52 protein-coding genes and 1 riboswitch (2 of these 53 running past the window's edge) are annotated in these 57,671 nt (G+C 43.2%); of the genes, 24 read left to right on the top strand and 28 right to left on the bottom strand.

Going from position 1 to position 57,671, the window contains the following annotated elements; translation table 11 throughout:
- The 4 genes from B6N13_RS06105 to B6N13_RS06090 all read left to right on the top strand — a co-directional run.
- Positions 1 to 437: the 3' end of an ABC transporter permease subunit gene (locus B6N13_RS06105; RefSeq protein WP_169458839.1), read on the top strand. Its footprint begins 796 nt before the window's first position; the window shows 437 of its 1,233 coding nt (coding positions 797-1,233); its start codon lies beyond the left edge, outside the window; the stop codon is at positions 435 to 437.
- Entirely contained in the window at positions 438 to 1,796 is a 1,359-nt protein-coding gene (locus B6N13_RS06100; protein ID WP_169458838.1) for an amino acid ABC transporter permease, read from the top strand.
- Entirely contained in the window at positions 1,796 to 2,566 is a 771-nt protein-coding gene (locus B6N13_RS06095) for an amino acid ABC transporter ATP-binding protein (protein WP_072838614.1), read from the top strand. The genes B6N13_RS06100 and B6N13_RS06095 overlap by 1 nt, the downstream gene beginning before the upstream one ends.
- Before the next feature lie 80 nt (positions 2,567 to 2,646).
- Positions 2,647 to 3,957 (top strand): FAD-binding oxidoreductase, encoded by a 1,311-nt coding sequence (locus tag B6N13_RS06090; RefSeq protein ID WP_169458837.1) that lies wholly within the window; start codon positions 2,647 to 2,649, stop codon positions 3,955 to 3,957.
- Positions 3,958 to 4,026: 69 nt separating this feature from the next.
- On the opposite strand, the gene B6N13_RS06085 is transcribed toward B6N13_RS06090, so the two are convergent.
- Both B6N13_RS06085 and B6N13_RS06080 read right to left on the bottom strand, forming a co-directional pair.
- Positions 4,027 to 4,479: a GNAT family N-acetyltransferase gene (locus tag B6N13_RS06085; protein WP_169458836.1), complete on the bottom strand. Its 453-nt coding sequence runs from the start codon at positions 4,477 to 4,479 to the stop codon at positions 4,027 to 4,029.
- A gap of 22 nt (positions 4,480 to 4,501) precedes the next feature.
- Positions 4,502 to 5,140 (bottom strand): Vat family streptogramin A O-acetyltransferase, encoded by a 639-nt coding sequence (locus B6N13_RS06080; protein WP_169458835.1) that lies wholly within the window; start codon positions 5,138 to 5,140, stop codon positions 4,502 to 4,504.
- Between the two features lie 106 nt (positions 5,141 to 5,246).
- Between B6N13_RS06080 and B6N13_RS06075 the strand changes: the two genes are divergently transcribed.
- The 8 genes from B6N13_RS06075 (at position 5,247) to B6N13_RS06040 (ending at position 13,869) form a co-directional block, all read left to right on the top strand.
- Positions 5,247 to 6,917 carry a phosphotransferase gene (locus B6N13_RS06075; protein ID WP_169458834.1) on the top strand — a complete coding sequence of 557 codons (1,671 nt, stop codon included), beginning with the start codon at positions 5,247 to 5,249 and terminating at the stop codon, positions 6,915 to 6,917.
- On the top strand, positions 6,910 to 7,845 hold the full coding sequence (locus tag B6N13_RS06070) for a GAK system ATP-grasp enzyme (RefSeq protein WP_169458833.1): 936 nt from the start codon (positions 6,910 to 6,912) through the stop codon (positions 7,843 to 7,845). The genes B6N13_RS06075 and B6N13_RS06070 overlap by 8 nt, the downstream gene beginning before the upstream one ends.
- Positions 7,842 to 8,957: an HprK-related kinase B gene (locus B6N13_RS06065; RefSeq protein WP_169458832.1), complete on the top strand. Its 1,116-nt coding sequence runs from the start codon at positions 7,842 to 7,844 to the stop codon at positions 8,955 to 8,957. Before B6N13_RS06070 ends, B6N13_RS06065 begins: the two co-directional genes overlap by 4 nt.
- Before the next feature lie 140 nt (positions 8,958 to 9,097).
- Positions 9,098 to 10,444: a metallophosphoesterase gene (locus B6N13_RS06060; RefSeq protein WP_248280245.1), complete on the top strand. Its 1,347-nt coding sequence runs from the start codon at positions 9,098 to 9,100 to the stop codon at positions 10,442 to 10,444.
- Positions 10,441 to 10,710: an amphi-Trp domain-containing protein gene (locus B6N13_RS06055; protein ID WP_011977997.1), complete on the top strand. Its 270-nt coding sequence runs from the start codon at positions 10,441 to 10,443 to the stop codon at positions 10,708 to 10,710. Before B6N13_RS06060 ends, B6N13_RS06055 begins: the two co-directional genes overlap by 4 nt.
- Before the next feature lie 148 nt (positions 10,711 to 10,858).
- Entirely contained in the window at positions 10,859 to 12,844 is a 1,986-nt protein-coding gene (locus tag B6N13_RS06050) for a methyl-accepting chemotaxis protein (protein ID WP_169458831.1), read from the top strand.
- A gap of 120 nt (positions 12,845 to 12,964) precedes the next feature.
- The gene (locus B6N13_RS06045) at positions 12,965 to 13,207 is read left to right on the top strand and encodes a DUF1272 domain-containing protein (protein ID WP_011977999.1); all 243 of its coding nucleotides are present in this window, start codon (positions 12,965 to 12,967) and stop codon (positions 13,205 to 13,207) included.
- A 191-nt stretch (positions 13,208 to 13,398) separates the two neighbouring features.
- Entirely contained in the window at positions 13,399 to 13,869 is a 471-nt protein-coding gene (locus B6N13_RS06040; protein WP_169458830.1) for a hypothetical protein, read from the top strand.
- 105 nt (positions 13,870 to 13,974) lie between these two features.
- Here B6N13_RS06040 and B6N13_RS06035 read toward each other — a convergent pair whose 3' ends face one another.
- The 8 genes from B6N13_RS06035 to B6N13_RS06000 all read right to left on the bottom strand — a co-directional run bounded on the left by B6N13_RS06035 (position 13,975) and on the right by B6N13_RS06000 (position 22,755).
- Positions 13,975 to 15,405, bottom strand: a complete 1,431-nt coding sequence (locus B6N13_RS06035; protein WP_169458829.1) for a histidine-type phosphatase — start codon at positions 15,403 to 15,405, stop codon at positions 13,975 to 13,977.
- Between the two features lie 95 nt (positions 15,406 to 15,500).
- The gene (locus B6N13_RS06030; protein WP_248280244.1) at positions 15,501 to 16,268 is read right to left on the bottom strand and encodes a hypothetical protein; all 768 of its coding nucleotides are present in this window, start codon (positions 16,266 to 16,268) and stop codon (positions 15,501 to 15,503) included.
- A 172-nt stretch (positions 16,269 to 16,440) separates the two neighbouring features.
- Positions 16,441 to 16,878 carry a hypothetical protein gene (locus B6N13_RS06025; RefSeq protein WP_011978003.1) on the bottom strand — a complete coding sequence of 146 codons (438 nt, stop codon included), beginning with the start codon at positions 16,876 to 16,878 and terminating at the stop codon, positions 16,441 to 16,443.
- A 183-nt stretch (positions 16,879 to 17,061) separates the two neighbouring features.
- Complete coding sequence (gene rarD, locus B6N13_RS06020) at positions 17,062 to 17,976, bottom strand: EamA family transporter RarD (protein ID WP_011978004.1); 915 nt, start codon at positions 17,974 to 17,976, stop codon at positions 17,062 to 17,064.
- 144 nt (positions 17,977 to 18,120) lie between these two features.
- The gene (locus B6N13_RS06015; RefSeq protein ID WP_169458912.1) at positions 18,121 to 18,708 is read right to left on the bottom strand and encodes a hypothetical protein; all 588 of its coding nucleotides are present in this window, start codon (positions 18,706 to 18,708) and stop codon (positions 18,121 to 18,123) included.
- Positions 18,709 to 19,012: 304 nt separating this feature from the next.
- On the bottom strand, positions 19,013 to 19,291 hold the full coding sequence (locus B6N13_RS06010; protein ID WP_169458828.1) for a hypothetical protein: 279 nt from the start codon (positions 19,289 to 19,291) through the stop codon (positions 19,013 to 19,015).
- Positions 19,281 to 19,868, bottom strand: coding sequence for a hypothetical protein (locus B6N13_RS06005; RefSeq protein ID WP_169458827.1), 588 nt, complete (start codon positions 19,866 to 19,868; stop codon positions 19,281 to 19,283). The genes B6N13_RS06010 and B6N13_RS06005 overlap by 11 nt, the downstream gene beginning before the upstream one ends.
- Positions 19,855 to 22,755 carry a DUF2235 domain-containing protein gene (locus tag B6N13_RS06000; protein ID WP_169458826.1) on the bottom strand — a complete coding sequence of 967 codons (2,901 nt, stop codon included), beginning with the start codon at positions 22,753 to 22,755 and terminating at the stop codon, positions 19,855 to 19,857. The genes B6N13_RS06005 and B6N13_RS06000 overlap by 14 nt, the downstream gene beginning before the upstream one ends.
- A 196-nt stretch (positions 22,756 to 22,951) precedes the next feature.
- Positions 22,952 to 23,133: riboswitch (FMN riboswitch) on the top strand.
- Positions 23,134 to 23,251: 118 nt separating this feature from the next.
- Between B6N13_RS06000 and B6N13_RS05995 the strand changes: the two genes are divergently transcribed.
- The gene (locus B6N13_RS05995; protein WP_169458825.1) at positions 23,252 to 24,181 is read left to right on the top strand and encodes a DMT family transporter; all 930 of its coding nucleotides are present in this window, start codon (positions 23,252 to 23,254) and stop codon (positions 24,179 to 24,181) included.
- Between the two features lie 28 nt (positions 24,182 to 24,209).
- Here B6N13_RS05995 and B6N13_RS05990 read toward each other — a convergent pair whose 3' ends face one another.
- The 4 genes from B6N13_RS05990 to B6N13_RS05975 are packed head-to-tail and all read right to left on the bottom strand — an operon-like array spanning position 24,210 to position 30,920.
- Positions 24,210 to 26,855: a type I restriction endonuclease subunit R gene (locus B6N13_RS05990; RefSeq protein WP_169458824.1), complete on the bottom strand. Its 2,646-nt coding sequence runs from the start codon at positions 26,853 to 26,855 to the stop codon at positions 24,210 to 24,212.
- Positions 26,848 to 28,230 (bottom strand): RNA-binding domain-containing protein, encoded by a 1,383-nt coding sequence (locus tag B6N13_RS05985; protein ID WP_169458823.1) that lies wholly within the window; start codon positions 28,228 to 28,230, stop codon positions 26,848 to 26,850. Before B6N13_RS05985 ends, B6N13_RS05990 begins: the two co-directional genes overlap by 8 nt.
- Before the next feature lie 18 nt (positions 28,231 to 28,248).
- On the bottom strand, positions 28,249 to 29,454 hold the full coding sequence (locus tag B6N13_RS05980) for a restriction endonuclease subunit S (protein ID WP_169458822.1): 1,206 nt from the start codon (positions 29,452 to 29,454) through the stop codon (positions 28,249 to 28,251).
- A complete protein-coding gene (locus tag B6N13_RS05975) occupies positions 29,454 to 30,920 on the bottom strand; it encodes an N-6 DNA methylase (RefSeq protein ID WP_169458821.1) in 1,467 nt (488 codons plus the stop codon). The genes B6N13_RS05980 and B6N13_RS05975 overlap by 1 nt, the downstream gene beginning before the upstream one ends.
- 211 nt (positions 30,921 to 31,131) lie before the next feature.
- Between B6N13_RS05975 and B6N13_RS05970 the strand changes: the two genes are divergently transcribed.
- The 3 genes from B6N13_RS05970 to B6N13_RS05960 all read left to right on the top strand — a co-directional run bounded on the left by B6N13_RS05970 (position 31,132) and on the right by B6N13_RS05960 (position 35,549).
- Positions 31,132 to 32,340, top strand: coding sequence for an MFS transporter (locus tag B6N13_RS05970; protein ID WP_011978012.1), 1,209 nt, complete (start codon positions 31,132 to 31,134; stop codon positions 32,338 to 32,340).
- 235 nt (positions 32,341 to 32,575) lie between these two features.
- Positions 32,576 to 34,726: an FAD-dependent oxidoreductase gene (locus B6N13_RS05965; protein ID WP_169458820.1), complete on the top strand. Its 2,151-nt coding sequence runs from the start codon at positions 32,576 to 32,578 to the stop codon at positions 34,724 to 34,726.
- Positions 34,727 to 34,730: 4 nt separating this feature from the next.
- Entirely contained in the window at positions 34,731 to 35,549 is an 819-nt protein-coding gene (locus tag B6N13_RS05960) for a DUF547 domain-containing protein (RefSeq protein ID WP_169458819.1), read from the top strand.
- On the opposite strand, the gene B6N13_RS05955 is transcribed toward B6N13_RS05960, so the two are convergent.
- Positions 35,544 to 36,458: a LysR family transcriptional regulator gene (locus tag B6N13_RS05955; RefSeq protein ID WP_248280243.1), complete on the bottom strand. Its 915-nt coding sequence runs from the start codon at positions 36,456 to 36,458 to the stop codon at positions 35,544 to 35,546. The genes B6N13_RS05960 and B6N13_RS05955 overlap by 6 nt on opposite strands.
- Before the next feature lie 129 nt (positions 36,459 to 36,587).
- Here B6N13_RS05955 and B6N13_RS05950 point away from each other — a divergent pair, with 129 nt between their 5' ends.
- On the top strand, positions 36,588 to 37,310 hold the full coding sequence (locus tag B6N13_RS05950) for a sulfite exporter TauE/SafE family protein (RefSeq protein ID WP_011978016.1): 723 nt from the start codon (positions 36,588 to 36,590) through the stop codon (positions 37,308 to 37,310).
- Between the two features lie 5 nt (positions 37,311 to 37,315).
- Here B6N13_RS05950 and B6N13_RS05945 read toward each other — a convergent pair whose 3' ends face one another.
- The 4 genes from B6N13_RS05945 to B6N13_RS05930 all read right to left on the bottom strand — a co-directional run bounded on the left by B6N13_RS05945 (position 37,316) and on the right by B6N13_RS05930 (position 41,365).
- Positions 37,316 to 38,167, bottom strand: a complete 852-nt coding sequence (locus B6N13_RS05945; protein ID WP_169458817.1) for an ABC transporter permease subunit — start codon at positions 38,165 to 38,167, stop codon at positions 37,316 to 37,318.
- Positions 38,167 to 39,015 carry a sugar ABC transporter permease gene (locus tag B6N13_RS05940; RefSeq protein WP_011978018.1) on the bottom strand — a complete coding sequence of 283 codons (849 nt, stop codon included), beginning with the start codon at positions 39,013 to 39,015 and terminating at the stop codon, positions 38,167 to 38,169. Before B6N13_RS05940 ends, B6N13_RS05945 begins: the two co-directional genes overlap by 1 nt.
- A 114-nt stretch (positions 39,016 to 39,129) precedes the next feature.
- The gene (locus B6N13_RS05935) at positions 39,130 to 40,278 is read right to left on the bottom strand and encodes an extracellular solute-binding protein (RefSeq protein ID WP_169458816.1); all 1,149 of its coding nucleotides are present in this window, start codon (positions 40,276 to 40,278) and stop codon (positions 39,130 to 39,132) included.
- The gene (locus tag B6N13_RS05930; RefSeq protein ID WP_169458815.1) at positions 40,268 to 41,365 is read right to left on the bottom strand and encodes an ABC transporter ATP-binding protein; all 1,098 of its coding nucleotides are present in this window, start codon (positions 41,363 to 41,365) and stop codon (positions 40,268 to 40,270) included. Before B6N13_RS05930 ends, B6N13_RS05935 begins: the two co-directional genes overlap by 11 nt.
- Positions 41,366 to 41,560: 195 nt before the next feature.
- Here B6N13_RS05930 and B6N13_RS05925 point away from each other — a divergent pair, with 195 nt between their 5' ends.
- The 6 genes from B6N13_RS05925 to B6N13_RS05900 all read left to right on the top strand — a co-directional run bounded on the left by B6N13_RS05925 (position 41,561) and on the right by B6N13_RS05900 (position 47,387).
- Entirely contained in the window at positions 41,561 to 42,358 is a 798-nt protein-coding gene (locus tag B6N13_RS05925) for a ribonuclease Z (RefSeq protein ID WP_169458814.1), read from the top strand.
- Entirely contained in the window at positions 42,355 to 43,404 is a 1,050-nt protein-coding gene (locus B6N13_RS05920; protein WP_169458813.1) for a LacI family DNA-binding transcriptional regulator, read from the top strand. The genes B6N13_RS05925 and B6N13_RS05920 overlap by 4 nt, the downstream gene beginning before the upstream one ends.
- Position 43,405: 1 nt before the next feature.
- Positions 43,406 to 44,179, top strand: a complete 774-nt coding sequence (locus B6N13_RS05915) for an inositol monophosphatase (RefSeq protein ID WP_011978023.1) — start codon at positions 43,406 to 43,408, stop codon at positions 44,177 to 44,179.
- A 148-nt stretch (positions 44,180 to 44,327) separates the two neighbouring features.
- The gene (locus B6N13_RS05910) at positions 44,328 to 45,719 is read left to right on the top strand and encodes a diguanylate cyclase (protein ID WP_169458812.1); all 1,392 of its coding nucleotides are present in this window, start codon (positions 44,328 to 44,330) and stop codon (positions 45,717 to 45,719) included.
- 152 nt (positions 45,720 to 45,871) lie between these two features.
- Positions 45,872 to 46,372 (top strand): YgjP-like metallopeptidase domain-containing protein, encoded by a 501-nt coding sequence (locus B6N13_RS05905; RefSeq protein ID WP_011978025.1) that lies wholly within the window; start codon positions 45,872 to 45,874, stop codon positions 46,370 to 46,372.
- Positions 46,373 to 46,643: 271 nt separating this feature from the next.
- The gene (locus tag B6N13_RS05900; protein ID WP_011978026.1) at positions 46,644 to 47,387 is read left to right on the top strand and encodes an oligogalacturonate-specific porin KdgM family protein; all 744 of its coding nucleotides are present in this window, start codon (positions 46,644 to 46,646) and stop codon (positions 47,385 to 47,387) included.
- A gap of 159 nt (positions 47,388 to 47,546) precedes the next feature.
- On the opposite strand, the gene B6N13_RS05895 is transcribed toward B6N13_RS05900, so the two are convergent.
- From B6N13_RS05895 to B6N13_RS05885, 3 genes are all read right to left on the bottom strand, one after another.
- Positions 47,547 to 48,470, bottom strand: a complete 924-nt coding sequence (locus B6N13_RS05895) for a transporter (RefSeq protein WP_169458811.1) — start codon at positions 48,468 to 48,470, stop codon at positions 47,547 to 47,549.
- A gap of 265 nt (positions 48,471 to 48,735) precedes the next feature.
- Positions 48,736 to 49,419: a 7-cyano-7-deazaguanine/7-aminomethyl-7-deazaguanine transporter gene (locus tag B6N13_RS05890; protein ID WP_011978028.1), complete on the bottom strand. Its 684-nt coding sequence runs from the start codon at positions 49,417 to 49,419 to the stop codon at positions 48,736 to 48,738.
- A 247-nt stretch (positions 49,420 to 49,666) separates the two neighbouring features.
- The gene (locus B6N13_RS05885) at positions 49,667 to 50,164 is read right to left on the bottom strand and encodes an HPP family protein (RefSeq protein ID WP_169458810.1); all 498 of its coding nucleotides are present in this window, start codon (positions 50,162 to 50,164) and stop codon (positions 49,667 to 49,669) included.
- A 122-nt stretch (positions 50,165 to 50,286) separates the two neighbouring features.
- Here B6N13_RS05885 and B6N13_RS05880 point away from each other — a divergent pair, with 122 nt between their 5' ends.
- Positions 50,287 to 50,841: a TetR/AcrR family transcriptional regulator gene (locus tag B6N13_RS05880; RefSeq protein WP_011978030.1), complete on the top strand. Its 555-nt coding sequence runs from the start codon at positions 50,287 to 50,289 to the stop codon at positions 50,839 to 50,841.
- Positions 50,842 to 50,869: 28 nt separating this feature from the next.
- Here B6N13_RS05880 and B6N13_RS05875 read toward each other — a convergent pair whose 3' ends face one another.
- The 6 genes from B6N13_RS05875 to nhaC form a co-directional block, all read right to left on the bottom strand.
- Positions 50,870 to 51,727, bottom strand: a complete 858-nt coding sequence (locus B6N13_RS05875; RefSeq protein WP_011978031.1) for a PA4780 family RIO1-like protein kinase — start codon at positions 51,725 to 51,727, stop codon at positions 50,870 to 50,872.
- A 105-nt stretch (positions 51,728 to 51,832) separates the two neighbouring features.
- Positions 51,833 to 52,741, bottom strand: a complete 909-nt coding sequence (locus B6N13_RS05870; RefSeq protein WP_169458809.1) for a hypothetical protein — start codon at positions 52,739 to 52,741, stop codon at positions 51,833 to 51,835.
- 464 nt (positions 52,742 to 53,205) lie between these two features.
- Positions 53,206 to 54,276, bottom strand: coding sequence for a GGDEF domain-containing protein (locus B6N13_RS05865; protein WP_169458808.1), 1,071 nt, complete (start codon positions 54,274 to 54,276; stop codon positions 53,206 to 53,208).
- 100 nt (positions 54,277 to 54,376) lie between these two features.
- Positions 54,377 to 56,005, bottom strand: coding sequence for a methyl-accepting chemotaxis protein (locus B6N13_RS05860; RefSeq protein ID WP_169458807.1), 1,629 nt, complete (start codon positions 56,003 to 56,005; stop codon positions 54,377 to 54,379).
- A 77-nt stretch (positions 56,006 to 56,082) separates the two neighbouring features.
- Positions 56,083 to 57,339, bottom strand: a complete 1,257-nt coding sequence (locus B6N13_RS05855; protein ID WP_169458806.1) for a DEAD/DEAH box helicase — start codon at positions 57,337 to 57,339, stop codon at positions 56,083 to 56,085.
- Positions 57,340 to 57,508: 169 nt separating this feature from the next.
- A protein-coding gene (gene nhaC, locus B6N13_RS05850; RefSeq protein ID WP_011978036.1) for a Na+/H+ antiporter NhaC crosses the window boundary here: on the bottom strand, positions 57,509 to 57,671 show its 3' end. Its footprint extends 1,322 nt past the window's final position; only the last 163 of its 1,485 coding nucleotides appear in the window; its start codon lies off the right edge, out of view; the stop codon is at positions 57,509 to 57,511.

Raw genomic sequence — 57,671 nt, 5'->3', positions numbered from 1 at the left:
TTAACTTCAGCGGCGGTGCGTTTCTTCCTGCGTCATTCGGTGCTGCGTTTGTTGCCATGACGGTGTATCGATCTGCGGCTATCGCTGAAACGGTTCGTGCAGGCATGCAATCTATCGACCGAGGACAACATGAGGCGGCGTTTACCATTGGTTTCTCGCGCGTTCAGTCGTTGCGCTTGATTCTGATTCCTCAAGCGATTCGGTCCATTATTCCGCCAATGACCAACTCTTGGTTGGCAGCGACAAAAGACTCGTCACTGGCGGTAGCAATTGGCTTCCCTGAATTGGTGTCTGTGTTCATGCAAACTTCCATGAACCAAACCGGACGCGCTATCGAGATCATCTTTATGGTCATGGGTTTCTATATCTTCATCAGTTTGCTGATCTCTTACTTGCTCAACAAGTACAACGACAGTGTGCAGTATAAGGTGCGATAAATGGACGATTTGAATGTGAAAAACCAACCTGTTTTAAAGCAATTTGTCCCGACTCCACCTCGTCCGCCACATAAAAGTGAAAGAGGTATTCTCGGCACAATTCGTCATCGTTGTTTTAACAGTATTGGCAACAGCTTGCTGACCTTGTGTGTGGCGACTGTGCTGTTTTATTTAGTGAAACATGTGTTGGATTGGGCGGTATTTAATGCGGTTTTCATCGCGGATAATCGTCGTCAATGTATGGATATCAGTCCAGACAGCGCCTGTTGGGCCGGTGTTATTAGCTGGTTTAATGGCTTAATTTACGGGCGTTTTCCGGTGGACGAGCAATGGCGCGTCAATATCGGCGTCTTGCTCGGATTGGTTTGGTTATTGCCGCTGATGTCGAAGCGTATTCCATTACGCAATTTTATATTGTTGTCTTGGATTGGCTTGTATCCTTTTGTGGGCGGTTATCTTTTCTTAGGCGGCCGTTTTGGCGAGGAATTAGGCTTGGTACATGGTGCGATGACCTGTCTTGCCTTGGCTTTCTTAGCCATTATCTACGCAAACTGGATCTTGTCGGCGCTGGGGAAGAAAGGCTTAAACGAACTTTTTGTGCCGCTGGTGTCTCGCTTGGTTGAGCGCCGTATTCATCTGTTGAGCTTTGTTGCTGTGTGGCTGCTTGTCGCATTGGTGATCGCGTCTGGGCTTAGCCAAGTGTCATTGGAGCCTGTGCCAATTGAGCGTTGGGGCGGTTTGTTCCTAACCTTCATCATTGCTGGTTTTGCCATCACCATGGCGATTCCTGTGGGCGTGATTTTAGCGCTAGGTCGACGTTCTAAATTGCCAGTGATTCATTGGTTGTCGATGACTGTGATCGAGTTAGTTCGTTCTGTACCTTTGATCACTGTCTTATTTATGGCCGTGACCTTGCTGCCTATCTTTTTGCCAGCGGATATGGAGTTTAACAAGCTCACGCAAGTACTGGTCGCAGTGTGTTTGTTTGCTGGTGCTTACATGGCCGAAAACATTCGTGGTGGTTTGCAGGCGATCCCAAAAGGTCAGTACGAAGCCGCGGCTACGCTTGGTTTAGGGTATTTGCACACCATGGTGCTGATCATTCTGCCCCAGGCCCTAAGGATGATGATTCCGAATATCATGACGTCGTTTATCAGCTTGCTGAAAGACACCACATTGGTTTCTATCATCGGCTTGTTCGACATCATGTTGATGGCGCGCAACATTGCCAACGACAAAGACTGGGTGGGAATGCACACTGAGCCATTGGTGATGATTTCCGTGCTCTTCTTTATCTTGTGCTACAGCATGTCTCAATACAGTTTGAATCTTGAAAAACGTTTAAAGGTGGATCGCTAATGACGACGTCATCAGGAAATTTAGCCCAAAAAGCCGTGACTGAAACGGCGATTAAAATCGACAACCTGAACAAGTGGTACGGAGATCATCACGTCCTTAAAGACGTTTCTCTAGATATTAGCGAAGGCGAAATTATGGTGGTGTGTGGGCCATCTGGATCGGGTAAATCGACCTTGATTCGTTCGTTGAATCATCTAGAAGAATACCAAGAAGGCGTGGTTTCCGTGTTTGGTCAGCCGCTTTCTCGTGATCGTCAAAGCCATAAAATTATTCATCAAACTATGGGCATGGTGTTTCAGAACTTTAACTTGTTTCCTCATTTGACTGTTTTGCAAAACTGTACCTTGGGTTTGACTTGGCTGCGCAAGATGTCAGAGCGTGACGCTGACAAAATGGCCATGCGTTTGTTGGATCGCGTCGGGATTGCCCATCTTGCAACACGTTATCCGGGACAATTATCAGGCGGTCAACAGCAGCGCGTGGCGATTTCCCGATCCCTCGCTATGGAACCCAAAATCATGCTGTTCGATGAGCCTACCTCCGCACTCGATCCAGAGATGGTCAAGGAAGTATTGGACGTGATGATCGACCTCGCCAAAACTGGCATGACCATGGTGTGTGTTACTCATGAAATGCAGTTTGCTCGACAGGTTGCTGATCGCGTGGTGTTCATGGCCGACGGTGAAATCATCGAAGTTGGGCCACCGGAGCAGGTGTTGGTGAATCCCCAGTGGGATAGGACGAGAGAGTTTTTACAACACGTACTTTGATGACTGATTAACTCGCGACATCGTAAGTTATTAATCACAGAAGAATACGAATTTACCCTTATTTATGGAATGAAATCGATATGCTGGCAAAAAATATATCGACGTATACCAACATGCCTTTTTGGCTGGCAGATACGTCTTTGGCGAGCAAAATACACACAAATGCACGCTTTGAAATCCCACAAAAAGCCGACGCTGTGATTGTTGGTGGCGGCTTTACTGGAATCTCTGCGGCTATCACCTTGGCACGAGCAGGACTCAAAGTGGTTCTACTAGAAGCTGGGCATTTAGGCGAAGGCGCGAGCTGTCGAAATGGTGGTTTGCTTGGGCCAAGTTTTAGTAAATTAGGCGTTGATGGACTCGAACGCCAGTATGGTCGTGACAATGTTCATGAGACGATTCGTGAGAGCTTAGTAGCCTTTAATTGGCTAGTGGATTTTATCAAGGAAGAGCAAATTGATTGTGATTTGTCCTTATGTGGCCGCTTTCGTGGTGCGAGTCATCCGAGTCATTACGCGGGCCTGATCGAGCAAGCGGAAGAGCTTGCGAAAGTAGTCGATTTTCCGGCGATTGCAGTGAGCCGTCAGGATCAATTCGAAGAAGTAGGTTCTAACGCGTATCATGGCGGCGTGATTTACCCGACCGATGGTACGTTACAGCCCGCTAAGCTACATCGTGGTCTTTGCCAAATTGCTCAACAAGCCGGAGTGTTAATGCTAGAACACACCAAGGTGCGTGATGTTAGTAAACAGGGCGCTAGTTACAAGGTTCAGTACGATGGCGGTGTTATCGATGCCGATCAAGTGATTATCGCGACCAATGGCTACACAGGCGGTGAATTTGATAAATTTAAACGTCGCATCATTCCTATTCGTTCTGCGATGATTGCCACCGAAGAATTACCTGAATCTGTGATTCGTTCCGTGAGCCCGAAATTACGCGCCCATGGTGGCACCGAGCGTTTGGTTGCCTATTATCGACCTTCGCCTGATGGCAAACGCATCTTGTTTGGCGGACGAGCATTTGGTCGTGGCGATCAGCCACAGCTGTATTCGAAATACCTACAGGACTTTATGATTCGTACTTTTCCTCAGCTGGAAGAGGCAAAAATCGATTACGCTTGGTCGGGCTATGTTGCCTACACCTTTGACCATGTGCCACACATTGGCAAAATGGACGACATGCACTACGCCATGGGCTACTGCGGTTCAGGTGTTGGTCGCGCCAATTATTTTGGTCGTAAAATCGCTCAACAAGTGCTTAACCAAGTGGAAGGCAAAACCTCATTTGATGGCTTTCCCTTCAGAACACGTCCTTTGTACACTGGAACACCTTGGTTCTTGCCGATGATTATGAAATGGCACGACTTTGCGGATCGTCGCGGCTGGTAAAAGCGTCAGTTATAAGCGTCTGAATCCAATCTCTCAAAGCCTCAGTTAGACACTGGGGTTTTGTTTTTTTTACGTCAAAGGTTTTAATAAGCAAACTACACGTTCTATTTCGTTAAAACCAAGTTGTTTGTGAAGGTTGACGCTTTTTTTGTTGGAGATCGGGGCGTCGCTGCCAAGTTCCTGAAAGCCTTGTTGTTTTGCCCATTGCTCGGCTGCTTCAATTAGAGCTTTGCCAATACCTTGCCCTTGGCAGTCAGGTGAGACAAACCAAGCTTCGATGTAGGGCGTGGTTTGCTGGCTACTGCCGGGAACATTGTCGCGAAGATTCAGCTCGATAAAACCTATCATGTGTTGGTTGTCATCGAGCGTAACCAGCACCTCTTGTACATTTGGATAGCTTCCAAGAAAGAAGGCATTAACTTCCGCTTGGCTGATGTCTTTAATTTCTGGCAGAAACTCGATTCTTAGCGCTGACCAAGCTGCGGCGTCTGTTGCTTGTATGGTGCGGATCTTGACTGTCATACATTAACCTTTGTTATTCTATTTACTCATCTTTAGCGGTTTGTAATCGATTCAAATCGGCACTGGCGATGGCGTCTAAATGTTGGGTGATTTTCTCGGCGCTCCAATCCCACCACGCAATGTCTTGTAATGCTTGAATGGTTTGCTCGTCAAAACGGTATTTGATGATCTTGGCAGGATTGCCACCGACCACGCTGTAAGCTGGCACGTCTGATGTCACGACGGACTTGCTGGCGATGATGGCACCGTTACCGATTTGTACCCCAGGCATGATGGTGGCGTCGTAGCCAATCCATACATCGCTGCCTATATTCGTATTGCCTTTGTAGGGTAAATCTCCTGCCTTTGGCGCCGCTTTTTCCCAACCATTGCCAAAGATGTAAAACGGATATGTTGAGAAACCTGCGTTGGCGTGGTTGGCACCATTCATAATGAATTTAACGTCTTTTGCGATGGCGCAAAATTTACCGATAATGAGCTTATCGCCAATAAAATCAAAGTGATAAAGCACATTGTCTTCAAAACGTTCTGGCCCATCTGGATCATCGTAATAGGTGTAATCACCAACGATGATATTGTCGCGGGTAATAAAGTTTTTAAGATAACCTACTTGTGGGAAGCCCTTCATCGGCTCTTTGGTATCTGGATTGGGTCCTTTCATATTGTCTCCTTGTTAATTATTTCGATGGCGGATTGTCACATAACTGTCATCTTGATGCTTTCTACTGTCTGTATAGTCAAAGAGAAAGTAATAAGGGAAAAACGTTATGGCTTCAACCCCAGTTGTGTCTTCGTTACAAGAGCATGTGTCTTTTCTCTTGCATGAGGTCGAAACACACTGCCATCTAGTGGAGCTTTTTTTCACTTCCAGTTCAACAGCGCTGTTGTCTAGTATTCGTAGTCGTCGTGGCTATGTGCAAGCGCTGCGTGAAAAAGCCGATATTGAAACCGCGCGTTTATTAGAGCGCCGCAAAACCAATACCACCTTTCATGCACAAGTAAATGGCATGCATACCTTGGTGATCGCTCTTGAGATGCTGACTAAGCATTGCTTTGACTGTATTCGAGAAGGTACGTTGGATGAGCCTTATAAACATCCAACAGGGCAAGAATGCCGCAAGCTGGTGAAACGTATAAGACGTGCCTTGCGCCTTGTGAAAGTTGGCGTGAGCGACAATCGTCGTCGTACTGGTATCAAGTTAGGTCGACGCACTCACAAGTTGCTCGCCAGTTATAACGAGCTGCAAGCGCTCACTTTGCAAGCAAAGTTCGATTTGAGCGATGACCAGCTGCGTGCGGCGATTTTGAGCAATGTCAGCGTAAAGCACTTGATTGAGCAATTAGGCGTTGTTGCGGAAGCCTTGATTAAAACGGATCTTGGCCAAGTCGCCACGTTGCAAAATTATCCTCATTTATTAGATAGTGCGACGAACCTGAATTACGACCTACGAGACTTAAAAGTACGACGTTTGGCGTTAACTCGATCTGGCAGTGCCATTGCTGCGATTACTCACAAAGATGAGTCTGGCAATGATGTGCTTGCTGTTTATAAAGAAGGTGATCGCTCCAAAATTGAAGAAGAGGTGGCTGGCGTGAATCAATGGCGTGACATTGATCCTCGGCTCGCACCAAGTGTTCTTTGTCAAACAGGCACATCTCAAATCAATGGCAAAAGCGATGGCAGCAATGAACAATCCTCTTTATTGATCGAACACATTCCGGGAAAAACCTTGGAAGCCCTGTTGCTTGCTGGCGACCAAGACGGCACAAAAGCCGCGTTGAAAGCCTTATTTAAAACCCTGAACCAGACATGGAAAGCCACTTTGACACCTGAGTCTTGTGCGGCGAATTTCATGGGGCAACTGCAAAAGCGTATTGGCGACAGTCGTAAAGTTCACCCTGAGTTTTTTAAAGATGAAGAACGCATTTGTGGCTACACCAGTCTAAGCTTTGATGAGTTAGTCCGTCGCGTCGCGATACAAGAAACTCAGAGGCGAGCGCCTTTTTCAGTACTGACTCATGGGGATTTTAACGTTGATAATCTGATTTATGATGACGCAGAAAAGCGTGTCTATTTTATCGATCTGCATCGAGCGTCTTACTTTGATTATGTGCAGGACTTGTCGGTGTTAATGGTCTCGATTTACCGCTTGCAGGTGCTTAGTGGGGAGACGCGAACACAGATGATGGAAAGCGCCAAAGAGGTGTATCGCTTTGGTCGACGCTTTGCTTCTCGTCAACAAGATACCACCTTTGAAGTGCGCTTAGCTGCCGGTCTTGCTCGCTCGTTTGCCACTTCCACACGCTTTATTTTTGATAAAAAACTGGCTTCTCGAATGCATTTACGCGCTCGATATTTGCTGGAGCGTTTAGCCAAATTATCACCAGAACAAGCCCAAACATTTACTTTACCACTTAAGGAGCTTTACGTTGAATAAGTTGAAAATCGGGGTGGTTGGTATCCCTGGAAAATGGTCCACAGAAGTATTGGCGGATCGTCTTGAAGAACGTACTGGCTTTCGTGCCGTGATTGATATGAGCAAAGTGGAATTGCGTTTAGACACCAATCAGCTGATGTTCCAAGACTTAGATCTGATGACGCTGGATGGTTTGATCATCAAAAAGATCAGCGAAGTCTATTCACCCGCCACAGAAGACCGCATTCATCTGCTGTCTTATGCGGAGCGCGCTGGCGTCAAATTGTTTAGTCCAACTCAAAGTGTGGGTAACTTAGTGAACCGCTTGAGCGGCACTTTGGCGCTGCAGCGGGGCAATATTCCTATGCCGAAAACACGCATCACCGAAAGCCCAGAACAAGCGTTTGACACGGTGCGAGAATTTGGCTCGGCAATTTTAAAACCTTTATATTCCACCAAAGCCCGCGGCATGATCATGTTAACCAAAGACGACAGTGACGAATTTGTCCATAACGCTTTGGAAGAGTATCGTCAGAGTCAGTCCATTTATTATATTCAGCAAACCGTGAAATTGGATGGTCGAGATTTGGGTATGGTATTTGTTGGCGGTGAATACCTGTGTACTTACGCGCGTGTTGGCAATAAAGACTCTTGGAACACCACGATTAATAGTGGTGGAAAGTATGAAATGTTTGAGCCTGATGCCACGCTGATTGAATTAGGTCGTCGAGCACAGTCTTGTTATGACCTGAGTTTTACTACCGTGGATATTGCCTTGACGGATCAAGGTCCTGTTGTATTTGAAGTATCGGCCTTTGGCGGTTTTAAAGGCGCGTTAGAAGGCTGTGATATAGATGCAGCCAGTGTTTACGCGGACTATATTTTAAAGGAATGTGTTTCACAAGAAGGTGTTTCACAAGAATGCATTCTAAAGGAGACTACATCATGATTAAAACCTTATTAAATTTGCCTCATGTGGATGAAGCATTAAGTCATTGTAGCGAAACAATTCGCCTTCACTTTGCCGATTTATCGGTTATCGTGCATTCGAATGAAGCTATGTTGTTGGCTGGCATTGCAGATTATTACCGCAGTTATTTGAAGGCAGAGGCGCACACGACAACATCCTTGAATGTGTATGTGATGGAGCAAAGTGCTGTAGGTGATGAATTGGAGTGGTTAGATGTCCCACGCGAAGCAGGCAAGCAAGGACGAAAAGAAGGTTTCCTTGATGTTGCTGGTGGACGTTGGATTAAGAAATTCAAAACTGGCATGACGTTTTTACAACGGCCTGATCATACGGTTGCTGTTGGTCCTTGTGCGTCTAACTTGGCACAAATCGTCAACTTTATTAACAACCAGTTTTTGAATCATTATTTACGCCAAGGCTTTACCTTGGGTCATGCCTCAGCGTTTTGTGTGAACGGCGAAGTAACGGCTATTGCCGCTGGGTCTGGCGGTGGCAAATCTACCCTGATGCTTCGTTGTCTTGAAAATCCCGAACGTGATTTTCTCACTAACGACCGACTGTTACTAAAAAATACAGGGCCCAAAAAAACAGAATTGAAGAAAACCGAGCAAGGTACGCAAACTATCGGCTTGGCAAAACTGCCGCGAGTAAACCCCGGTACTTTGCTGCATGCTGAGCGATTACGTCATATCTTGCCAGAAGATCGTCAACAAGCGTTACGTCAAATGCCGCAAAGTGAACTATGGTCATTAGAGGAGAAATACGATGTACAGATCGAAGATGAATACGGGCCAAACCGTGTTCGTTTAGCCGGAAATCTGTCGCGTCTTATCATGCTGGACTGGTCATTAGACAGCGCTGAACCGACGCAATTAGAGCCGGTTGATTTGTCTTCTCAGCCTGAGGTGATCGAAGGACTACGTAAACGTCCTGGGCCTTTTTACCAAGATAAATCCGGTGCTTTTGCAGATCTTAACGCCATTGATTCCGTAGAGCATTATTGTCGTGAGCTGGCGAATGTGAAGGTTTATCGACTCACTGGCAGGATTGATTTTGATCGAGCTTATGAGCTTATAGACACTTTAAAATAAAGAAATCGAGAAGCTTTATGACAGCTTTCATCTTACTGTCATAAAGCTTTGTCACAGTAAAAGGATTAGTCTATTTTCGGGCAGCCTGTTTTGTTTGAATTTTCTGACGAAAACCATCAACCAAAAGGTAATCATTTCTTATGCCGAATCCTATGTTGAGCCCTATTCCAGCCATAATGGATCGCCCTCATCACTCCGATATCATTGCGCGTTTACCTAGTGAATGGACAGCTTGGCCTCGAGATGAAAGCTCGGTAAACAGTCACGTTTTAGAGCCGAATGAAACTCCGTCTTTGTTCAAAAAGAGTAAGCTGTGCTGGCCAAAACGTTCCGTGGTGTTTATTTCTGATCCCCATGCGGACGCGGTGGCTTTTGAGGATTCCTTGATTGCGGCAGGCGTAGCAGAACGTAAGAAAAAATCGGGCTTGGGACATCTTTCTCTGACGAAAAAAGGTAAGCAGTCGGAAATCATCGTTGGCGGAGATTGTTTAGATAAAGGGCCGAGCAATCTTAAATTGCTGCGCAGTGTGAAACAACTTTATAAGCTAAAAGCACGAGTAACTTTACTCGCTGGTAACCACGACTTGCGCTTGTTGATGGGATTGCTAGCATTGGCGCGCAAGAAGGACGTAGGCAACCAACACTTTTTCGTACGCATGGGGAAAAAAGTCGTGCCGTTGTTTCGGGAAGTTTTCGACGAATATTTGGCTGACGCTCATTGGGATAAGAAAATTCCCGATGAAGATACGTGCCGTGAACTACTTTTCCCCGGTGACGATTGGTTTAAAGAGTTTCCGTTTCATGCAGCAGGCTTTTTGACCGCAGAAGGCATCGACCGTGAAGTTCGTAAAATGGAATCTAAGAATCATAGTTTCGAGAAGCACTGCTTGTCAGCCGGATTGAGTTTGCGACAAGTCTATGCCACTTCGTTGAAATGCCAGCAATTGTTCTTGCATAAAAAGGGCGAGTTTAATTGGTTTTTTCGCAGGATGGAGCTGGTCGCCAAACGAGGTTCATTTTTATTTTTGCACGCTGGTTTGGACGACAGCATGGGGCAAATGTTGCTGAAAAGCGGCACTAAATATGCGAACAAAGCCTTCCATCGCAATTTAAAACGTCGAGATTTATTCAGCTTTTACTACAGCTCGATTGCCAATACCTTTCGGACAAAATACCGCGATGCCGATCTTCCGCTAACTGAGCGCGGCGTAAACGCCATTCACAAAGCCGGTATTCATGTGGTTGTACAAGGTCATATCAACCGTCAGCAAGGTCAGCGAATTACTATCAAAAAAGGTCTGGTGCATGTGGAAGCTGATATCACCTTGGACTGTCACTCCCGTACTGCGGAAGGTTTAAAAGGCCATGGTATTGGCGCGACCTTGATCGGCAAGGATACTGGAATTGTCGGATTAAGTTGCGATTATCCAACTGCAAAAGTTATGACCTCAACCGAACTGCAAGGAATTTACGGACAAGTATTATGAAATCTAAAACAGAATTTAAATACGAAGCTTTACTGGATGCCGATGATATTCAAGACGTACTAAAAGCGCTCTCGAAAGGCTTGTCGAAAGGCAAACTGGAATTTAGTGAGGAAAAAGAAGGTTCCTTAACTCTCGATCCAAAGGGGCTAATGCGCTTAAAAGTTAGTGCGTCAGAAGACGAAGATAGCCAGCAGTTTGAAGTCAAAGTACGCTGGGAAAAACGCCCCAAGCGTCTTAATAAAACGGTTCCTAATATTTTGTCTTGAGCATCTTCATGTTTTAAATCATTTTTTTATAAACCTATAAATTATTTTTCTATTTTTTACAAATAGACACAATTCTTTTCACTTCATATTAGATATGACCTTCTACTTTTTAATTAGGACGTCTCGTCATTGATATGAGGTAAAGGATATGCTCACCTTCGCTAAAAAATTATATTTAGGTTTTTCAGTCGTTATTATTCTACTGGCCTTGGTCGGATCTACGGCCTATTTTGCGTTAAATAACGCATCAAATGGTTTTGAAGAATACCGCTCCTTGGCAAGAGCCACTAATGCTGTAGGTAGAGTTCAAGCCAATATGCTAATGGCAAGAATGAAAGAAAAAGATTTTATTTTAACGGGGAATATAAAAGATAAGGAAGAGTTCGATATTTATTGGGAACATACACTGCAGTTTATAGCTGAGGCGAAACTTGATGTTGATAACGCTGAAGATATTGATGTTTTGAAAGGATTGGATACGACTTTAAACTCTTATATTGCTGGGGTTGAAAAAATTGTTGATTTTAAAAAAAAAAGAAATGAATTGGTTGAAAATGTTTTAAATATTAATGGGCCGGCGATTGAAAAAGATCTTACTAAAATACTGATGTCTGCAAAAGACGATGGTGATGTTTCGGCGGCCTATAATGCGTCTCTGTCGACGAGAAGTTTGCTACTAGCACGTTTATATGTGCTGAAGTTTTTAGAATCTAATACGCAATCCTCAGTTGATAGAGTCGAGAAAGAATTTGCAGATTTAGATTCTCAATTAAAAGTCTTAAGCAATGAGTTACAAAACCCTGCTCGTAAAGCGTTATTGGACAGTGTTGTTAAAGATGTAGCGACCTATAAAAAGGCCTTTAATGATGTCGTTGCTGTAATTTCGAGTCGGAATAATATCATAAATGAAACGTTAAACCCTGTTGGCTCTGAGGTTACTGAGTTGACTGAAGGCCTCAAGTTATCCATTAAGAATGAGCAAGATTTGCTTGGTCCTCAGATGGTGGATAGTAATACGATAGCCGTTTATGTTATTGAAGCGATTGTTGTGATTGCGATTCTATTGGGTGGCGCTGTGGCATGGTTGATTACCCGCGCGACGACAACACAACTAGGTGGTGATCCTGCGTTGGTGACAAATGTAGTTCGTAGTGTGGCAGATGGTGATTTAGAAATTCAGTTACCAAATAATAACGAGCAAGAGGCTAGTTTATACGCTGCTATCCGAAACATGGTGAAGAGTCTAAAAGCCAAAGCTGTTTTAGCTCAAAAAATAGCGGATGGGGATTTGACGGCTAAAGTGGTTCTCGCATCGGATAAAGATAGTCTCGGGCAAGCTCTGCAAGACATGGTGAAAAACCTAAATAACATCCTTATAGATATCCAAAATGCAGGGGATCAAATTGCAGCTGGCAGCTCGCAAGTTTCCATTTTTAGTCATTCTCTTGCAGAAGGTGCAACCCAGCAAAAAGACAATTTGCAGACCATTTCTGCTGCATTAGAACAGCTATCAGTACAAACCAGTGAGAATGCCGAGAATGCTCGAGAAGCTAACTTGTTAGCTGAGACAGCTCAAAGAGCCGTGGTTGAAGGTCAAGCTCATATGCAAGAAATGATTATAGCAATGAATGAAATTAAAGACGCTGGGGAAAGTATTGCAGGCTTCATTAAGACCATTGATGAAATCGCCGAGCAAACTAACTTATTAGCACTGAACGCGGCGATTGAAGCAGCTAGAGCTGGGGAGCAGGGACGAGGTTTTGCGGTGGTTGCCGATGAAGTACGAGGCTTGGCATCTAGAAGCACTGGGGCCGCGGCAGAAACGGCGAAGTTAATACAGCTCTCTTCCTCTAAGACTGCAAATGGAGTTTCTATTGCTGAAAATACCAATAAATCTCTTCAAGCTGTGTTTGATGGCATCAATGAAACATCGGCTATTGTTGGTAAAATTGCATCTGCTAGCCATGAACAAGCTTTGGCAGTGAGTGAGGTTGCGCAAGCAATGGTTTCTGTTGGTGACGTTGTCGAGCTAAACGCCGCGGGTTCTGTTGAAGGTGCGGCAGCAGCAGAAGAGCTGAGTAGCCAAGGTGCAGCGATGAAGCAAACTATGGCGCGTTTTACGCTAGCAAGCTGATTACTATTTAGATTTTTTTGTTACTCAAGCACCACTAAAATCTTAGGTTTTAGTGGTGTTCTTTATGTTATATAAGCTAGATTCTAAACTGTTTGTGCTGAATGAGTTGGAGGAGAATATATGTTAGAACTAAGGCCTAATTGTGAGTGTTGTGATAAAGATTTACCACCATCAGCCGAAGATGCCATGATTTGTAGTTTTGAATGTACTTTTTGCCTCGATTGTGTCGATACTATGCTTCCTAATGGCCGTTGCCCAAACTGTGGCGGTAATTTTGCTCCAAGACCAATTCGCCCAGCTAATAAATTGGCAAATAATCCCCCCTCAACAAAACGAGTGGTATCGGGCTGCAAAGCCAGATAATCTCGGTTTAATATTGAAGACATTATTTTATTTGTGTGTTCTAGTCGTTTAGATCAGCGAAGAATTGTTGATAACTATTTACGATAAGTTTTTGCTTAAATCAGTCTTGGTGTTACTTTATGTAAACGGGCTTGGTGCTATCCGTTGAGCACTTAATCCGCAATACAAAAATAATAAAAAGGAGAGGGGCTGTGAAAACGAAAAAACACTTAATGCTTGTCCTCAGTTTATTTCTCTCGCCTGAGTTGTTTGCGGCGAATCCTTCAATTAATGAACTTAACTCTTGTTTAGCTCTGGTAGATTTTGTCGACACAACATTAGACAATTTTTCCGATCATTATACAGTGGATGATATGGCAATCGTTCATGGTGGCTTATCTGCTTATAAAAATTACCTTAAAAATGATGTTATTACGCCAAAACTATTAAGCATGTATGGTGGTAACGAAATGCAAGCTAAGTTGATGCAAAAGCTGTTTGATCGCCAAAGAGCAACTTTTTTTGAACACCTTAGTGAGCGTTACTCCGAAAAAAAACTCTTCACAGAATATGCCGCAGCTATTAATGATTGTACGGCAAACACTCGTATTAGACCTGAAGTCGCGAAGCCGTTAAATACGGCTCTTGATAAGATGATCATAATGGCAAGGCAAATTCAGTAGCTAATGGTTCTGCTGTAAAAAGTTGAAACAATAAAAAAACAGCCATGACATTTTTTGTGTTATGGCTGTTTTTGATTATTTAGTTTGGCGGTTTCTGCCTAGTTATTATTTACCGTAGCATCGAGTTAACTCAGAGAATTGATAAAAATAACTTCCAGTAGAAATTGGCTTGCAGCTGTCCTTAAAGGCAATTTCTTTTTCGTTATAGAGCATTTTCACCAATAAGCTGCCTGCTTGATTACGGTAAACATCCCACTGAATATTCGCACTGTATGGCGATACCCAGCCACCACGCCAAGGACTTGTTTGCAAGGTATAGCCAGTATCACGAGACACACCAGTCTCGCTGCCTTTTAATTGCATTTGCGCGGCAAATGGAATGATGGTTTCAGCATGGGCAAAGCGTATTTTTGCTGCTTTGGTATTTGTGCCGTCTTGCACGCCCTTGATCTCATTGAAGAAATCATCTTCTAATACCGACGCCATTTTATAGGTGATATTGGTATCAGCGAAGCTTGGACCTTTTTCGTAATAATCTTCACCATCCAATACATAAGACAGCCACTGAGATTCTTTTGGGGTGACGAACTGGGTGAAGTTCCATGGCTGTGCGCCAGCTTCATCGGCTAAGCCTGGTGCAATCAGGTAAAGGTTGAAAAGCTGTATTGCGGCTTCTACATCATTATAAACAGTTGGCTTTTTCTTACCGACTTTGATGAAAGACAATTTGCCTTCTGCAAGTTGATCGACAAAGGCTGGTGAATAAACGCGTTCTAGCATTTCTCGCGCGACTTGATGTGATTTTGGCTGGTCAAACAAATGATCGACTGCCGCGCGTAGTTGAGGATTTTCCTTGACGTAGTCTTGGTAGTCTTTGTTGTTGCTTTGCTTGTGGAAATATAACTGCGCTTTATTTTTCACCGGCTTGCTGATGAGAGGCGCTAACGCTGGATTGACGTTTTCTAAGCCTTGAATGAAGGCAAGGCCGCTGTCTCTTGCACGATCTTGTCCTGAATATTCAAAAGCGATTTGTTGCTGGTTTTGCACTGCTTGGTTTAACAAACTGGCGTTGCGTTGTGCCATACGCTCACCGATTTGAATTTGCTCTTGATTGCCTAATTTAGATAAGTTGCCGTAGCCCATTTTGACGTTGGCTGCCATTAAACGCTCGATTTCAGCTCCCAAGTGCTCGCCAAGAGGTGTTAGTGCGTTTTGTTTTTTGGCGGCTTGCCAGATTTTTAAGCTGATGTCGTCGTATTTCGGACTAGAAAGTGCACGAGAACCGTGACGAGCGACTAACTCGGTGTAAACCAGAGTGTAGCTTGCTGGGACTGTGCTGTAGTTGTCTACACTGTCTTGCGGAACATAAACAGATTTTGTGCCGTACACATAAGTATCAGTAGAGGCGATTGATGTAGTGTTAACAGAACTGCAGCCAGCTAATGCCAACATGCCGATTACAGGAATAAATGCTCTAGTATTCAAAGGAAAGCCCTTACTAATGAGAGTGATTTTGTATCGTTTAATATTAGCCATGTTATATGACGCAACGATGACGGCATTCTCTCGTGAGCAACTTTGAGTAGTATTTTACACAAGGTATGAAGATTGGTTCATACCTTGTGTTGTATTTAAAAACCGCTTGGTTGATCAATTAGCATAGCAGTTGATAATAAATACTGTTCGTTTAGATAGTTGAGTAATTCAGTATTGACATCTTGTTGAATGGTCGGTAACCCTTGATTACCAAAAATACGATTGATCTCAATTACATAAGGCACAGATCCAACCATGGCGATGTCGAATCCTGCGTGGTTGATGTCCAACGATTCGGCCAAATAAGTTACTAAGTCTTGAGCTTCTTTTGGAATCAGAGCCACTTCCACTTGGCCGCCTTGGCTAATGTTATTGTGAAAGCCATTGTCTGACTGTAGACGCCAATAGCCACTAACAATTTTATTGCCGACCCAAATAACGCGCATATCTCTGTCTATTGGTAAGTATTCTTGCACATACAAAACATCGGTTTGAGCGACATAATCGCGCCACTGACCAATTGTTTCGATTAGAAACACGCCATTACCCATGCTACTTTTCGGAATTTTTGCCACAAAAGGTGATGGCATGTCATCCCAAATTTTTTCCGCTTCATAAGGTGTGTTAGCGGCAATAATTGTATAAGGGTGTTGTTGTGGTGCAACAGTACGAAAAGTGCGAGTCATTTCGACTTTGTCATGACCAATCATGTATGACGCCAGGCTTGGAAAAATACGCTTTTTCAGCCCGTGAACCAAAGCGGTAAGCTGCCAATATTGAGGAAATAAAAGCCAATCGGCTTCTTTAATTTCCTCCAAATGTTCGTACATAGACTCAGGTTTAATGTACTTAACCTGAGGCAAATGGAGGGTTCTTAGCGCGTCAAACGAGATGATCTTCATTATGTATAATCAGTAGCCAAACATGCCGCGATTGTGAGGCCTGAAGGCTAAAAAAGAAACAAAAAACACCATAATTTTAAATAACTTATGGTGCTAAATAATCCATTTTTTTGATCGTTTTTGTTCTAAAAAATCAATGTTCACGAGGCGCGTATTTTAGAAAAATACCAAGTGAAATCAGCAAAAAACCCGAACTAGCGACAATCGCAACTGGATAATACAAATTCCCTGCCATATCGAGTTGGCTGTATTTGATCACCATAATTAGACCTTCGAGTGCCATGGCAACACAAACCGTGCCGATAAAGCGTGGTAATGTACGTCTTAGTAATACAATAACGTCATGTTCATTATCACTACCGTATTCTTTATTGATGACCATCGCCAGCTCAAATACCGCAATGGCGATGATGTTGGAATTGATAATTTTTATGATGACTTGAGTAAGGCTCTCACCGTGACGATACTCATTTATAGCGCCGCCAAAGCTGGCAATGACAACAAAACCAGCAAGTGTGAAAAAAATAGTCGCAAAGGTTTTGGCAAAGGTCTTTTGGACATTAACATGCATAGTAAGAATCCGACTTATTTAAAGATGATCTTAACAATAGGGTTTTGTGAATGAATAAATAGGTCGATCAATGCGTTACCGCGAAGCTTCCTTGTTGATGACGGGGAATCGTCAATCTTTACAGATTGTTCTGGGATATGGACGTTGGCATGACTCACTATGAGTCATGCCTTGGGAGTAGAGTTATATCTCGTCATTACTATCAATAAGCTTCGCCGATTTTGTTTTACGAATACGTCGAATAGAATCCACGATCAGCATAGCAAGCGCCGACCAAATCAACACAAAGGTCGTGAGCTTTTCTGGGCTAAGTGGCTCGCCGTACAAAAATACCGCTAAGATAAACATTCCCGTGGGACCTATATATTGGAAGAATCCAAGTGTTACTAGACTGACTCTATTAGCTGCGGCCGCAAAGCACATGAGTGGAACCATGGTGATAGGACCAGAAGCGAAAAGCAGCCAATTAACTGTGCTGGTGTTTTCAAACATGTTCGCACTTGGCGAGTCGCTCAGTATTAAATAGACAAGGGCAAAAGGTAGCAAAATAGCGGTTTCAATCGCCATTCCTGTAAAACTATCTACGGCAACCTTCTTACGAACCAAGCCATAAAAACCAAAGGTTGTAGCAAGGATCAACGCAATCCAAGGCAAAGAGCCAAATTGAATGACCTCAAAAGCCACAGCGCAAAAGCATAGAGCCACGGCGGCTTTTTTTACTCTGTCGAGTTTGTCTTTAAAAAACATAACCCCCAATAAAATGCTGATCAGAGGATTGATGTAATAACCCAAACTGGCACTGAGTATTTTGTTGTTTTGTATGGCCCAAATGAAAATTCCCCAGTTAAAAGCGATTAGAGCGGTGGAAATCAGCATGGCGGCTAATGTTTTAGGGGAGCGTAACACCACTTTTAAGGCATCCGTATAGCGTAATAGGACGATTAATATCATCACCAAAAGACAAGACCATATTATCCGGTGAGCGAGAATTTCTTGCGCTGGGATAAAGGACATTTCCTTAAAATAAATCGGCGCAATAGCCCATAAGGTAAATGCTGTTAACGCGTATAAAATGCCGCTTTTGGAAGACGTTTGCATGGATGACATCCCATTCAATGAATTATTTTTTTGGATAAAGAGTGTATATGAATGGGCAGCATATGGTCACACTTTTTATGGTCTGAGAAACAGATAAAAATTGGTTTAGAGTTGATTCCCCTTAAAACCTAGATCGCTTGATTGTTAAGACTCATCATAAGGCGAATCAGGGAACGGGGTAAGTGACATCTCGCCTTTGCCATCGAAGAGTACAACTACATTTCGAACCGACTCAGGTGCTTTTTCTACCCAATGATTTGGGTCAGCATTAGGCTTCGGTGTGCAGTCATCGTAAGAAGGAGAGCAATACAATGTATAAAAAATTCTAACTCTTTCTCTCTCTACCAGTACCTGCATCGAGCCGGTTTTACCTTTAAAAAACTGGTAATAATTCCTAAGAGTCCGAATCTTTTTCTCCGCCAATTCGCTGTCGATGTCGGCGGAAATTCTAAAATACGTAGTTGCATCCTCCTCATATTTGGCCCAAAACCCTTCGATATGATTCGGAACTCCCATTCGACCAATATCGGCACTGGCTCCTGGGTAGCCATTAACCGCGCCATAACCAAATCCTGCACCTCCGCCTAATACATCGGACACTAACATATCTCGAATACCGTATTGCCCATCTAAACTGCCCGCATTGCCAATACTGGCGACATAGAAAGGTTTTTCCTCACACCCTGCCAGAATAAGTAAAGTGGCGAGGATGAAGAGCAGCTTAATTTTCATAGGGCGAATCTGGGAACGGGGTAAGTGACCTCTCGCCTTTGCCATCGAAGAGTACAACTACATCCGTAACATCACGAGGAGATTTTTTGACCCAACCTTGAGGGTCTGCATTTTCTTTAGGGGAGCAGTCTGAGTACAAATCCACACAAACTAATGTGTAAAGTACCTGAATCCTTTCATTTTCCACTATAACCTGCATTGAGCCATCTTTTTCAGAGTAACTTTGGTAATAATTCCTAAGAGTCCGAATCTTTTTCTCTGCTAATTCGCTGTCGATGTCGGCGGAAATTCGGTAGAAGGCAACTTATCCCTGAGCATTGGGATTTTGTTTCGCCCAATAGCCTTCAATATGCTTGGGGACTCCTATACGACCAATGTCGGCACTGGCTCCGGGGTAGCCATTAACCGCACCATAACCAAATCCGCCGCCACCGCCTAACACATCGGCGACACTAATGGGGCCTAGAATATATGAGCCATCTAAACTGCCGGCGTTGCCAATGCTAGCGACATAGAAGGTTTTTTCTTCACATCCTGTAAGCATAAGTAACATGATGAGGATTAAAAGCTGCTTAATCTTCATAAGGCGAATCTGGGAATGGGGTAAGTGACATTTCACCTTTGCCATCAAACAATACGACAACATGGGTCGTCTTATTAGGTGAATAAACAACCCAACCATTAGGGTCAGCATTTTCTTTTGCACTACAGTTATTTACTCTAGAGAAGCATTTCAATGTATAAAAAACACGAATCCGTTCTTCCTCGACTTCGACCTGCATAACGCCCATATCACGCTTATATTCTTGGTAATAATTCCTCAAAGTCCGAATCTTTTTCTCCGCCAACTCGCTGTCGATGTCGGCGGAAATGCGATAATAGGCTTCTTCTTTATTCCAGCCTTTTACCCAAAAGCCTTCAATGTGCTTGGGCACCCCCATACGACCTATGTCAGCACTTTTACCTGGGTAACCATTCACTGCGCCATAACCAAAGCCGCCGCCCCCGCCTAGCACATCGCTCACAGAAATAGAAACTAAGTAATAAGGGCCATCTAAACTGCCGGCGTTGCCAATGCTGGCGACATAGAAGGGTTTTTCTTCACATCCTGTAAGCATAAGTAAGGTAGTTAAGATAAGGAATAGCTTATTCATTGTCATAGGTTTCTCTTGTTGGTGTGCTCAATGGCGCATTGGGTTGATAGCGTTTAAAGGCCTTAACATTAGCAATGCCATTGACTTGACTATCGATTGGGTCACTGCAACCGGGGTTGATAACACTATCATGGGAACGGTGGATGCAGTTATCGGGTACATCTAGCAGCCAATCTTGTGGCGCAACTTTTCCTATAGGCAGTGTCGCTAATTTATTCCACAATGACTTTTGTGCAGGATTATTCTCATAATCTCTTGATGTGTTATACCGTGAATTTATCCACTTCACTCCAAAACGCTCCGCCTGTTGCTTCATTCGCTCTTGAGCCAATCCAGCAAGACTGGCATCGATGGGCTGTAGGCGGTAGAAGTATAAAGTAGCGTCTTCTTGCTCTACTTTGCCATGTTGTTTATAGGTGGCTTTGCATTCTGTTGACCACTCTTTTTGGTGGCGAAGTTGTTCTTGATAAAACCACTTATCAAAGTCTACAAGTCTGCCTTTGTAGGCATATTCCTCTTTTTGATCTTGATAAGACAGGGTCTTAATAAGCTCTCTGTTGTAGGTACTATTTATAGGGATTCCATAACGCTTTGGCAGATCGGTCTTATTATATTGCTCTACAAAAGGATAACCACCGCCCACGTCCGTATGAGCCCCGGGGAAAACTTCTTCATAAAAGTTAGGTGCGAGCTGCTCTCGAGTTTTCAAGGAGGTGAGAGGGAAGTTGCTACGGTATTCATGGTGAGCACAGATCTGCAATGCATGACCCACATCCGCTGAATTGACATGCAAGTTAAATACGCCATTATCCTTATTACCTGGCAAGTAAAACGACCCCACCGTATCAAACAAGCCTAAAAAGCGCACACTGGCACTGCGTTGGGTGTCCGCTTGGTAACCCGTATTTGGGTTGTATTTCTCCTCTTCTGTAGTGCCTAATAAATTAGGTGTAATCTGGCTCGTATCTTTGCCTGAACGATGCTTAGTGTAATTGGGCAATCCCATTTTTAACGCATTTACAAAATGTCGTGCTAATGCAGCGCCTCGACTGAACCCAAACACATCAAAGGCGATATGAGTCACTTCGTCATAAAAGCCTTCTTGAAGTTGTTCAATAATAATATCTCTTAGGGATTTAAGGAGTGTCTGCCATTTCTGAAAGGCGCCATTGTCATCGTAAAGACCAGTAGCACCAGACAAGCGACTTTCGTCTTTACCGGCGTCGATCATTTGGGGCCTTTGCCATGCCCCATCCACCGTGCCGACTCCAGAGACATAAATAGCCGCCGACTTTCCTAGTTCTTGTGAGTACGCTTCAAACAACCTAGCGATGTTGGTTCTGGATTTATCACCATGTTCTTCTTTATACGCGTCATTTCGGTTGTTTTGCGCTGTGCCATCAAAAAACACGCCAATGCGTAAGATGCGTTCTGGTTTGACGTTGACTAAGGGTAGACCTTTTTTCACTTTGCGCTTTTCCAAAGGCAATATTGGGGCGTTGTTGGTGATAGTGATGCTGGTGTCTTCACAAGCATAGTGGCTGTTTTCTGGGTTGTTGTAGGTGCTTGGCGCTTCTGGTGGGCATTCGAAGCGTTCAAACTCTACGGGGTTTTCGGCCTCGTTCAGCTGGATGGTTAAGGTGTCACCGGTTTTTAGTGTACTTGGGTTGTCTTTGTAGCTGGCGTTTTGATCGAGCAGCGCTTTTGCTGTCAGGCCGTATTGTTTGGCAATGTCCGCCCAGGTTTCACGTTCTTGGGTCGTTGGGTTTTCTATGACGGTATGCGTGGCGACATCGGCTTTAATGCTGTCTTTTTCGTTGTTGTCTCTATCTAACTGTGGCGTCTTGGTCACTTTTAATAGGGCGTCAATGTCTAAATGGACGCCGTGCTTCTCTAGCCATTCAGGGTTCGCTTGCTTTACTTCTTCAGCGGATAGAGACTCCGCACGGTAAACCAAGTACTGATCTTTCACTACTTTGCCAGCGATTTTCCAATACACCAACAGCGCCGAGCTGGCATGCCGAAAGTGATAATCGGCCACATTGTCTGGCATAGGGCTGAAGGTACCATCGTCTTGCCATTGGTATTTTTGAACGAGCTCAGATCCCTTGAAATGATAAAGGTAGCCTGTGGTTGGTTGCCCTAAACGCTCCCCAAATTGTACCGCTGGCATAATAGGAAGAAAGGCTTCATTCACTTTCCCTGAGCCTAGTGGCACCATGGCGACATCTTTTAGAGACAGTCCCATGGTGTTTTTCGTCGCTCGAAAGTTTAAGTTATGGGGAGCATTACTATCGGTTTTAAGGGTGTATTTTGTGCCATGGGCTGTTGGGGTTGCCGTCCAATTGGCTATGGCCATTTTATTTTGTTTATCGAACAGCTCTGTGCTTAAACCAACTGGGTGATTTGGGTTCTTGGCAGAAAAAGCGATTTCGATATTGTATTCGTGAGCAATAGCTGAGTGTTGTGCTTGGGTGCTACTGTCAGCCAAGACAGGTTCTGGCGTGTAATCTGGTTCCTTAGCGGGGTGAAGGTTGCCTCGATTTGATCCTACTGAGTCGGCTGATGCAGAACTTCCACCTTGTCCCATCATATTCAGGAGCTGTGTCAGTATAGCTAATGCTGATGGCTGAAAGTCGGATTCGGCTGAGGCGTTGATTTCCCACTTGCTGACGCCTAGGTTTTTTTTAGGAAGAATGAGCAATGGCGTTGTGGGGAAGTCGGTAGCGAGAAGATATTCCCCAGCCGATACTTTTTCTAGTAATACCGTCGAGGTCATGCCTTTGGGCAAGATAGAATGCAGGTCGCGCTCGTCTATTTGACTCAAGCTACCTTCTACAGAAGCGAACTCCATCTCCATTAAGCTATCCAGCTTAATTAAGCGGTATTTCATGGACAAGTCCTTGTCATTTGGTGTGGTTAAAATGTCCGCGATTTTATCTTGTGAAGAATGTCTATGTAAACGAGACAGGGTGTAAGGTTTTAGTCAGTTTTGTGTCGTCTCGCTAAGGGGTTGGTGCCTCAGAGTGATAGAACGTATTGCCTAAGTTGAGTGATGGGTTTAAAGTTAAGGCTGAATTTATACATTAATCGAACTTCGGGGCGGGGCGAAATTCCCCACCGGCGGTGATTTGCTTGATTGAATAATCCAGTAAACAGCCCGCGAGCGCCTTGTTACTTTTCTTACGACATGTTTTTTAAGCAACAAGGGTCAGCAGATCTGGTGAGACTCCAGAGCCGACGGTTACAGTCCGGATGATAGAAGATCGACCAAGTCTTAGTTGCGCCTAATTTCTTTAGGTGTTTCTGTTCTGTGCTTTTTATGTGCAGTGCTTGGTACTATTCGTTCTCATCACCCCTGTGCATCTTATTATTTGGAGAAACCAAAGATGGCAGGAACATTCTTTATCATGATCGCGTGCTTCACGTGGGCGCTTGATACTTTAATTCGTTATCCTCTTTTGGGTGCGGGTTATTCCACTCTGCAAATTGTTTTAATCGAACACCTTACCTTAGTGCTTTTTGTCGCCCCGTTGCTGTGGCGTTATCGTCATGTCTATCGTCATATGTCGATAGGTGGCTTTTCGTGCTTGTTCTTTATTGGTGGTATTGGTTCGGCCATGGGAACCTTGGCTTTTACCGAAGCTTTCCACTATTTGAATCCTACTGTGGTGATTTTGCTGCAAAAGCTTCAGCCGATTGTGGCGATTTTACTCGCCTATTGGTTGCTTAAAGAACGCATCGAAGGGCATTTTGTGCAATGGGCGGCAGTCATATTATTAGGCAGTTTCGTGATGATGTGGCCGGATTTGCGTCAGCTTGGTGATGCCCAATGGCATTATTCAAGCGACACGACGAGTATTCTAAAAGGCTACGGTTATACGCTCATTGCGGTTGTTGCGTGGGGCGCAGCAACCGTGTGTGGTAAGTATCTGTCCCATCAACACATGCCGGCCAATGCGATTATGTCTGGCCGTTTTGTGGCTGGATTATTGGTGTTATTACCGCTGGCATTAGCTCAGTCAGATACCTTAATTGCCATGAAACCTGTCGATCTTAGTCTGGCCGTTGCCATGGCGCTGCTCAGTGGTTTTATTGGTATGTGGTTCTACTACCAAGGTTTAAAAACCGTACCAGCGCAACTGGCTACCTTGGCCGAGCTGTCTTTCCCTGTCTTCGCCGCCGCCATCAACTGGCTCTTCCTTGATATGGGCTTAACGGCTTATCAAATCATCGGCGGTATGATGCTGATTCTGGGCAATATCGGCTTGCGTATGAAAGAACTGAGAAAAGAAGAATTGACCCCAGCGGTTCAGTAAGAGGTCTTTTTGCTCTCTTACTGACAATCTATTCGTATAAATAACGTTGGAATTTAATAAAGGTGTCGCGTATCGCCGCAGGAGAGCCAAATTCTGCGGCGGCGTCACTGATGGTGTTGTATTTAAGTTCAACTAAGCTGCGCATTTTCTTAGCGGCTAATTCTTGTACGCCATCTTCTATGTATTTATCTAAAATGAACTCGATAAACTCGACTTGTTTGTAGGTGAACGCCTTGGAAATACTGGGTTTCGCATTGAATACACGTTCTTTGCGAGTGTGAGTGTCTCTGGCATAAGCCACATAAGCTAATAGGTCATACACGTCACTGTCTTTGGCATCGATAATATCTTTCATGCTATCGAGTTTTTCATCGTCGTAACCTGCTTCATGCAAATCCGTTAAAAGCTTTTCACGCGTTGTCGGGTCACTCCAAATGTTACGCAATTCATCTTCATTACGGAAAAAGCGCGGTAGATCACCAAACATTTCACCGATAAATTGATAAGCCGTCAGCATATCGCCATTCGCGCCCATAAACAAAACACTTTTCATGTGCTGTATTTGACGTGTTTTACCATCTGTTAGCGTGATGACTATTTTTTCTGGTTTGCTGGGCTCATCGTCATCATCCGTCGCACAGCTGCAAGGCGTATTTCCGCAGTTTTGACAAGGCCCATCTGATCCTTCGGAGCATTGGCAAGGAGATTGTTGGCACACATCACACGGCTCGTCTAGCATATCAATTTGGCAATTACATGGGTTAAAGCCACAATCCAAACACAGACAAGTGCAAGGGTTAGTATGGCAAATATCGCAAGGTTCTGCGTCTATTTTGCCTTCAGGAGGCAGCGGTTCACCATCCCATTCAGGATCGGAAAAGTTATGATGCGCTTTGACAAAGTCGTAGATGGTGAAAAAGGATTTGCCATCGTACATTCGCGTACCACGACCAATAATCTGCTTAAACTCAATCATGTTTTTGCATTCACGCATCAACACGATATTGCGCACGTTACGGGCGTCTACGCCGGTCGATAACTTACGCGACGTCGTTAATATGGTCGGTATGGTTTTTTCGTTATCACAGAAGGTACGTAAGTCGTTTTCGCCCGCTGCGCCGTCGTTGGCCGTAATACGCACGCAATAATTAGGATTGGTCGTCCACCTTTTTGCGCGAGCGTATTGGTTAATATAATCACGTACTTGGCCAGCGTGTTCTTGGGTGGCACAAAATACGATGGTTTTTTCCTTCGGATTAATATGATCCATCCAATACTGCACACGCTTTTCTTCCCGTTTGGGGATCGTGATGATGCGGTTAAAATCGCTTTCTTTATAGACTCTGCCAGGTTCTGGTTCGCCTTTAAAACTGACAGCATCGCCCGGCGTGTAAACATATTCATCCATGGTGCCGACAATGGGATAAACCTTAAACGGTGTTAAAAAGCCGTCATTAATGCCTTCTTTTAAGGTATAGCTATAAACAGGCTCGCCAAAGTATTTATAACTGTCGGCATTGTCGGTGCGCTTTGGTGTCGCAGTTAAACCCAACTGCACAGCGGGAGAGAAGTAGTTGAGAATATCGCGCCATGAGCTTTCATCATTGGCGCCACCGCGGTGACATTCGTCGATGATAATGAAATCAAAAAAGTCTTCTGGATAGTGTCTGAAATTACAATCGCTGGTGTCGGTGAGTAAGGGCTGCGCGAAGTCTTCGCTTTCCAGTTCTTCTTCTGAGTCTACATTCCCATTACTGGCTGCATTCGTTGCTGAATCCGTCATCAGGGTTTGGAAAATCGCCATAAAGATACTGGCGTTTTTAGGGACGCCCTTGGCTTTTTTGATTTCACTCGGTGTAATCCTGACCACCGCGTCTTCACCAAAAGCACCAAAGTCATTAAAGGCTTGTTTGGTTAAGACATTTCGATCGGCAAGAAATAAAATACGGGGGCGCTTTTTCGCGTTGCTTGGATTTTTCGCTGCCTGCAAACTCCAGCGACTATGAAATAATTTCCAGGTGATTTGAAACGCAATACAGGTTTTCCCGGTGCCTGTGGCAAGGGTCAGCAAAATACGATCTTTGCCTTGGGCGATGGCTTCTAAGGCTTGGTTAATGGCGTTTTCTTGATAATAGCGCGGTTGCCAGTCGCCTTTCTTTTCAAAAGGGATTTGGGAGAAACGCTCGCGCCATGTGCTGGTAAACTTAGGTTCTGCTACGCCGTTATTATTGCCACCACTGAAAGCCGCCGCCCACATTTCCTCAGGGCTTAAATAACGGTCTACTTGCTTCTCTTCGCCCGTTACCATGTCTATTTGGTAAATTTCATGGCCGTTGGTGGCATAAGCAAAACGACACTGTAAACGCTGAGCGTAGTCTTTTGCTTGGCGTACGCCTTCGGTGTAACTTAGGTTTTCTCGTTTCGCCTCAACCGCGGCTAATTTACGACCTTTAAACTCCAATACATAGTCGCACTTTAGGTTTGCAGCACGTTTACCGCCCCCTAAAATACGGCCAGCGGTGATCTCTACTTCACGACGAATGACACTCAGGTCACTAGCTGTCGGATCAATAACATTAGGATCACTAGCATTAGGGTTAATAACGCCCCAGCCGTCTAAGGCCAATTTAGGCGAGATTAACTCAGCACGGGTTTCAGATTCGTTTCTAGTCATGATTATCGTCCGTTGGTTTGACCGTGACATAACGCTGTTTAGGGCTTCTGGGTTTGTCTGGAAGGGTCATTTCTAGTTGCCCTGAATCGAGCAATGGTATTAACAGACTATCCCTAAAATGCTCTCGGTGACTGACCTCTAAATGCGTCATCATTTCTTTTGTCGTTCTCGGTTCCACGCAGTAGAGTAATAGCGTTTCAGCTTGTCCGGTAGCTTGTCCGGTAGCTTGTCCGGTAGCTTGTCCGGTAGTTTGGTCATTCATCACTAGCACTTGGCTAAAGGGTAAGACTAAACGAGTAAAGTTGTCGGTGAAGTAAAAGGCGTCTTTGCTGTAGCTTTGTAATATACGCGGTATGCCAGAGCCTAGTTGTTCCACTAAATCCACGTCTCTAAACACCCGCATGAGTTCTTTGTTTTGCGGTACCGAATAGCCCATAAAGAATTCATCTTGGCTAAAGCTTTGTGGCAAACCACCTGCTGAAGTGATTTCTAAACGATCCGCAAACAGCTCAAACTTAGGTGGTACTTCGCGGCTGTAAGCATTATGGATAATTGCATTAATCACGGCTTCACGAAGCGCTATCGGGTTTAACAGCTTGGTTTCGTTACGGGTGCTATCGGTAATGGTGGCGAGGGTTTTGTTTTCTACCTTGAGTTTTTCTAGCACGGCTTTGGTCGCTTTGATCAAACAGCAATAGCCGTATTCTTCGTTTTCGATTAGGTTAATCCGATCCAGCCCTGCGTATTTCGCCACCTTGATCGACATGCCATTGTTATCGGCTAATAAATAAGCCGCGTAGTTAAAATCGCCTTCCGCGGTTAATAGCTCTAAGTTGCGGGCAAATTGCTCGTTAAGAGGCAAATCTCGCTCTTGGTAATAGATTTTAAGCTGTTCAAAGTGTAGGTCTTGATTGCGTGAGCGCATATTGCCAATGGAGTTACGCGTGCGGGTGGCAAATAAGGTTTCGATCATGCGTTGCGGCATAGGCTCCGCCGCCGAACCAATCCGAATAAAACACCCTTTGGGAGACATGCCCGCTTTGCGTAAGTAGTAAGGTTGTTCTGAACCGCGGGCGACGACGATTTTGATGATGTTTTTATCTTGATAGCGTTCGATTAACACATCGAACAAGCCCATGGTCGAAGGGCTGATGTTTTGTTTAATGCGGTCTTTAATTTGTAATTGCAGTTGGTCTAGTTTGTCTAAACTCAGCGCTTGACCATCATCGTCAATGCCAATATAAATCAAGCCGCCGTCGTGGGCGTTTAAAAACGCCACCACTTCTTTTTCTAGCCCGTCCGTCAACTGGCGTTTGAACTCCACTCGTTGGCCTTCGACTAAAGGAGGTTGATTTACATGGGTATTGTTCAGCATTAGATCGTCCTTATCTAGTTACTCGACTGTGTTGGTTAACTCACCGCTAAAGGCTTTTTGTAAAATGGATTTCTTGAGCTCGTCTATGGCGTTTAGTTTAGATTTATATGTTATTTCTAACTTATCCAAATTCTCTCTCAGAAAAGTTATCTGTGAAACAAGTGTCTTTTGTTCTTCAATACTTGGTAGAACAAGTGGCAATTCTTTGATTATTCCCATATTCAAGCCAGCCATGATTGAACCTTTAGCTCGACTTAATAGGTATTCTTTAGCCAGTGGATGATAAAGAAAATAAGCATGTAAATATTCTGGCAAGCATTTACTTTTGTCTAATGTGATACAACAAATGTGCTTTGTGTTGATGGCTTTAGGAATATTTTCTGGAACTATCGCGCACCTGCCACACGTCCCCATGATGGTAATTAGAACATCTCCCGGATTCACTTCAAAGCGTGATAGTTCTTCAAATTTTTCAGATGTTATGAAGCGTTTCGCTCCCCATTGGAAGTGGTTATTTACCGCATTATCAATGCCTAATACGGCAATACCTGAGTCAACAATTTCTTTCTTGAGTAACTGACTTCCAAATGGGCCTGTTCTCATTGCGCCCTTTTCATTTTTAGCAACATCTAACACCGTACATGATGGAATAGCATCAGTTGAAAAAATAGACATTGAACAAGCTGATTCAAATAACTCGAGGGCGTTCTTTAGGTTTTGTTCGGTTTTGGCGCGGGTTTGTTCTAAGTCGGCAAACACAGTGTCGAGAATTGACACGATACGTTTTTGTTCCGGAATTGAAGGGAGTGTAATTTCAGTGTTTCTGATTTTTTGCTGCGAAATATTTGGTTGTGCATTTCCAACAGCTTGTGCTACCAGTAGGTCTTTATGATTTAAAAAGAAATAATATAAATATTCAGGTAACACTTTATCGTTTGGATAAATACCGCAGACAGCCTGATTTGTCGAAGCTTCACAACGTAAAATACCAACCTCACCAGCGGTTGCGCCATACATTGCTATTAAAACAGTATTAATTGGAAACATCTTTGCAGACGAACCTTCTAAGCCTTCTTGCGTTATAAATTTTTTGGTTTCGATAATATCACGATTACCAACTTCACCACTAAGCAACCAAGGAATATTGCCACCTTCATAAAACTTACGATTACTTTTTAACGGTGTACCGCCAGCTCCCGTCTTACAGAAATCACCGACCTTCATCACAACAACTCCTGAATCTTGGCTAAGATCGCCTCGGACTCTTTATCGAGCGCAATTATGTCTTCAATAATGGCTTTCGGTTCACGCAGTGGTGCGGTTTCGGCGATGTTGGGGTTTTTCACCGATAAATCATAAGTGGTTTGGTCTATGTCGCTGATGGCGAGCGACCATGATTTGTTAGAGCTCTCAAAGCCCTTTTGAAGTAATACAAAGTCCGCTAGGTCGTTGTCGTTTAATGGGTTGGTTTTGCCCATGTTGCGGCCGACATTGAGTTCATAAAACCACGTATTTAAGGTGGGTTCGCCTTTGGTGAAAAACAGTACCACGGTTTTCACACCAGCACCGATAAAGGTACCGCCGGGACAATCGAGTATGGTGTGTAGATTACAGTTTTCTAGTAGCTCTTTGCGCAGCTTGATCGCGGCGTTGTCGGTGTTGCTTAAAAAGGTATTTTTAATCACCACCGCTGCACGGCCACCCGGTTTGAGCATTTTGATAAAGTGCTGCAAAAACAAGAAGGCGGTTTCGCCGGTTTGGATCGGGAAGTTCTCTTGTACTTCTTTGCGTTCTTTACCACCAAAGGGAGGGTTGGCCAATATAATGTCGTGCTGGTTGCTTGGCTGAATGTCCATGAGATTTTCAGACAAGGTGTTGGTGTGTAACACGTTAGGCGCTTCGATGCCGTGCAATATCATGTTCATGATGGCAATCACGTAGGCCAGTGACTTTTTCTCTTTGGCATAAAAAGTACGGGTTTGCAGGATGTCTAAATCATTGGTGCTTAACGGTTTCTTCTCTCGGCCACCTTGGCGAAGGTAATCAAAGGCTTCACATAAAAATCCAGCCGAACCGGCCGCGCCGTCGTATATGGTTTCGCCAATTTTTGGTTGCATCACATCGATCATGGCGCGAATTAACGGGCGCGGTGTGTAGTATTCACCACCGTTACGGCCTGCGTTGCCCATGTTTTTGATTTTGGCTTCGTACAAATGGCTCAGTTCGTGCTTTTCATCTTGTGAGCGAAAGCGTAATTGATCAACTTTTTCCAGCGCATCACGGAGTGAATAACCACTTTGAATTTTGTTTTTGATTTCGCTAAAAATCTCGCCAATTTTGTATTCAATGGTGTTGGCGTTGTCGGCGCGTTGTTTGAAGCTTTTTAGGTAAGGGAAGAGTTCGCCGTCGACGAAGTCCATGAGGTCGTCACCAGTTAAGGCGTTGTTGTGGTCAAACTTGCCTTCGGCGTTTTTTGGCGCCGCCCATGCGCTCCAACGATAAGGTTCGTCGATGATGAATTGGTAGGTTTCCATCATCATTTCGGCTTCTTGGGATTTAGTAAATTCAAGATCGTCGAGGTATTTTAAAAACAGCATCCATGATGATTGTTCGGTGTAATCTAGCTCGGAAGAGCAGCCTGCGTCTTTGTGGAAGATGTCGTCGATGTTTTTAAATACTTGTTCAAACATTAATGTCCCTAGTGAGCGAGTGCTCTTTTTCTCAATAATGGCGAGATTGTACTTTAGTAGATATAAGTTTTCCTTTTTTAATTCCGCAAATACCTGCCCATCTTTGGTGCTTTTTGCTTTAGAATAGCGCCCATAATTTGTCCATCAGGTCAGTTTTAAGTACATCTTTTTTGATCGATGGCTTAATTTTTATTCTAATTAAGGAAGCGAGATGCCAAACACCTCTTTTCAATCATCAATCACTGAACCAAAAACCCAGTGGCTAAACGTTATTTTGCTGTGGGTTGCTGGCATTTCTGCTGCGATGCAGTTTGCGAAGTTTTCCGTGTCTTTCGATGATTTGCTTGTGCATTATCAAGCTGGTGCAACGTCAACCGGTGCGGCATTGTCTGCGGTTGGCATTGCAGGTCTGGTGTTTGGTGTGTCGGCAGGCATGATCGCTAGTCGCGTTGGTTATTTGAAAGTGCTGGTCGGTGCTTTGCTGCTGGGCGGTGGTTTGTCGCTGATTCAGTCCACTTTGCCGCCTTTTAATGTATTGTTTGTGACGCGCATGCTGGAAGGTTTTTCTCAATTAGGTGTAGTTGTCGCAGCACCAACTCTGATAGCTAAGCTTAGTGCGCCACAACACAAGTCTTTGACCATGGGCATTTGGGGCACCTTCTTTGGTGTCGCGTTTGCTTTGTGTGGTTGGGCCGGTAAGAACATTTTAGATCAATATGGTTTGCAGACGTTGTTTTTAAGCCATGGCGTTTTCATCATGACAATCGGTGTGGTGTTGTTCTTCAAGTTAAGAAAAAATCCAGTACTGGACTTGGTCCCAGTGACGGAAATTCAGGATGGCTTCTTTAAGCAGATGATAAAAATTTATCGCAATCCTCGTGCTTTGTTGCCAAGCTGTGTGTTTTTGTTTTATACCTGCACTTTGGTGTCTGTGTTGACCTACGTGCCTGGTTTGATTGGTGATTCGACACTACAGAAGTTGATGTTGGTTGTGTTACCTCTAATCAGTACTAGCGGTACTTTTTTAGCGGGCGCCATTGCACAATATTTGATGCGGCCACAGCGTGTTGCATTGATGGCGTATTTTGGCGTGGCAGCTAGCGTGATTGTGTTGTCATTGATCAGTGGTTCGGCCGAACTATTCTGTGTTGTGGTTGGTGTGATGGTGCTGTTTCTTGGCATGGTGCCAGGTTCTGCATTGGCGATGATTCCAACTCTCGCTCGTAATCCAAGTGAACAAGCGCAAGGTTATGGTTTACTCGCTCAGTTTGGTAATATTGGTGCGACCGTTGGCCCACCGACGTTTGCAACGGCAATCGCGATGTATGGCCTTGTTGGCTTGGTCGTGTTGGTCTTGTGCGTGTGCTGTTTTGGTGTGTTGTTTAGCCTTTGGGCTGGTCGTATTAAAGCCGTTGTTTAATTCGTTTACTTACTTTTCTTGGCAACGCTTTTTGTAAGCGTTGCCGTCTTTAGCTGCTATGCCGTGCAGCTTGTCTGCTTTTGCTTTACTCTCTTATTTATACACTTTTGGGTTTATTTCAGAAAATACGCCAAGATGCTGTAATAATTTCCGCTGGAGTCGAGTCTAACCTTTATATATCGATTCTTGTCTTGGCTTTCACCGTGAGTTGAAAGGCTCTTTTGGAGTTCTACTAATGAAAAAAATTGCATTGCTGGTATTGATTGCCGCATTGGCCACGGGCTTTTTTTATTTTGATTTACACCAGCTATTAACGCTGGAAGGTTTGAAATCGGGCCTTGTGCAATTTGAAGAATGGCAAGCCGAAAGACCTTTCTTGGTCGGCGGTGTGTTTTTACTTTTGTATGTCATTGTCACGGCTCTGTCCTTGCCTGGTGCGGCGATCATGACATTGGCGGCAGGGGCCTTGTTTGGTTTAGCTTGGGGGACGCTGATTGTGTCTTTTGCCAGCTCCATTGGCGCGACCTTGGCGTTTCTGGTTTCCCGCTATCTGCTTCAAGACACAGTGCAAAAACGCTTTGGTGAACGTTTAAAAGCGATTAACGAGGGAATAGAAAGGGAGGGCGCTTTCTATTTATTTACACTGCGTTTGGTTCCTATCTTCCCGTTTTTCCTCATTAATTTGCTGATGGGGTTAACTACTATTCGTGCTTTGACTTTTTATTGGGTGAGTCAAATCGGTATGTTCGCAGGCACCTTGGTGTACGTGAATGCCGGAACACAATTGGGGCAGTTAGAGAGTTTGTCAGGAATTTTGTCGCCTTCGCTTTTATTGTCTTTTGTCTTGCTGGGCGTGTTTCCTCTTATCGCGAAAAAAATAGTCGATGTAGTGAAAGCGCGTCGCGTTTATGCTGGATTTACCAAGCCAAAATCCTTTGATCGAAATTTGATTGTTATTGGTGCTGGGGCTGGTGGCTTAGTGAGTGCTTACATCGCAGCCACAGTGAAGGCCAAAGTGACCTTGATCGAAGCCCATAAAATGGGGGGGGATTGCCTGAATTATGGTTGTGTGCCAAGCAAGGCGCTGATTAAAAGCGCCAAAGTGGCTCACCAAATGCGCCATGCCGAAAACTATGGTTTGAACAGCAGCGAGCCGACTTTTTCTTTCAAAAAGGTCATGCAACGTATTCACGATGTGATCGCAAAAATCGAACCCCACGACAGCGTTGAGCGTTACAGTAAAATGGGTGTGGATGTGGTGCAAGGCTACGCCAAGCTGATTGACCCTTGGACCGTGGAGATTCAATTGAATGACGGCGGAACGACACGGCTCACAGCGCGCAGTATTGTGTTGGCGACTGGCGCGCGTCCATTTGTGCCTGACTTGCCGGGGTTGGACGAGGTGGGTTATTACACCAGCGATACTATGTGGGAAGCCTTTGCGAAATTCGACGAGCCGCCGAAGCGTTTGGTGGTGTTAGGCGGCGGCCCGATTGGTTGTGAGCTGGCACAAAGTTTTGCTCGCTTGGGGTCGACAGTGACGCAAGTGGAGCGCTCGGCTCGTATTATGGGGCGAGAAGACGAAGAAGTGTCTGTGCTGGCGCAAGAAAGTCTGCGGCAAGATGGTGTTAATATTCTGACATCACACAATGCGCTGCGCTGCGAGAAAGAAGGCGAGGTGAAGCGTCTGATCGTCGAACACGATGGACAAGAGTCTGTGGTGGAGTTTGATGCGCTTATCTGTGCCGTTGGTCGTGAAGCCCGCCTTGAAGGTTACGGCTTGGAAAACTTGGGGATTGAAACCAAGGGCACGATTGTCACGAACGATTACCTTGAAACTCTTTATCCGAATATTTTTGCCGCAGGTGATGTAGCGGGGCCGTATCAATTTACCCATGTGGCCGCTCACCAAGCTTGGTATGCCGCGGTAAATGCGCTATTTGGTTCCTTCAAAAAATTCCGTGTGGATTATCGCGTGATTCCTTGGACCACCTTTGTTGATCCTGAAGTGGCGCGAGTGGGCCTGAGCGAGCAAGATGCCAAAGAAAAAGGCATTGATTATGAGATGGTGCGTTACGATTTGGATGACCTTGATCGTGCCATTGCCGATAGCGCCGCCAAAGGCTTTGTGAAAGTGCTGACGGTTCCGGGCAAGGATAAGATTTTAGGCGTCACAATAGTGGGCGAACATGCTGGGGATTTGCTGGCCGAGTTTGTCTTAGCAATGAAACATGGTCTGGGTCTGAACAAGGTGCTCGGCACCATTCACACTTACCCAACCTGGGCTGAAGCCAATAAATACGCTGCCGGTGAATGGAAGCGTGCCCACGCGCCACAGCGGATATTGAATTGGCTGGAAAAATACCACACTTGGCGTCGAGGTTAATTCGATGAAAAAACTTCGCCTATTGGTTGTGACTCTATTGAACTTTGTTTTTGTTGGCTTGCTCAGCTCTCAGGTGAGCGCGGCAAACGGATTTGACCATAGTCGATGGGACATGTTGCTAAAACAGCATGTGCTGCCGCTCAATGGCGGTCAGGCAAGCCAAGTGGATTACCAAGGCTTTGCCGATGATAAGCCCGAACTGGATCGCTACTTGGCGGCTTTATCGAAAGTGAAAAGCGGCGAGTTTGATGCTTGGCCGAAAGACGAGCAATTGGCGTTTTTGATCAATGCTTATAATGCGTGGACGGTGGATTTGATTCTAACCAAATGGCCTGATTTGGATTCGATTAAAGATCTGGGCAGTTTTTTTCGTTCACCGTGGAGCCAGTCTTTTATTCCATTATTAGGTGAAACGCGCTCTTTGGATGACATTGAGCATAATTTGATTCGTGGTTCGGATCGTTATCAAGATCCGCGCATTCATTTCGCGGTGAATTGCGCCAGTGTCGGTTGTCCAGCGCTTCGCAATGAAGCTTATACGGGCAAGCATTTAGATGCTCAGTTAGACGAACAAACTCGGCTTTTCTTGGAAGATCGCACTCGAAATCGAATAGAAGTCGACAAATTAGCGCTTTCCTCGATTTTTAAATGGTATCGAGAAGACTTTGAAAAAGGTTGGAAGGGTTATAGCTCATTGGAGCAATTTTTACTGGATCATACCGCGGATTTGTCTTTAAACTCTGCCGAGGTTCAGAAGCTTAAAGACAAAGATATGAGCATTCGTTTCTTAGATTACGATTGGGCATTAAATAAAACCTTATAGATCGATTTCTATGGTTGGCGAAGGTGAAAAGCCTCGCATCATTTCCCAAAAAAGGTTCGCTTGATAACTTTGTGTTTGATGGCGCAAACGTATCATAAAAATAGGCAGCTGATTCTGCGAGGTGAAGTTTTCTACTTCGATTGGGATCAGCTGTTTATTGTCTAGCTCGGATTGAATGTAGTGTTTTGGCATTCTGGCCCAGCCAAAACCATGTAAGAGCAAATTTTTCTTTATCTGAAAGTCATTGACATACCAGCGTTTGCCGGTGGGGAGTACGTATCTGTGGCCATTTCCAGAGGTATTGGCGGCGGTGTTAGTCACCAAAATTTGTGGAATCGAATACAGCTGTTGTTGCTTGATCTTGGTGTCACTTGTGTTGACTGTGGCAAGTAGTTCTGGGCTCATTACCGTGATCATAGTGATTTTATTGATTTCGATAAAAGCGTGTCTGTCATCGAGCCCATAACGAGGGCCAATGGCGATTTCACATTTGTCTTTGGCGAGCTTTTCTTGCACACCATAGAGATGGTCTGTGGTGATATCTAAGGTGACGTCCGCGTGTTGTTGCTGGAAAGCTTTGATGCGCATCATGCAGTTATCGTCTAACGCCATTTGGCTTAAACAAAGCTGAAGTGGTGCTTCTGTGCCTTGGGCGAGATCATGTCCTAAGTTCTCCAATTGTAAGACCTGAGACATCAGTTTTTTGCTTTGTAGAAAGAAGGCATGACCTTCCGCTGTGAGCGTTGGTCGATAGCTATTTCGATCAAACAGCGAGATGCCATATTGTTCTTCTAGGGCTTTTACCGCGGCACTGATTCCTGGTTGAGTCTTATGAATGGAGTCCGCCGCGGAACGAAAACTTCCTGTTTCCACCACAGCAATAAAGGCTCTTAATTGATCTAGCTTCATAACAGACTCCACATGATCACTAATTTTGATCATTATAATAATAAAACGAGATTATTTATTGTTCATTATTTGCCGTATTATTGCACGCATAAACGAATATTTTCGTTGTTAGAAAATAAGGAGTAAGACGTGGATACTGCAATTGTCGTGCTATTTTTAGCGGGATTGATTACTGGCTTTTCAAAATTTTCCGTAGGCGGGATGGGTTTGTTGGTACTGCCTATTTTATTGGTGGCATTTCCTGGACCTGAGGCGTTGGCCGTGTTGCTACCCTTGTACATTATTACCGATATCATGGCGGTTTGGAGCTATCGTTCTAAAGTGAACTGGTCGGTTTTAGTCCGCTTTTTACCTTTGGCTTTTCTCGGTGTTTTTGTCGCCAGTCACTTTTTGGCGAACATCGATGGAGAGCAATTCATTAATTTCTTGGGTTTTATGATCATCGCCATGATCGCACTGGGGTTATATCTGGATTTCCGTCCTGCAACCTTTATGCAAAAGCCTTGGGCTGCCTATTCTATGGGCTTTCTTGGTGGCATTGTTACCATGATGGCGAACGCCGCAGGGCCGCTTTTTAGTTTGTTTTTATTAGAGCAAAAGCTGGATAAAGAAACCTATGTGAGCACACGAGCTTGGGCCTTTTTTATCATTAATGTGGCGAAACTGCCCTTTTATATCGCCCTTGGTTTGTTTTCACTGGAAAGCGTTCAGGTCAGTTTGTACGGACTTCCAGGTTTGGCGATCGGTTCTTTTATTGGTTACCACTTCCTGAAAAAAGTGAACCCAGTGCAATTTAAGTGGCTAATTCGCATAATGTCAGGCATTGCCGCCGTGAAACTGTTTCTTTTCTAGCGGCTTTATTTCCCTAGCTTGGAGAGCATGTCTGGTCGCATAAATTTGTTAATGATGATCATAAATAAAATGGAAGGTACGAGCAGAATCAAAGCGGTGATCGAAGCGATCTGATAGTTACCTTCCATGCTAGCGGTATAAAGCAAAAGTGGTAATGTGCTTATATTCGGTGAACCTACGAAAAAAGTGCCGGTAAATTCGTCTAATGACTCTAAAAAGACAAAAATACAGCTGGCGATTAACCCCGGCGCTGCCTGTGGCAACACAATATGGAAGAAGGTATAGAAAGGCCCTGCGCCTAGATTTCTAGAGGCACGTTCTAGCATAGGATCTGTCGAGGAAAATGCCGCTACGCTGATCCAAATGGAAAACATTAAACCATGTACGCTGTGGACCAAGATTACGCCCAACAAGGTGCCGTTTAAGCCGAAGTCATAAAATAGTCGAGCTATGTTCATATACACGGTTAGATTTGGAAACGCCTGAGGAATTAAAAACAGTAACATCCAAAAAACACGTAACGGCATACTGCGTTTTGAGAGCGCGTAACCTGCGGGAACTGAGACGATTAAACAAACCAACACGGTTAACACCGCAATTAATAAGCTGGTGAACAAAGATCCTGAGACATCGCTATAAGGATTAAAAACTTGCTGCCAGTACTTAAAACCCCATTGGCTTGGCAGTGCATGAGGAAAGTACCAGCTTTCTGTTACGGTCCAAATTAGTAAGTTCATGATTGGGCCAAATATCGCCAACGCGAGCAACAATATAAAAACACATTGCAGCCAGAGATTTATACGCAAAGAACGAATATTTAATGTCTTCAATAAGTTGCCATTCAGTGGATAAATCATCAGTTCGCCCCTTTTTCTTTTAGATTTTGGCGCAGATAAAACCAAGCCAATCCTGCGCAAATACAGTACGACACTAAACCTAGTGCGTTCGCGACGTGATAATCGCCATAAGAATTAATACGAAACGCCATATCAGCAGTCATCATGGTTGGTGAACCTGTTCCTATCATGAGAGGAACCGACAATACTGACATCATGGTGACAATGGATAAGACCATGGCCACACCAAGCGTTGGCGTAATTTGTGGCAGGATAATTTGAAACAAAATACGTAAACGCGAAGCGCCTAAATTGCGTGCGGCACGGATTTGAGAATCATCTAATGCGGCCATCGCGCCTGAAATTAACAAAGTCGAAAAAGCCAACTGCTTCCAAACAAACGTAATAATGATGCCGCTCCAACCAAGAAAAGACACGGTATCCATGGGGGTTAATAAACCAGAAGCGACAAAAGCATTGTTCATTAAGCCATTTTTTGCCAAAAAGCTTCGCATCATTTGCGCGGTAACAATAAAGGGAATGAACAAGGGTAAACGATAAAGAAAGCCCAGTATTTTAGACAAAGAACGAAAAGGCGATAAGGTAATTAGCGCAGCGATGGTAATGGATAAAACTGCTAAAATAGCGACTGAGATCAGCACAATGATGATGGTGAAGAGGATGTCTTTTGAGTAAAGCTCGAAGGCTTTGTTCAAATGGGTGAGAGTGAATTCGCCGCTGTCTAATGTAATGGCCGAATAGAGTGAGAAGCACAAAGGGTATAAAAAGAAAATACCAACCATGAGCGCTGCTGGGGCGATTAACCAAAGATGATTCTTGAGTAGATTGTGCGATGTCGTTTGACGCATGTTTATTTCCAATAACCAACACGAGATAAAATGGCCCCGAGCAGCTTAATTTAGAGCATCAGCGCTCAGGGCTTATGTTGAGCGGGTTCTTCGCTCATTGATCTAGTTCACTACCTAGTTAGAAACGTTACGCTCGTAACCTTCTTTGATGTCATCAAAGTACGGCCCAATCGGGAAGCTCTTACCATATTTTGATAAATCGCTCGGTGTGATTTCCGCGAACAACTTTTCCCATGTCGCGTTATCAAGCTTGGCTTTTACATAGTTAGCGTCGATTCCTGGATACCAGTTAAATTGTTTCACAATACCGTCGGCTTGAACTTCTGGGCTAGTCGCTAATTCAATGAATTCTCGTGCCAGTTGTGGGTGTTCGGCTTTGGTTGGTGTTACGTAGTACATTGGTTGCCCAGGCATACCCGGAGCTATCAGGGAGAGTTTTAATGATGGTGGAATCTTGCCTTGTTCTTTCCAGCTGTAGAACATGTCTACCCATACAGGTCCCATGAAGATTTCTCCACGGTTTAGCATATCTAATGTGCCAGCGTTGCCAGGTGTGAAGGTGATGTTTTTGTTGAATTCTTTAAGCTCGGCAAATGCTTTGTCCCAAGAAGACTCAATGCTTTTGTCGTATGGCATGGAAGATAATTTATCAGCATCTGTGCCATAAGCGTAAATCCAACCGGTTACAAAGCTCACCCCAGACATGCCGTTTTTTATGCCGTTGTAACCAAAAGATTTAGGGTGTTGCTGTGTCCACTTCACTAATTCATCGTATGACTTAGGTGGTGTTGTAATAAAGTCGCTGTTGTAAGCGATGGCGGTTTGGCTATGGAACATAGGCATAACGTAACCGTCGACATCGATACCTAGAGCGTTTGTCGCGCTATCACGGGAAACCATTTTGCCTGTATTGATATCGCTGCGATATTTTGAAAGCAGGCCATTTTTGACGAGCTCACCGCCAATTTGTTGATGCACTACGGCAACATCAATATCCCATTTATCAAGGCCACTATCATTTTGAGCTGATAGCTTTTCCATGATTTTATGGGAACCTGCATCACCAGGACCTGTACCAACAACGTTTACCTTAACGCCTGGATGAGTGGCCTCAAATTTTGGCGCAAGGTAAGTTTTCACGTAATCCACCATGTTTTGACTACCAGCAGAGGCCACATTGAGCGTGGTTTCTGCATGTGCAAAACTGGAAAATTGAGTGAGGCCGATAGCGGCAAGTACGGCGATGTGAGTTTTAGCAAACATGATTCATCCTCATTGATTTGGCAGAAACGATATTGGTTTTTTGATGGTCAGAATGTTTCTCTTTTTTAGCGAAAACATGCAGAGCATCGATGGGAATACGCAAGGTGGCGGGAGTGTGCTCAGGCAGATTCTGATCGTGATCAACCTGAATGGTGTGCTTCCCGCAGCGCACACTAATTTGGTAGTTATTGCCAAAGAAAACACTTTGTTCGACCTGGCCGCTGATAGTTAAACCTGCATTAAAATCTGCGTTTTCGGAGGTTGGGTGTGCTGATAAAACAGCGCTTTCGCTACGAAAATAAATGTCTAGTTGATCAGCATGGTTACTGAGGTTTAGGCAGAAAGCATCATCATGAGTTGGCCACTCGATATGATTTTCAGCGCCCATAAAGTCAGCAACAAACGGCGTGCTTGGGTGGTGGTAAATTTCTTCTGGGGTACCGATTTGTTCTATTTTGCCTTGGTTTAATACGGCAATTCGATCTGCCATGACCAAGGCTTCTTCTTGATCATGGGTAACAATGAGCGAGGTAAAGCCAAGTTGCTTTTGTAGCGCCTTGATTTCGTGACGGACGCTTAATCGGACCTTTGCATCAAGATTGGATAGAGGTTCATCTAATACCAAGACATCGGGCCGGATCGCTAAAGCGCGAGCCAATGCCACTCGTTGACGCTGTCCTCCTGACAAGGCGGTGACTTTCTCATGGTCTAAGCCATCCAGCTTTACGATGCGTAATAGCTCGGCGACTCGAGCATCGATATCTGCTCGCTTGGCTTTTTGAACTTTTAATCCGTAGCCAATATTTTGCGCGACTGTCATATGAGGCCACAGGGCGTAGCTTTGAAAGACCATAGTGATATTGCGTTTTTCGGCAGGCAACTGAGAAACAGCACGATTACCCGCAAAAATTTCGCCATGGCTAACAGGAACAAAACCGCATAGGGCATTGAGGAGTGTAGTTTTTCCACAACCGGATGGTCCAAGTAATGCAATCATCTCTCCTTGCTCAACGGTTAAATTGATGTTGTCTAATATCAATTTTTTACCGTAGCCTGCCTGTAAGTTTTTTATGTGTAAGTGCGCCATTCCTTCTCTTTACTCCAAACCGATAAAAGGTCGATAAAATGAGCGCCGGTAGGTTTTTTTAAGTTTTTTCAAAAATGAACACGTGTTCAGTGTTTTGTAAAAAAAATGCAATCTCTAACCGACATTATGGTGGCCTACTTTGTCGGATCTTTATGACAATTTAATTAAGCTAAAAAGACATCTTGGTGAGACAGTATGAAAATTGACGTGATTGGCAGTGGCAGTGCGTTTTCAAAACGCAATAATACTTCCTCGATTAGAATTATAGATTGTCAAAAAAACCAATGGCTTATCGATTGTGGGCCGACGGTTCCACGAGCCATTTGGCAACGCAATATCGATGTGAATGATATACAGGTAATTTATTTTACTCACATTCATCCTGACCACAGTTCCGGGCTAGCTGCGTTGATTAATCAATGGAAAAGTTTTAAACGTACTGAACCTTTGACCATTTTTTGCCAAGCGGAACAGCAACAACCGCTGCAGGCGCTGGTGGATTTGGCTGTGTGGCCTGAAACTCATGTGTGTTTCGATATTCATTGGCAGGATATTACTAACGGATTTGAATGGAAGCATTGGCAAATTCGTACCGCGAATACCCAACACGAAATGTCGAACAAAGCGATTCGTATCACTGTTGATGGAAAAACGCTGTTTTACAGTGGTGACGGACGTCCTACTTTAGCTAGCCAAGCGTTGATGCAGGGGGCTGATATTGCTTTTCAGGAATGTGCGTCTTTTAACGCTTTGCCAGATGACTCATCTCATGGGGATTTACCTGATTGCGAGCGATTGCTGGTCGAGACAGAAGTCAAAGCGTTAGGTATTTATCATTGTTTTGATGAAGCGATACCGAGCTTGCTTAATGCGCTGGTTGATATTCCTGATATGTTTTTGAGCCGAGATGGTTTGCAGCTGGATTTAAATGATCTCGATCTTAGCGAGAAGTGCTTCAATTTGCTTTCCATAGGGCAAGGAGACAAGTTGTGACAAATTCTAGACGTGGTCGTTCTGCGTCAGCCGAGGATGTTGCGAAGCTTGCGGGTGTGTCGCGTGCGTCGGTGTCTCGGGTGTTTAGTGATCAAGGCAATGTCGCGCGAGAAACCCGTGAAAAAATATTACAAGCGGCAAATGAGCTTGGTTACCAAGTCAATTTTTTAGCTCAAGGCTTAAATCGCAAACGCAGTCAGTTAATTGGCGTGGTTGTAGCGCGTTTGAGCGATCCTTTTCGTAGCAGTTTGCTAGAAGGGTTGTTGAGTGAAATCCAAAGAAAGGGCTATCAGGCGTTGGTGACGGAAGTTCGTGATGCCAATGAGCTGGAAATGACCATCCGACGCTTTACACAGTTTCGAGTCTCGGGCGTGGTCGTCACGTCCGGCCAGCCTCCTGCTGATTTGGTTAAAGAATGCGTGCAGCACAATATCCCTGTGGTTGGCATTAATCGTCACATGGACATTCCTGATGTGGACTTCGTTTGTTCCGACAATAAAATGGCGGCTTCGCTTGTTGCCGAGCAGTTCACTCGTTGCGGCTGTAAGTCTATTGGTTGGTTGAATTATAAGGAATCTACTTGGTCTGGTATCAATCGTGGTGAGATGTTTTACCAGGTAATGACTGAAAAAGGCGTTTGCGATGAGAGTGATTTACTTCAGATTACAGCCGAGATGGATGGTTACGAAGGTGGAAGGCAAGCGGCTCATCGGTTTTGTGAGCAAGGCAAAAGAGTCGATGGTATTTTTTGTGCTAATGCTCAACTGGCCTGCGGTTTTTTAGATGGTATGCGCGAAAATGGCTTTGATGCACCGGCTGATTTTCACATTATTGGCTTTGATAATACGCCGCAAACCGCGCAATACAGTTACCGTCTTACGACGATTCATCAAGATGTCACAGAAACCGCGAAGCGTGTTTTATCTTGCTTAGAAGCCAGAGGACAAGATTCGCATATAGATCAGTGTATCGAAGAAATTCCGGTCAAGTTGGTGATTAGAAATACGTCGCCAAACTTTGAGTCGACCATGATAAGGGCAAAATAACATGCAAGATGAATATCAGGTTTTAGAATCCGCGATCAAACAAGCCGGACAACGTGCTCAAACCATTCGTCAGTCGGGGCTGTCAGTAACTACGAAAGGTCGGCAAGATTTTGTTTCACAAGCAGATATAGCCGTTGAAGACGAGTTAAAACAAGTGATTCGCTCCTTGTTTCCGGAAGATGGTTTTTTAGGCGAAGAGAGTGGCTTGATTCAAGGTGTAGATACAAACACCAGCGGTGTATGGGTAATCGACCCGATTGATGGCACCACAAATTATGTTCAAGGTATGGATTATTGGTGTGTTTCGGTCGCTTATGTAAAAAATAACGAGATCCAGGTGGGCTTTGTTTATGCGCCTGATCGTGATGAATTTTTCATGGCAAAAAAAGGCCAAGGGGCGTATTTAAATGGTGCTCGGTTAGCTATTGATGATCCTGAAAAAGGTCAGGCTATTATTGGTTTGGGTCGTTCTAATCGTCGACCCGTACAAGAATATTGCGATCTTATCTTGATGTTAGATACACAGAATGTTGAATATCGACGTTTTGGCGCTGGTGCTCTTATGCTGGCGCATGTGTCATCTGGGCTTGTTCATGGCTATTTCGAATCTCATCTTAATAGTTGGGATGCTTTGGCGGGACTGTTGTTAATCAAAGAATCAGGCGGGCAGGTAACAGATTTTCTTAATAATGATGGGCTGCTAAGTGGTAATCCTGTTTGGGCTGCGAGTCCGCAGTTATGGGAGAATTTGAACAAGCTTCTATTTTTGGTATAAAAATCTAGAGCAGGCAAGGGCTGGTTCTTTTCGTACAAAAAGCACACAAAAAAGCTTTTTTACAAGCTTGTTATTCGTTAAGTTGTTCCGTATTACTATGTGGTAGGCAGTAACTTCTGCATTAAGCACGCTATTCCACGGATATTGTATGAAAGACAGCCAGAACAATGAGGTTCGGTTAGAGGATATTCTAAATACCACGCCAATTGCTGTTAGTTGGTCAAGTTTGTCTTCTGGTCATATTGAATATATCAATAAAGCATTTAGTGAGCTTTTTGGTTTTGTTTTGGGTGATATTCTAGATACCGAAAGCTGGTTCTTACGTGTTTCTCCTCAACCTGAATATTACCAAAACGTCATTGCACCTTGGATTCATGAATACCGTGATAATGCATCTGCGCATGACTTAAGCGCTACACTGTTTTGCAAAGATAACTCTGTTAGGCATATCAGTATGTGTTTTTCCACGATTGGGGATAAACAACTTTGGTATTTTAATGACATCACAGATCATTGGGTGGCTGAAGAGCGATTACGTGCCCGCAGTGACATGTTGGAAATGGTGGCTAAAAGTTCTGCACTAAAAGACATTCTTAATGTGATTGTTAAGCAGATTCAACAAGAAAGCCCGCTTTCGTTATGCAGTGTGTTGTTGTTTGATAAAGACGAGCAATGTTTAAGGTTGGGTGCAGCTCCTAGTTTTCCTGATTTTTATAATCAAGCTATCGATGGTGTGAAAATAGGCTTAAATGTTGGATCTTGTGGTACCGCCGCGTATTTAGGGCAACGCGTCATTGTCGAGGATATTTATGATCATCCCTATTGGGCGGATTATGTTCAGCTCGCCCGTCAAGCCGAAGTCGCAGCTTGCTGGTCTGATCCTATCATGTCGTCAAAAGGGGAGTTATTAGGTACTTTTGCTATCTATAAACGTTTTCCTTCAACACCTTCTGAAAAAGATTTTGAATTGATTAATTTTGCCAGTAATTTGGCGAGTATTGCGATCGAAAGTTTTCGGGCACAAGAGGCACTTCAAAAAAGAGCGTATTTTGACCATTTAACTGAATTGGCAAATAGGGGCTACTTTTTTCAGCAATGTGAAACGCTTCTTAATCAGTCGAGAGAGAAGAATTTTCCGCTCGCTATTTTAATGATGGATGTGGATCATTTTAAAAAAGTAAATGATGAGTTCGGCCATAAGACAGGGGATTTAGTGCTACAAATGCTTGCACAAATGAGTTTGTCTATTCTCAGGCGAGACGATCTTATTGCTCGAATCGGTGGTGAAGAGTTTGCTATTTTACTGCCGTTCACTGAAAAGGACGAGGCTTTACGAATCGCTGAGCAGTTAAGAGAGTCAATAGAATCAAGTATGGTATTGAGCCTTGATCATCAGGAAGTAGTCTTTACGGTATCATTAGGTGTAGCTTGTCGACAGGATGGCGACTGTACGGTAGATGATATATTGAATAAAGCAGATAAGGCCTTGTATCAAGCCAAAGCGGCTGGAAGAAATTGTGTGTTCTTGGCGGTGCCTTAAAGTAATACTTTGTTTTAACTGGTTTTTCTCTTTCCTATAGCGTTATCGATGCTCTTCATTAATGGTTTTTTAGCTCTAACTCTGCCAAAATCTCCGTCCTTTTGAACCGTTTAGCGACAGAATATATGAGTCAAAATAGTCAGGTTAATGACATGAAAAACTACCTTGGAGCCTATAGCCCTCAAGTTCAACAGCAGGCGCAAAGTTTGTTGGAGGCGGAAAAATCAGGTGAATGGTTGCTAAAAAAATACCCTGACGTTCATGGACTTAATGGAACTCGTGCTCTGTATGAATACGCAATGGATCTCAAGAATGAGTTTATGCGCAGCTCCCCGCCAATCAGTAAAGTCATTTATGACGATAAGATACACATCATCAATAATGCCCTTGGGTTGCATACTTTTGTGTCTAGAATGCAGGGCAACAAGTTAAAGGCGAAAAATGAAATTCGTATATCGTCTTTGTTTCGACGTATTCCTGAACCTTTATTAAAGATGATTTTGGTGCATGAACTCGCTCATCTCAAAGAAAAGGATCACAACAAAGCCTTTTATAAGCTTTGTTGTTATATGGAGCCAGATTATCACCAATTAGAGTTTGATTTACGTCTATATCTCAGTCATAGAGACCGCTTCGGTGATCTTTGGTCTTGATGGCCTTGCTGTAACTATATCTTCAATTTCGAATAGATCCTTCCCTGAAGAAGCGTTCTCATAAGAGAGAATAGTTCTCGATTGTTTGATTTTCTTATTTTTTGCACTTTCTTTGTAAACCTCTACATATCTAGCTTCTAGATTGAAACTCCTTTATTTTTAAAACGATGTTTTATTATTTTAAAATTTTCATAGCAAAAATACTTTCAAAAAATTAAAGAAGGGTTTAAATTAAAACTCCAACCCTATAAAAATAAAACGGTGTTTTGATATGAAAATTAAAATTGTATCTGCAGCAGTCCTGATTGGGCTAACTAGCGTTGCAGCTCATGCAACAACGATTAATATTCGTCATGAGTACGTTCCTGAATACGATGGACAGGATCAAGAAAATAAAGATCGTATTGAAGTCAGTCATCGATTTGCCAATGGCATCGGTTTTGGCGTAGAAGCAAAGTGGGGCAGCGCTAAAGGAGCAGGTCCTTTTGATGAACTAAGCGGCAATGGTCAGCAAACGAATATCAGCTATCGCTATAAAATCTCTGACACGCTTACTTTAACTCCGCAGTACAAGTGGGAATCAGGCTCTGACAAAGTAGGTCATCAGTTTAATTTAAGCCTTGGTTATAAAGTAAATGATGATTGGTCTGTTGGTTTCCGACATCGCTATCATTACGATAAGTTAGCTGATAAGGCGAAACAAAACTCTCATTATAACCGCTGGACTTTCTCTACTGGTTACAAAGGTATTGAAGATTGGGGATTTGGAGCATCAGTTGATTACACTTTCAACCAAGAAAGCTCAGGCCCAAGATGGAAAGGTGACAAGTCAGGCTTTTCTGAAGTTAACTTCACCGGCGAATACAAAGGCTTTAAAAGTGGTTGGAGCCCATTTGCAGAAGTTGGTATGAAACCCTATAAATCTGGTGATACCTACAGTTATAAAGGCGCGCAGGTTAAATCTAATGATAGCTGGCGCCCTGTGTATAAAATTGGCGCTAAATACAGTTACTAAGCGAACTAGCCTTTAATTCAAGCACTGTAAAGGCCTATTTTTCTTCCCTTTTAGATAGGCCTTTATTTGCTAGTATCATTGTATGTATTGAACGCATAACGACGGAAACAGAAAGGGGATAACTGCCACCGTGTTATGGTTCAATATTTAGCGAGAGTATTAAAAGCTTTGGGAAACTAATAATGCTGCTGTATAGCCTTGTGTACGGTTTTTTGCTTTGAACTCTTTGTAAGCATGGAACGAGACAAAAGGCAGGCCTGGTCGGAAGAAACTAAGCTCTGGTCCTATTGCTACCACTTCCCCTTTGTTGCCATTCACAATATTGCTGCTTGCTGGTGCTTTGTCATCGGTTAGTTGTTTGTAGTAAAAACCACCTAGCCCAACTGTCCAATCAGTTAAATGCTGACCAATAGCAAACTCATGCCGGTATTCAATCCCGCTTGTGTAGTTGGTATCTTTGTTTTCAGTATTGATGTCTAACTGGAAGCTAGAGGAAATTTCAATTTCACTGTCTGTCATGTAAGTGAAGTTAAATGCAGGAGAAAAGGTCCAGTGATTTAGGCCTGTTGTGATGGTATCGTCTTTGCTGTAATGACCCGTTGGAATTTGTATTTGCAATTGTGTATTGGTTGCTAAATTTTCTGATGGATGCCACTGCAAAATGTAAGGCACAATTTGAATATCAGCGATACTAGAATCTGATCCGACTACCGAAATATTTGAATTAGGCACTTTGCCGTCAATATCTAAATCCAGAAACGGGATAACGATACCGTATCCATAATTGGCACCTTGAAACTGGGTATCTGTCATCTTTATGTAAGTGAGAGATAGCGCCTTCACTGTTTGTGAAAAGTCACTTAGATTTTCGTCGCCCTTACCATTTAAATTTTTATTTGCTTTGTAAATCGATCCTCTTATAGAGAAAGCACCGATATCTGTTACTGGAGGCATATGACCAGCGCTAAAACCATAAATGCCTGGAGCTGTACTTGGTGCGCCATTTTCAGTGGCGAGTACTGAACCAGATATGATAAGGCCTGCACTGATACCGACGATTGAGTTTAATTTAAATCTATTCATACATTCCTCTTTTATTTTTATTAGTTGTAGTGGAGAAGCATGCCTAGAGTTGAGTATTAATTCATATCCCATATAGGATAGTTGATGAATTTAATTGTTTATCTTTGTAACTAATTAGAATGGTTTGTTTATATGAAATGTTTATTTCTGTCTTATAAGGAGCGATGAAAACTAGGAAGAGTAAGGAAAGTCTTGATGCATGCAAAACGATGGGGCTTCCGATTAGATCAGAGGCTCCATCGCTCATCATAAAAATATCGAGTTTTTATTGGGCACCATGTTCTTGCGCATTTGGCATTCTAAAGTCGGGTTTTACCTCTGTTATTTTCTTGGTTAGATAGTTTAATAGCACGCCATATAGGGGAATAAACAACCCAAGACTGATGATGAGTTTAAAGCCAAAATCCGCTAGTGCAATTGCTTGCCAATGTTGCGCCATAAATGGATCTGGGCTTTGGTAAAAGGCGATACCGAAGAACGCCAATGTGTCCAAGCCATTACCAAATAAAGTCGATGCCGCAGGTGCAATCCACCACTGCTTAAGTTGGCGTAAGCGATTAAATACTTGAATATCAAGTACTTGACCAAGTAGATAAGCCATTAAGCTAGCAATCGCGATGCGCCCAACAAATGTATTTAGTGATGACAATGCCCCGAAGCCTTGAAATTCGCCTTGAGCAAATATAACAGACAATACGTAAGAAACGATTAGCGATGGAATCATGACTAAGAAGATGATTTTTCGAGCTAAAGTCGCGCCGAAGATTCTTACTGTGAGGTCTGTTGCTAAAAAGATAAAAGGGAAAGTGAACGCACCCCAAGTGGTGTGAAACCCTAATACAGTGAAGGGAATCTGTACTAGATAATTGCTTGAAGCAATGATTAGTAGGTGGAATATCGCAAGGTAACACAGTGCCTTGCCTTTTTGCTCAGATGTAAATGTACTCATATTGTGACCTTTTTCGTTTGATTGGGGTGAGGGAACCCAAATTTTTAAGTCCGTTTTAAAGAAACGAACTACCAGTTGTTTTCATTAGGTTTTGCTTACGCATTTGACCATAAGGTCAAATGCGGAGCGGAATTATACATGAATCATCTGGTTAAAAAAGCGCCAGACAAAAAATATTGAATAAGAGAGGTATAAAACGTGTTTAAAAAGAAATAAGGCACTTTTTATGCTGTTCTTTCTTGGTGCTTTAATCCTTTCGAGTTAGTGGATAGCCAATACGAGATATCCAGTTGTGATAGCACCAGCCGAATAGAATAATAAGTAAGCATCCAGATAGAACCGGTGAAAGTAAAAATCCCCATGAGACTTTCAGTGATAGAACTAAAAGAGGATTCGCTCCTGCAGGAGGATGAAGCGTATTGGTTAACATCATTAAGGAAACGCCAAGCCCAACACTTATTGCCATGGCTAATGGGGTTACATCCCAGAAATGTAATGTAATTAATCCTATTGCTGTTGTTAATAAATGCCCGCCTAGGATGTTTTTTGGCTGGGCTAAAGGACTTTTAGGTAGGGCGAACAGAATAACCATAGTAGCGCCAAAAGGCGCCATAATGCCAAGATACTCTGGTGCAAATTTAGCACCTTGGGCAATCATAAATATACAAAGTGTTGCTCCAATTCCTGCTAAGCAAATAGTAGACAATTTTGATTGATAAATTGAAGTGAAAAAGTTTGATAGCATGAATGGATTCCTCTTGAGTGCTGATTATTGTCGGTAAACAAAGGTAGACCGATCTGTCTCTTTGATGGTAGACAAATCTGTTCACTCGTGTCAATATTCTTTTTCGATGAGGGAGAAGATAAGTGACTAAACCTGATTTATTAATTCATACGGCGTTTAAACTTTTTTACCAACATGGCATTCATGCCGTGGGAATTAATCTGATTTTGTCTGAAACCGGTGTGGCAAAAAAAACGCTTTATCATCATTTTAGTAGTAAAGATGCTTTGGTTGAGGCTGTGCTGATTTACCGAGATCAGATCTTTATGGATTGGCTAACATCAAAAATGATGGCTGCAGGGAAAGGTAAAGCCGCTGTTTTAGCTCTGTTTGATGCACTTGATGATTGGTTTCATGACAGGGTTGAGGTGTTATCGCCATTTAAAGGCTGTTTTTTTGTGAAAGCCAATGGAGAGTTTTCGGATCATGTTGTAAATGATTTATGCCAACGCCATAAACAAAATATCACGACTTTCATTCAAGCGAATCTTGTTGGTAGTTCGTCTGAATTGGTAGCTGCAGATTTAGCACAAAGTATTAGTGTGTTGAAAGAAGGGGCGATTGCCCAAGCATATTTAGTGGGTGACCTAGATGCGGCTAAGAGAGCAAAAGCAATGGCTGTTACTCTCTTAGGTTAATCTGTTATATCTGTACCTATATTGCTAATTAATCGTTGTCGTCTGAACTGTTAATACGAGCTAAACGGTCTTGTTCTTCTTCGTAGGCTTCTTTGATTTCTTGTAATACGGAATCGACATCAGCTTCTTCTGTTGGTTCTTCGAATAGACCCGTCAATTCGGTATGTGGTGTTAATTTACCTGCCTCAAATAGTGCCCAGATTTCTTTGGCGTATTTGGTCTCAAGAAGTTCTGGTGCGAACATGCCGTAATAGTTGCGCATATTATTTACATCACGCTCTAGCATCCATTCGGCATTATTGTTTGCAGCGGCATCAACAGCCTGAGGCAAATCTATAATCACAGGGCCGTGAGAATCAACCAATACGTTAAATTCTGATAAATCACCGTGAATCAAACCTGCACACAACATGCGGACAATATCTTTGATGATGGTATCGTGATCGCGTTTGGCTTGTTCTTCTGTCAGTACTACATCATTGAGGCGTGGTGCGACCTCACCGCTATCATCGGTAACGAGCTCCATTAACAAAACGCCATCAAAGCAGCCGTAAGGAGTTGGAGCGCGAACCCCAGCAGCTGCTAATCGATATAAGGCATCGACTTCAGCGTTTTGCCAAAGATTCTCTTGCTCATCTCGGCCAAATTTAGAGCCTTTTTCCATAGCTCTAGAACGACGGCTATTGCGAACTTTTCTTCCTTCGCGATATTGCACAGCCTGTTTGAAGCTGCGTTTACCGGCTTCTTTATATACTTTTGCGCAACGGATCTCTGATCCACAGCGCACTACGTAGACAGTCGCTTCTTTTCCGCTCATTAATTGTCGAAGTACTTCGTCTACTAAGCCATCTTCGATGAGTGGTTGTATTCTTTTAGGGATTTTCATGCGGCTCGTTATACAGTGATTAGGTGACAAATGAAACTACCAGAAATATAAAATAGACTTTATCGCCGGTATAGCGGAATCATTTCTACCTTGCAATTAACAAGGCTACTCGTTGGAATCTCGCTTTTTATATTCATTCCTGACTAAATACTCAACCATCTCGTTGATTTTCATGTTTTTTTCTTCAGCCAACGCATTTAGTTTTTGCTTGGTGTTGAGCGTCATGCTGATGCTGTAGGGCTTTTTACCACTTGATTTCTCACGAAATTTTTTCTGACTCCAAGCCTTTTTCATTTTATCAATGATTAATGCTTTGCGGTCTACGTTATCAGATAAATCGATAGTAGCAATAACCGCAGCTTTTTTTTCTGCTTCTGTTGTGGGTATCCAAGCCTGTTTTAGAGGTCTTTGAGTAATATTTTGCAAATATGACCAAGCCCAAGCCCATTGTGAGGGATTATTTACTTCAAGCCAATTGACGATAATTTCGTTTAAACGTATTTCCTGCCATTTCGCTTTCAGTTTTTCGAGTAGGTCTTGCTGTTGTTGCGTATCTGCTTCGCCATTATAAAAAGCATCTAAAATATCTATATGCCTATCAGCAGCATTGCTCCTTTCGGTATTGAATGCTTTTCCTGAAAGCAATAGGAATGGGTTTTCTTTTATTGGGTTTTGCTCTGGTTCTATTCCTGAGTTTTTGGTGATGCTTTTTAAGTAACACCATGCCCAATTGCATAATCTTTCATTTTTTTTATCTATCCAGCGAAAATAATTAGAAGAGAGTTGGTTTGCTTTAAACGCCATGCGCATTTGAGTTGCAAAGTTTTGCGGCGCTCTTTTCTTGTTGATTAGATTTTCTAATTCTTCATTCAGTTTTTTTATACGCTCAGCTAGGGAATCACCGCGTAAATTTCTCAGAGATGCGCTTCGAATATTTTTGAGTAAATAATCATTATAAAACGTGCACTCTCTTTCAGATGACGCATCAAGAAAATCAATATTATCTCTAATCATAGCTTTTTATTATCCTTTGATTTTTTCTTATTCTAAAAATGCTATTTATTACTGTGTAGATGTTTCGTAAATCTTACGTGTATTTGTGTGACCTTACAATAAATCTACAGTGTATTTATTGATATTATGATGGTCTCTTGACGTTTTTTTGATGTTTAAATTCAGTAGTTTTTCCCAAAATAAGAGCTGTTCTCCATAGGAAGTATGTTTGAGTAAATGGATAGGAGACTTGAGGTTTTAACTGTGTTTTTGATGACTAATATTGAATGGATATCTTTTAGTTGGCTGAATAGCGTTATTAGGAAAGGAGGGCAAAATTAAAAGTGAGCTGAATTGAAAATGGAATAATAGTTTTATATATCAATATCTTTTTGAGCGTAGAGAGATTTCTAAGCTTGTTAGAAAGATAATGCTGTTTACTTGATGGAGGATGTTTAGCGAGAAAAATAGGAGCTAAGTAGGAGTTAAGTGTTGCTTGTGCGAATGGTATTGCGCCCAGATTGTTTAGCTATATAAAGGTGACTATCTGCAATTTTGAACACAGCCTCTTTTGAAGAAGCTTCATATGAGTATCCAATGCCAATGCTTACCGTAATGTTAGATATGTTGTCGATGATAAGGTTGCTGACTGCTGTTCTTAAATTTTCAGCTAGAGCCATTACTTGTTTTGGTGTTCTATTCAAAGTAAGGACAATAAATTCTTCGCCGCCCCAGCGCCCCAGGACATCATTAGGATGAACAGTTCGGCTGAGCTTACCCGCTATACTACTAAGTACTTTATCTCCGGTTAGATGACCATGTATATCATTGACCTGTTTAAAATGATCAATGTCAATTATTAGGATTGCGTAATTCTTCTTTTGCTCTGTTGAATCTAGATTAAGCTCGTTAAAAACTTTTTCAATTCCTCGCCGATTTAGTACTCGAGTGAGTAGATCAACATAAGCATAGTTTTCGAGTGTATCTGCTCGTTCTATGACTTGGTCGGTTTTGACTCTGAGTTTAATCACTGTCCATAGCAAGAAAATGTAAATAAGGTGTGCAATAGCAATATTTAAGACCACCCCCATTGTGTCTGCCATTGTGTGATATTGGATAATCGCTATGAAATGGCCAATGATAGTGACAACAAAAACAATGATAGTTGTGGGGGCGGCTTTTTTTACTTCGAGAAAGAGATAAGCAATAACGTAATTTAATCCCAACCATTGTGCTGCGTTTGAAAACAAGCCATTAGCAGCCATGTGATGCCAAATACTTGAGCTAATTAGATAGCCAGCCACAATAAAGTAGACAAAAAAATGTAGGCTTTGATGATTGATTTTAGTGGTGATACTAAGGATAAAAACAAGGCTAAAAGCACCGATGCAAATAGGGTAAGCTGCGGCATCGAAGGGCACAATAATTCCGCTTAAAGCATCAATCGTCCATATTGCACTAAAGCCTAGAATAGCAACAACAAGCATTCTTCTAAACAATGTTGAAGACATTGATGAAGTGTTAAGTTGCCTATTCGGCGTGCTTTGGTTTTTCATTAAGCAAGTAACCACTGCATATATAGGCCTTATATTTCATATTAAAAACTTCGCGCTAACAAGTATGTGATAGCTCTTTTTCTTGTTAGCGCCGTCTATATTAAACAACAAATTTATTTAATTCATTTTTTAATGACAAACTTGATGTCTGGAGACGATCTGCGGCTTCGGCAATTTCCTCTGTGCTGTTCCTGTTAAAGATAGCTTGGCTTTCTACGTTAGACATTAGTGATAACATTTGGTGAATATCTCGTAAAACATTTGTCACATTACCAGAGGTGAATTGCATTTTTTGACGAGTGTCAGACATGGTTGTTGAGCTCTCTGTAATGCTGCTCAGAGCGAGGGAAGATTCCTCTAGTAGCTGATTAAACTGATTTTCGCTGTCTTTTATTTTGTCAGCAACTTTGCTTATCGCCGAGATGATGCTGCCAATTGCGATACCAGTATCATTCAAACTGCTTTGAGTGCGGATAGCAAGTTGGCGAACTTCGTCAGCAACAACTGCAAACCCTCTTCCTTCCTCTCCTGCACGCGCTGCCTCAATTGCGGCATTTAGCGCTAATAGGTTGGTTTGGTCTGCTATGCCACTGATAGATGAGAGGATTTTATTAACTTCTTCTGCTTTATGCGAAAGTAAGTTTAATTCGTCAGAAAGTTGTGACTGAGACAATGCTGTTTCATTGATGATTTCGGTTACTTTACCGAAAGCATACTGCCCTCTTTCTAAGGAAGTAGTTGCAGTCTGAGTGTCTTTTACTGCCGTTGTTAAATCAGAGTCTGATACTTCTAATAACTGACTAGTCGATACTGCATGCTGACGTGCTTCATCGACCGCTGATGCAATTTTTTGTGCGGCCGAACGGATTTCTTTACTGCTACCTTGAAGTTGGGAAGATACTGTGGAGTTTTCAATGGCCGAATTAGTTGATGCTGATAGCGTTGATTGAAGCTCTGAAATTAAATGGTTAAAGTCTTCTAGTAATAGTCCAATTTCATCTGAACTGGTTTTGGAGCGTAAGGTAAGATTACGTGTTGTCGCAATAGTGCGCATTAGTACTTGAGCTTCGGCGAGAGGCTTCAAGATATGAGAAACAAGCCAATAAATAATGGTCGAGGAGATAATGAATATTATAAAGCCGATTATGCTAGATATTATTAAGGTTTTTTGTAATTCCGTTTGTATCCTTGATAGCAGTATATCTGCGCCAGCTACAAATTTTTGACCGCTCTTTGTTGTATAAGGAATAAATATAGATCTGAATGTTCCCCATTCATCTGTATATTCGTCGAATATTGGCTGTGTTCCATTTTGAGAGAATGCCTTTAGTAGCTTGTCACTTGGATCTTCATAGGATGGCAAAGGTGCTGGTAGTTTATTGCTTTTGACTTCTTCTGGATCGGGTGTGTCTAATACAAATACAATATCGTCAGACGTTTTAACCATGGTGTAGATGTATTCCACATCTGAGGATTTTAGAACATTGTAGGCTTTTAGTTGCAGAAGGTCTGATTGAGCTACAGTGAAACTACCACGAGCAATTTGGTCGTAAATATCAGCATCCGCTAGTTCTGCCGCGGTATTTGCGGCAAACATGAGATTACGATCGACCTGATCATATAAGTCCGTTTTGCGGACATCGTAAAGGTAAGCTGTATAACAGATACTGGCTAAAGCATTGAGCAGAAGAACTGTTATTAACAGGCGAGACTTAATTGTTGTAAACATGTGATTTCCCTATCGAATACGAAGCTGACAGCTGATCTTTTACCTAATAATTATCGGAATAATAACAACGAATTACTTTATTTTGAACGGCGTCTTTTATTTGGTTTTTTGTCTTTTGAAGGGTGTATGCCTAGCGCTTTTGCTCTTAATTGTTTTTTAGATGGCTCGCGCTTTTTCTGGGCGTTGTTTACTTTGTTTAGGTCTGGTTCAAAACCTGGTAGCCACTGAGGAACAAATTGCTCACCAACTAGTTTTTCAATGTCTGTTAGTAGATAGCGCTCTTTTTCGGAAACTAAGGAGATGGCGAGGCCTGTTGAGCCAGCACGACCAGTTCGGCCGATGCGGTGAATATAGTCTTCTGCGTTGTAAGGCAATTCGTGATTCACGACATATTGTAATTGCTCTATGTCTATACCTCTAGCAGCAACATCTGTTGCTACAAGTGCACGTACTTTTCCAGCTTTAAAGTCTGCCAATACGCGATCACGAGCGCCTTGGGATTTGTCTCCATGGATGGATTGAGTGGCAATACCATCTTTTTCCATTTCTTTGGCTAGCTCGTCAGCGCCTTGTTTGGTGCGAGTAAAAATAAGTACTTGTTGCCAGTTTTTAGATCCTATGAGGAACGACAGTAGGGCACTTTTTCGATCTTGATCTACCGCGTAAATCGTTTGCTCGACCTGAGTTGCCGTGGTATTTCGACTGTTCACTTCGATTAATTGTGGGTCTTTTAATAGGGTTTTGCTTAGGGCGAAAATTTCGTCATTGAAGGTGGCGGAGAAAAATAAAGTTTGTCGAGATTCAGGTAGTTTTTTCAATATTCTTTGAATATCAATGATAAACCCCATGTCTAACATGCGGTCTGCTTCATCTAATACTAGGGTTTGTAACTTACTTAAATCAATCAGGTTTTTCATGATGAGTTCAAGTAAGCGACCTGGGGTTGCAACCAACACATCACAGCCTTGTCTCAATGCATCGAGTTGCATATTTATACTTGCGCCACCATAAGCGACAACCGACTGGATCGGTAGTTTTGTGCTGTATTTAAGGAAGCTAGCATGAACTTGTTGCGCCAATTCGCGAGTAGGTGTGAGTACTAGCACTTGAATGCCTTTAGTAGTATTTGAGTCTTTAGCTTGTAGAATTTGGTGTAACAGAGGTAAAGCAAAAGCGGCGGTTTTCCCTGTACCAGTTTGCGCTCCGGCCATAAGATCTTTTTTCGCCAAGACGGCTGGAATAGCGGCAAGTTGAATGGGAGTTGGTGTTGTATACCCCAGCTCTGTTACTTGCTGAATAATGTCTTGATGAAGTCCTAAAGACGCAAAGCTCATGGATGTCTCGCTTATTTTTAAGGTGCAAATTGAGGGCGCTAGTGTAGCACTTTGCTGGCATTTCAGAGTTGTTTTTTGATTTGATTTTAGAAGGTTATTGTTTTTAGAAGACAAAAAAGCAGAGCCTTATGAGTTCTCTGCTTTTTTGTTGATTTTGAATATCTGGCGATTATTTAGCGGTACTGTAATCCATAACCAGCTCGTTGTTTTTCTTCCATCTTGCTTGTTCTTCTTCCGTTGCTTTTGGAGAGAAAAATCCTAGCTGAGCATAGATGAGGCCTAGAACGGGAGAAATCCAACATGCGAAGGCTAGTGGGATATAAAGTAGATTC

The organism is Marinomonas sp. UCMA 3892 (assembly GCF_012726345.1).
Taxonomy (GTDB): Bacteria; Pseudomonadota; Gammaproteobacteria; order Pseudomonadales; family Marinomonadaceae; genus Marinomonas.
Note: the sequence above shows the minus strand (reverse complement) of the source record. Positions and strands in the feature narration are given on the sequence as shown.

What these genes read in the sequence shown, in the direction of transcription:
- B6N13_RS06100 (WP_169458838.1), top strand. Translation starts at nt 438, where the DNA reads ATGGACGATTTGAATGTGAAAAACCAACCTGTTTTAAAGCAATTTGTC.
- B6N13_RS06095 (WP_072838614.1), top strand. Translation starts at nt 1,796, where the DNA reads ATGACGACGTCATCAGGAAATTTAGCCCAAAAAGCCGTGACTGAAACG.
- B6N13_RS06090 (WP_169458837.1), top strand. Translation starts at nt 2,647, where the DNA reads ATGCTGGCAAAAAATATATCGACGTATACCAACATGCCTTTTTGGCTG.
- B6N13_RS06085 (WP_169458836.1), bottom strand. Translation starts at nt 4,479, where the DNA reads ATGACAGTCAAGATCCGCACCATACAAGCAACAGACGCCGCAGCTTGG.
- B6N13_RS06080 (WP_169458835.1), bottom strand. Translation starts at nt 5,140, where the DNA reads ATGAAAGGACCCAATCCAGATACCAAAGAGCCGATGAAGGGCTTCCCA.
- B6N13_RS06075 (WP_169458834.1), top strand. Translation starts at nt 5,247, where the DNA reads ATGGCTTCAACCCCAGTTGTGTCTTCGTTACAAGAGCATGTGTCTTTT.
- B6N13_RS06065 (WP_169458832.1), top strand. Translation starts at nt 7,842, where the DNA reads ATGATTAAAACCTTATTAAATTTGCCTCATGTGGATGAAGCATTAAGT.
- B6N13_RS06060 (WP_248280245.1), top strand. Translation starts at nt 9,098, where the DNA reads ATGCCGAATCCTATGTTGAGCCCTATTCCAGCCATAATGGATCGCCCT.
- B6N13_RS06055 (WP_011977997.1), top strand. Translation starts at nt 10,441, where the DNA reads ATGAAATCTAAAACAGAATTTAAATACGAAGCTTTACTGGATGCCGAT.
- B6N13_RS06050 (WP_169458831.1), top strand. Translation starts at nt 10,859, where the DNA reads ATGCTCACCTTCGCTAAAAAATTATATTTAGGTTTTTCAGTCGTTATT.
- B6N13_RS06045 (WP_011977999.1), top strand. Translation starts at nt 12,965, where the DNA reads ATGTTAGAACTAAGGCCTAATTGTGAGTGTTGTGATAAAGATTTACCA.
- B6N13_RS06035 (WP_169458829.1), bottom strand. Translation starts at nt 15,405, where the DNA reads ATGGCTAATATTAAACGATACAAAATCACTCTCATTAGTAAGGGCTTT.
- B6N13_RS06025 (WP_011978003.1), bottom strand. Translation starts at nt 16,878, where the DNA reads ATGCATGTTAATGTCCAAAAGACCTTTGCCAAAACCTTTGCGACTATT.
- rarD (WP_011978004.1), bottom strand. Translation starts at nt 17,976, where the DNA reads ATGCAAACGTCTTCCAAAAGCGGCATTTTATACGCGTTAACAGCATTT.
- B6N13_RS06015 (WP_169458912.1), bottom strand. Translation starts at nt 18,708, where the DNA reads ATGAAAATTAAGCTGCTCTTCATCCTCGCCACTTTACTTATTCTGGCA.
- B6N13_RS06010 (WP_169458828.1), bottom strand. Translation starts at nt 19,291, where the DNA reads ATGAAGATTAAGCAGCTTTTAATCCTCATCATGTTACTTATGCTTACA.
- B6N13_RS06005 (WP_169458827.1), bottom strand. Translation starts at nt 19,868, where the DNA reads ATGACAATGAATAAGCTATTCCTTATCTTAACTACCTTACTTATGCTT.
- B6N13_RS06000 (WP_169458826.1), bottom strand. Translation starts at nt 22,755, where the DNA reads ATGAAATACCGCTTAATTAAGCTGGATAGCTTAATGGAGATGGAGTTC.
- B6N13_RS05995 (WP_169458825.1), top strand. Translation starts at nt 23,252, where the DNA reads ATGGCAGGAACATTCTTTATCATGATCGCGTGCTTCACGTGGGCGCTT.
- B6N13_RS05990 (WP_169458824.1), bottom strand. Translation starts at nt 26,855, where the DNA reads ATGACTAGAAACGAATCTGAAACCCGTGCTGAGTTAATCTCGCCTAAA.
- B6N13_RS05985 (WP_169458823.1), bottom strand. Translation starts at nt 28,230, where the DNA reads ATGCTGAACAATACCCATGTAAATCAACCTCCTTTAGTCGAAGGCCAA.
- B6N13_RS05980 (WP_169458822.1), bottom strand. Translation starts at nt 29,454, where the DNA reads ATGAAGGTCGGTGATTTCTGTAAGACGGGAGCTGGCGGTACACCGTTA.
- B6N13_RS05975 (WP_169458821.1), bottom strand. Translation starts at nt 30,920, where the DNA reads ATGTTTGAACAAGTATTTAAAAACATCGACGACATCTTCCACAAAGAC.
- B6N13_RS05970 (WP_011978012.1), top strand. Translation starts at nt 31,132, where the DNA reads ATGCCAAACACCTCTTTTCAATCATCAATCACTGAACCAAAAACCCAG.
- B6N13_RS05965 (WP_169458820.1), top strand. Translation starts at nt 32,576, where the DNA reads ATGAAAAAAATTGCATTGCTGGTATTGATTGCCGCATTGGCCACGGGC.
- B6N13_RS05960 (WP_169458819.1), top strand. Translation starts at nt 34,731, where the DNA reads ATGAAAAAACTTCGCCTATTGGTTGTGACTCTATTGAACTTTGTTTTT.
- B6N13_RS05955 (WP_248280243.1), bottom strand. Translation starts at nt 36,458, where the DNA reads ATGAAGCTAGATCAATTAAGAGCCTTTATTGCTGTGGTGGAAACAGGA.
- B6N13_RS05945 (WP_169458817.1), bottom strand. Translation starts at nt 38,167, where the DNA reads ATGATTTATCCACTGAATGGCAACTTATTGAAGACATTAAATATTCGT.
- B6N13_RS05940 (WP_011978018.1), bottom strand. Translation starts at nt 39,015, where the DNA reads ATGCGTCAAACGACATCGCACAATCTACTCAAGAATCATCTTTGGTTA.
- B6N13_RS05935 (WP_169458816.1), bottom strand. Translation starts at nt 40,278, where the DNA reads ATGTTTGCTAAAACTCACATCGCCGTACTTGCCGCTATCGGCCTCACT.
- B6N13_RS05930 (WP_169458815.1), bottom strand. Translation starts at nt 41,365, where the DNA reads ATGGCGCACTTACACATAAAAAACTTACAGGCAGGCTACGGTAAAAAA.
- B6N13_RS05925 (WP_169458814.1), top strand. Translation starts at nt 41,561, where the DNA reads ATGAAAATTGACGTGATTGGCAGTGGCAGTGCGTTTTCAAAACGCAAT.
- B6N13_RS05915 (WP_011978023.1), top strand. Translation starts at nt 43,406, where the DNA reads ATGCAAGATGAATATCAGGTTTTAGAATCCGCGATCAAACAAGCCGGA.
- B6N13_RS05910 (WP_169458812.1), top strand. Translation starts at nt 44,328, where the DNA reads ATGAAAGACAGCCAGAACAATGAGGTTCGGTTAGAGGATATTCTAAAT.
- B6N13_RS05905 (WP_011978025.1), top strand. Translation starts at nt 45,872, where the DNA reads ATGAAAAACTACCTTGGAGCCTATAGCCCTCAAGTTCAACAGCAGGCG.
- B6N13_RS05900 (WP_011978026.1), top strand. Translation starts at nt 46,644, where the DNA reads ATGAAAATTAAAATTGTATCTGCAGCAGTCCTGATTGGGCTAACTAGC.
- B6N13_RS05895 (WP_169458811.1), bottom strand. Translation starts at nt 48,470, where the DNA reads ATGAATAGATTTAAATTAAACTCAATCGTCGGTATCAGTGCAGGCCTT.
- B6N13_RS05890 (WP_011978028.1), bottom strand. Translation starts at nt 49,419, where the DNA reads ATGAGTACATTTACATCTGAGCAAAAAGGCAAGGCACTGTGTTACCTT.
- B6N13_RS05885 (WP_169458810.1), bottom strand. Translation starts at nt 50,164, where the DNA reads ATGCTATCAAACTTTTTCACTTCAATTTATCAATCAAAATTGTCTACT.
- B6N13_RS05875 (WP_011978031.1), bottom strand. Translation starts at nt 51,727, where the DNA reads ATGAAAATCCCTAAAAGAATACAACCACTCATCGAAGATGGCTTAGTA.
- B6N13_RS05870 (WP_169458809.1), bottom strand. Translation starts at nt 52,741, where the DNA reads ATGATTAGAGATAATATTGATTTTCTTGATGCGTCATCTGAAAGAGAG.
- B6N13_RS05865 (WP_169458808.1), bottom strand. Translation starts at nt 54,276, where the DNA reads ATGAAAAACCAAAGCACGCCGAATAGGCAACTTAACACTTCATCAATG.
- B6N13_RS05860 (WP_169458807.1), bottom strand. Translation starts at nt 56,005, where the DNA reads ATGTTTACAACAATTAAGTCTCGCCTGTTAATAACAGTTCTTCTGCTC.
- B6N13_RS05855 (WP_169458806.1), bottom strand. Translation starts at nt 57,339, where the DNA reads ATGAGCTTTGCGTCTTTAGGACTTCATCAAGACATTATTCAGCAAGTA.